The organism is Streptomyces sp. NPDC090445, from assembly GCF_044769385.1.
Lineage (GTDB): Bacteria > Actinomycetota > Actinomycetes > Streptomycetales > Streptomycetaceae > Streptomyces.
Genome location: NZ_JBIVXV010000024.1, coordinates 56,097 through 112,981, shown reverse-complemented (window position 1 = coordinate 112,981; position 56,885 = coordinate 56,097). Strand labels below are relative to the sequence as shown.

The 56,885-nt window shown below is 71.4% G+C and carries 53 protein-coding genes (1 of these 53 only partly in view); 16 read left to right on the top strand and 37 right to left on the bottom strand.

What is annotated here, in order from left to right:
• Positions 1–275: 275 nt before the first annotated feature.
• Entirely contained in the window at positions 276–1,592 is a 1,317-nt protein-coding gene (locus ACIQUT_RS31690) for a M28 family metallopeptidase (protein WP_403567956.1), read from the top strand.
• Positions 1,593–1,610: 18 nt separating this feature from the next.
• Here ACIQUT_RS31690 and ACIQUT_RS31685 read toward each other — a convergent pair whose 3' ends face one another.
• The 4 genes from ACIQUT_RS31685 to ACIQUT_RS31670 all read right to left on the bottom strand — a co-directional run bounded on the left by ACIQUT_RS31685 (position 1,611) and on the right by ACIQUT_RS31670 (position 4,837).
• Positions 1,611–2,027, bottom strand: a complete 417-nt coding sequence (locus tag ACIQUT_RS31685; RefSeq protein WP_403567954.1) for a hypothetical protein — start codon at positions 2,025–2,027, stop codon at positions 1,611–1,613.
• On the bottom strand, positions 2,024–2,227 hold the full coding sequence (locus tag ACIQUT_RS31680) for a plasmid partition protein ParG (protein ID WP_256987143.1): 204 nt from the start codon (positions 2,225–2,227) through the stop codon (positions 2,024–2,026). Before ACIQUT_RS31680 ends, ACIQUT_RS31685 begins: the two co-directional genes overlap by 4 nt.
• A gap of 96 nt (positions 2,228–2,323) precedes the next feature.
• Positions 2,324–3,565: an outer membrane lipoprotein carrier protein LolA gene (locus ACIQUT_RS31675; protein WP_403567953.1), complete on the bottom strand. Its 1,242-nt coding sequence runs from the start codon at positions 3,563–3,565 to the stop codon at positions 2,324–2,326.
• 261 nt (positions 3,566–3,826) lie between these two features.
• Positions 3,827–4,837 carry a polyprenyl synthetase family protein gene (locus ACIQUT_RS31670; protein WP_403567952.1) on the bottom strand — a complete coding sequence of 337 codons (1,011 nt, stop codon included), beginning with the start codon at positions 4,835–4,837 and terminating at the stop codon, positions 3,827–3,829.
• 345 nt (positions 4,838–5,182) lie between these two features.
• Between ACIQUT_RS31670 and ACIQUT_RS31665 the strand changes: the two genes are divergently transcribed.
• Positions 5,183–7,189, top strand: a complete 2,007-nt coding sequence (locus tag ACIQUT_RS31665) for a CocE/NonD family hydrolase (protein ID WP_403567971.1) — start codon at positions 5,183–5,185, stop codon at positions 7,187–7,189.
• A 115-nt stretch (positions 7,190–7,304) separates the two neighbouring features.
• Here ACIQUT_RS31665 and ACIQUT_RS31660 read toward each other — a convergent pair whose 3' ends face one another.
• On the bottom strand, positions 7,305–8,123 hold the full coding sequence (locus tag ACIQUT_RS31660) for a Cof-type HAD-IIB family hydrolase (RefSeq protein ID WP_403567950.1): 819 nt from the start codon (positions 8,121–8,123) through the stop codon (positions 7,305–7,307).
• 141 nt (positions 8,124–8,264) lie between these two features.
• Between ACIQUT_RS31660 and fahA the strand changes: the two genes are divergently transcribed.
• Positions 8,265–9,488, top strand: coding sequence for a fumarylacetoacetase (gene fahA / locus ACIQUT_RS31655; RefSeq protein ID WP_403567948.1), 1,224 nt, complete (start codon positions 8,265–8,267; stop codon positions 9,486–9,488).
• A 236-nt stretch (positions 9,489–9,724) separates the two neighbouring features.
• The gene (locus tag ACIQUT_RS31650; RefSeq protein WP_403567969.1) at positions 9,725–10,333 is read left to right on the top strand and encodes a Uma2 family endonuclease; all 609 of its coding nucleotides are present in this window, start codon (positions 9,725–9,727) and stop codon (positions 10,331–10,333) included.
• A gap of 70 nt (positions 10,334–10,403) precedes the next feature.
• On the opposite strand, the gene nuoN is transcribed toward ACIQUT_RS31650, so the two are convergent.
• From nuoN to ACIQUT_RS31580, 14 genes are read right to left on the bottom strand one after another with little or no spacing between them, the layout of a single operon-like run.
• On the bottom strand, positions 10,404–12,050 hold the full coding sequence (gene nuoN, locus ACIQUT_RS31645; protein ID WP_403567967.1) for an NADH-quinone oxidoreductase subunit NuoN: 1,647 nt from the start codon (positions 12,048–12,050) through the stop codon (positions 10,404–10,406).
• 5 nt (positions 12,051–12,055) lie between these two features.
• Positions 12,056–13,669, bottom strand: a complete 1,614-nt coding sequence (locus ACIQUT_RS31640) for an NADH-quinone oxidoreductase subunit M (RefSeq protein WP_403567946.1) — start codon at positions 13,667–13,669, stop codon at positions 12,056–12,058.
• A gap of 12 nt (positions 13,670–13,681) precedes the next feature.
• Entirely contained in the window at positions 13,682–15,622 is a 1,941-nt protein-coding gene (nuoL, locus tag ACIQUT_RS31635) for an NADH-quinone oxidoreductase subunit L (protein ID WP_403567944.1), read from the bottom strand.
• Between the two features lie 12 nt (positions 15,623–15,634).
• Positions 15,635–15,934, bottom strand: a complete 300-nt coding sequence (gene nuoK / locus ACIQUT_RS31630; protein WP_179174150.1) for an NADH-quinone oxidoreductase subunit NuoK — start codon at positions 15,932–15,934, stop codon at positions 15,635–15,637.
• Complete coding sequence (locus ACIQUT_RS31625; RefSeq protein ID WP_403567943.1) at positions 15,931–16,746, bottom strand: NADH-quinone oxidoreductase subunit J; 816 nt, start codon at positions 16,744–16,746, stop codon at positions 15,931–15,933. The genes nuoK and ACIQUT_RS31625 overlap by 4 nt, the downstream gene beginning before the upstream one ends.
• Complete coding sequence (gene nuoI, locus ACIQUT_RS31620) at positions 16,743–17,357, bottom strand: NADH-quinone oxidoreductase subunit NuoI (protein WP_403567941.1); 615 nt, start codon at positions 17,355–17,357, stop codon at positions 16,743–16,745. The genes ACIQUT_RS31625 and nuoI overlap by 4 nt, the downstream gene beginning before the upstream one ends.
• The gene (nuoH, locus tag ACIQUT_RS31615; protein WP_403567939.1) at positions 17,350–18,720 is read right to left on the bottom strand and encodes an NADH-quinone oxidoreductase subunit NuoH; all 1,371 of its coding nucleotides are present in this window, start codon (positions 18,718–18,720) and stop codon (positions 17,350–17,352) included. The genes nuoI and nuoH overlap by 8 nt, the downstream gene beginning before the upstream one ends.
• On the bottom strand, positions 18,717–21,224 hold the full coding sequence (locus tag ACIQUT_RS31610; protein ID WP_403567937.1) for an NADH-quinone oxidoreductase subunit G: 2,508 nt from the start codon (positions 21,222–21,224) through the stop codon (positions 18,717–18,719). The genes nuoH and ACIQUT_RS31610 overlap by 4 nt, the downstream gene beginning before the upstream one ends.
• Positions 21,221–22,570 (bottom strand): NADH-quinone oxidoreductase subunit NuoF, encoded by a 1,350-nt coding sequence (gene nuoF, locus ACIQUT_RS31605; RefSeq protein ID WP_403567935.1) that lies wholly within the window; start codon positions 22,568–22,570, stop codon positions 21,221–21,223. The genes ACIQUT_RS31610 and nuoF overlap by 4 nt, the downstream gene beginning before the upstream one ends.
• Positions 22,570–23,328 carry an NADH-quinone oxidoreductase subunit NuoE gene (gene nuoE / locus ACIQUT_RS31600; protein WP_403567933.1) on the bottom strand — a complete coding sequence of 253 codons (759 nt, stop codon included), beginning with the start codon at positions 23,326–23,328 and terminating at the stop codon, positions 22,570–22,572. Before nuoE ends, nuoF begins: the two co-directional genes overlap by 1 nt.
• A complete protein-coding gene (locus ACIQUT_RS31595) occupies positions 23,325–24,707 on the bottom strand; it encodes an NADH-quinone oxidoreductase subunit D (RefSeq protein WP_403567931.1) in 1,383 nt (460 codons plus the stop codon). Before ACIQUT_RS31595 ends, nuoE begins: the two co-directional genes overlap by 4 nt.
• The gene (locus ACIQUT_RS31590; protein WP_403567929.1) at positions 24,707–25,471 is read right to left on the bottom strand and encodes an NADH-quinone oxidoreductase subunit C; all 765 of its coding nucleotides are present in this window, start codon (positions 25,469–25,471) and stop codon (positions 24,707–24,709) included. Before ACIQUT_RS31590 ends, ACIQUT_RS31595 begins: the two co-directional genes overlap by 1 nt.
• Complete coding sequence (locus ACIQUT_RS31585; RefSeq protein ID WP_360624040.1) at positions 25,468–26,022, bottom strand: NADH-quinone oxidoreductase subunit B family protein; 555 nt, start codon at positions 26,020–26,022, stop codon at positions 25,468–25,470. Before ACIQUT_RS31585 ends, ACIQUT_RS31590 begins: the two co-directional genes overlap by 4 nt.
• A gap of 14 nt (positions 26,023–26,036) precedes the next feature.
• Positions 26,037–26,396, bottom strand: coding sequence for an NADH-quinone oxidoreductase subunit A (locus ACIQUT_RS31580; protein ID WP_114053663.1), 360 nt, complete (start codon positions 26,394–26,396; stop codon positions 26,037–26,039).
• 910 nt (positions 26,397–27,306) lie between these two features.
• Between ACIQUT_RS31580 and ACIQUT_RS31575 the strand changes: the two genes are divergently transcribed.
• Positions 27,307–28,125 carry a C40 family peptidase gene (locus ACIQUT_RS31575; RefSeq protein ID WP_403567926.1) on the top strand — a complete coding sequence of 273 codons (819 nt, stop codon included), beginning with the start codon at positions 27,307–27,309 and terminating at the stop codon, positions 28,123–28,125.
• Positions 28,126–28,570: 445 nt separating this feature from the next.
• Here the strand turns inward: ACIQUT_RS31575 and ACIQUT_RS31570 are convergent, their stop codons facing one another.
• Positions 28,571–29,854: a geranylgeranyl reductase family protein gene (locus tag ACIQUT_RS31570; protein ID WP_403567924.1), complete on the bottom strand. Its 1,284-nt coding sequence runs from the start codon at positions 29,852–29,854 to the stop codon at positions 28,571–28,573.
• Positions 29,855–29,951: 97 nt separating this feature from the next.
• Here ACIQUT_RS31570 and ACIQUT_RS31565 point away from each other — a divergent pair, with 97 nt between their 5' ends.
• Positions 29,952–30,491, top strand: coding sequence for a GNAT family N-acetyltransferase (locus ACIQUT_RS31565; protein WP_403567922.1), 540 nt, complete (start codon positions 29,952–29,954; stop codon positions 30,489–30,491).
• A gap of 100 nt (positions 30,492–30,591) precedes the next feature.
• On the opposite strand, the gene ACIQUT_RS31560 is transcribed toward ACIQUT_RS31565, so the two are convergent.
• Both ACIQUT_RS31560 and ACIQUT_RS31555 read right to left on the bottom strand, forming a co-directional pair.
• Positions 30,592–31,503 (bottom strand): glutaminase, encoded by a 912-nt coding sequence (locus ACIQUT_RS31560; protein ID WP_403567965.1) that lies wholly within the window; start codon positions 31,501–31,503, stop codon positions 30,592–30,594.
• Between the two features lie 33 nt (positions 31,504–31,536).
• Positions 31,537–32,229 (bottom strand): demethylmenaquinone methyltransferase, encoded by a 693-nt coding sequence (locus ACIQUT_RS31555; RefSeq protein WP_403567920.1) that lies wholly within the window; start codon positions 32,227–32,229, stop codon positions 31,537–31,539.
• A 329-nt stretch (positions 32,230–32,558) separates the two neighbouring features.
• Here ACIQUT_RS31555 and ACIQUT_RS31550 point away from each other — a divergent pair, with 329 nt between their 5' ends.
• Together ACIQUT_RS31550 and ACIQUT_RS31545 are read left to right on the top strand one after the other, a co-directional pair.
• Positions 32,559–33,500, top strand: coding sequence for a DUF3152 domain-containing protein (locus tag ACIQUT_RS31550; RefSeq protein WP_403567918.1), 942 nt, complete (start codon positions 32,559–32,561; stop codon positions 33,498–33,500).
• 62 nt (positions 33,501–33,562) lie between these two features.
• Positions 33,563–33,934 (top strand): response regulator transcription factor, encoded by a 372-nt coding sequence (locus ACIQUT_RS31545; RefSeq protein ID WP_403567916.1) that lies wholly within the window; start codon positions 33,563–33,565, stop codon positions 33,932–33,934.
• Here the strand turns inward: ACIQUT_RS31545 and ACIQUT_RS31540 are convergent.
• The 4 genes from ACIQUT_RS31540 to ACIQUT_RS31525 all read right to left on the bottom strand — a co-directional run bounded on the left by ACIQUT_RS31540 (position 33,900) and on the right by ACIQUT_RS31525 (position 38,903).
• Positions 33,900–34,547 (bottom strand): imidazolonepropionase-like domain-containing protein, encoded by a 648-nt coding sequence (locus ACIQUT_RS31540; protein WP_403567914.1) that lies wholly within the window; start codon positions 34,545–34,547, stop codon positions 33,900–33,902. The genes ACIQUT_RS31545 and ACIQUT_RS31540 overlap by 35 nt on opposite strands.
• A gap of 7 nt (positions 34,548–34,554) precedes the next feature.
• Entirely contained in the window at positions 34,555–35,754 is a 1,200-nt protein-coding gene (mqnC, locus tag ACIQUT_RS31535; protein WP_403567912.1) for a cyclic dehypoxanthinyl futalosine synthase, read from the bottom strand.
• Between the two features lie 74 nt (positions 35,755–35,828).
• Positions 35,829–37,679: a serine/threonine-protein kinase gene (locus ACIQUT_RS31530; RefSeq protein ID WP_403567910.1), complete on the bottom strand. Its 1,851-nt coding sequence runs from the start codon at positions 37,677–37,679 to the stop codon at positions 35,829–35,831.
• Positions 37,680–38,051: 372 nt separating this feature from the next.
• Positions 38,052–38,903 (bottom strand): menaquinone biosynthetic enzyme MqnA/MqnD family protein, encoded by an 852-nt coding sequence (locus ACIQUT_RS31525; RefSeq protein WP_403567908.1) that lies wholly within the window; start codon positions 38,901–38,903, stop codon positions 38,052–38,054.
• Positions 38,904–39,140: 237 nt separating this feature from the next.
• On the opposite strand from ACIQUT_RS31525, the gene ACIQUT_RS31520 reads away from it, so the two are divergent.
• The gene (locus ACIQUT_RS31520) at positions 39,141–39,344 is read left to right on the top strand and encodes a cold-shock protein (protein ID WP_179177618.1); all 204 of its coding nucleotides are present in this window, start codon (positions 39,141–39,143) and stop codon (positions 39,342–39,344) included.
• A gap of 270 nt (positions 39,345–39,614) precedes the next feature.
• Here ACIQUT_RS31520 and ACIQUT_RS31515 read toward each other — a convergent pair whose 3' ends face one another.
• Positions 39,615–41,414 (bottom strand): lytic transglycosylase domain-containing protein, encoded by a 1,800-nt coding sequence (locus ACIQUT_RS31515; protein WP_403567906.1) that lies wholly within the window; start codon positions 41,412–41,414, stop codon positions 39,615–39,617.
• A 287-nt stretch (positions 41,415–41,701) separates the two neighbouring features.
• On the opposite strand from ACIQUT_RS31515, the gene ACIQUT_RS31510 reads away from it, so the two are divergent.
• Entirely contained in the window at positions 41,702–42,097 is a 396-nt protein-coding gene (locus tag ACIQUT_RS31510) for a hypothetical protein (RefSeq protein WP_403567904.1), read from the top strand.
• Positions 42,098–42,157: 60 nt separating this feature from the next.
• On the opposite strand, the gene ACIQUT_RS31505 is transcribed toward ACIQUT_RS31510, so the two are convergent.
• Together ACIQUT_RS31505 and ACIQUT_RS31500 are read right to left on the bottom strand one after the other, a co-directional pair.
• Complete coding sequence (locus ACIQUT_RS31505; protein WP_403567902.1) at positions 42,158–42,880, bottom strand: alpha/beta fold hydrolase; 723 nt, start codon at positions 42,878–42,880, stop codon at positions 42,158–42,160.
• Between the two features lie 62 nt (positions 42,881–42,942).
• Complete coding sequence (locus tag ACIQUT_RS31500; protein ID WP_403567900.1) at positions 42,943–44,550, bottom strand: alpha/beta hydrolase; 1,608 nt, start codon at positions 44,548–44,550, stop codon at positions 42,943–42,945.
• Between the two features lie 274 nt (positions 44,551–44,824).
• On the opposite strand from ACIQUT_RS31500, the gene ACIQUT_RS31495 reads away from it, so the two are divergent.
• The 4 genes from ACIQUT_RS31495 (at position 44,825) to ACIQUT_RS31480 (ending at position 48,542) form a co-directional block, all read left to right on the top strand.
• Positions 44,825–45,259, top strand: coding sequence for a hypothetical protein (locus ACIQUT_RS31495; protein WP_403567898.1), 435 nt, complete (start codon positions 44,825–44,827; stop codon positions 45,257–45,259).
• An 18-nt stretch (positions 45,260–45,277) separates the two neighbouring features.
• Positions 45,278–47,368, top strand: a complete 2,091-nt coding sequence (locus tag ACIQUT_RS31490) for a hypothetical protein (RefSeq protein WP_403567896.1) — start codon at positions 45,278–45,280, stop codon at positions 47,366–47,368.
• Positions 47,369–47,418: 50 nt separating this feature from the next.
• Entirely contained in the window at positions 47,419–47,895 is a 477-nt protein-coding gene (locus ACIQUT_RS31485) for a hypothetical protein (protein ID WP_403567894.1), read from the top strand.
• A gap of 89 nt (positions 47,896–47,984) precedes the next feature.
• A complete protein-coding gene (locus tag ACIQUT_RS31480; protein ID WP_403567892.1) occupies positions 47,985–48,542 on the top strand; it encodes a hypothetical protein in 558 nt (185 codons plus the stop codon).
• A gap of 40 nt (positions 48,543–48,582) precedes the next feature.
• On the opposite strand, the gene ACIQUT_RS31475 is transcribed toward ACIQUT_RS31480, so the two are convergent.
• The 3 genes from ACIQUT_RS31475 to ACIQUT_RS31465 form a co-directional block, all read right to left on the bottom strand.
• A complete protein-coding gene (locus ACIQUT_RS31475) occupies positions 48,583–50,454 on the bottom strand; it encodes an AMP-dependent synthetase/ligase (RefSeq protein WP_403567890.1) in 1,872 nt (623 codons plus the stop codon).
• A gap of 153 nt (positions 50,455–50,607) precedes the next feature.
• Positions 50,608–51,558, bottom strand: coding sequence for a helix-turn-helix domain-containing protein (locus ACIQUT_RS31470; RefSeq protein ID WP_403567888.1), 951 nt, complete (start codon positions 51,556–51,558; stop codon positions 50,608–50,610).
• A 321-nt stretch (positions 51,559–51,879) separates the two neighbouring features.
• Positions 51,880–52,236: a hypothetical protein gene (locus ACIQUT_RS31465; RefSeq protein ID WP_403567886.1), complete on the bottom strand. Its 357-nt coding sequence runs from the start codon at positions 52,234–52,236 to the stop codon at positions 51,880–51,882.
• 81 nt (positions 52,237–52,317) lie between these two features.
• Between ACIQUT_RS31465 and ACIQUT_RS31460 the strand changes: the two genes are divergently transcribed.
• Positions 52,318–52,641 (top strand): hypothetical protein, encoded by a 324-nt coding sequence (locus tag ACIQUT_RS31460; RefSeq protein ID WP_403567884.1) that lies wholly within the window; start codon positions 52,318–52,320, stop codon positions 52,639–52,641.
• A gap of 117 nt (positions 52,642–52,758) precedes the next feature.
• Positions 52,759–53,409 (top strand): zinc ribbon domain-containing protein, encoded by a 651-nt coding sequence (locus tag ACIQUT_RS31455; protein ID WP_403567882.1) that lies wholly within the window; start codon positions 52,759–52,761, stop codon positions 53,407–53,409.
• Positions 53,410–53,549: 140 nt separating this feature from the next.
• Here the strand turns inward: ACIQUT_RS31455 and ACIQUT_RS31450 are convergent, their stop codons facing one another.
• From ACIQUT_RS31450 to mqnE, 5 genes are all read right to left on the bottom strand, one after another.
• On the bottom strand, positions 53,550–54,881 hold the full coding sequence (locus ACIQUT_RS31450) for a dicarboxylate/amino acid:cation symporter (RefSeq protein ID WP_403567880.1): 1,332 nt from the start codon (positions 54,879–54,881) through the stop codon (positions 53,550–53,552).
• A 56-nt stretch (positions 54,882–54,937) separates the two neighbouring features.
• Complete coding sequence (locus ACIQUT_RS31445; protein WP_360624002.1) at positions 54,938–55,045, bottom strand: putative leader peptide; 108 nt, start codon at positions 55,043–55,045, stop codon at positions 54,938–54,940.
• A 249-nt stretch (positions 55,046–55,294) separates the two neighbouring features.
• On the bottom strand, positions 55,295–55,606 hold the full coding sequence (locus ACIQUT_RS31440) for a DUF4229 domain-containing protein (protein WP_403567878.1): 312 nt from the start codon (positions 55,604–55,606) through the stop codon (positions 55,295–55,297).
• A gap of 156 nt (positions 55,607–55,762) precedes the next feature.
• Complete coding sequence (locus ACIQUT_RS31435; RefSeq protein ID WP_403567876.1) at positions 55,763–56,287, bottom strand: GNAT family N-acetyltransferase; 525 nt, start codon at positions 56,285–56,287, stop codon at positions 55,763–55,765.
• A 135-nt stretch (positions 56,288–56,422) separates the two neighbouring features.
• On the bottom strand, positions 56,423–56,885 hold the 3' portion of the coding sequence (gene mqnE / locus ACIQUT_RS31430) for an aminofutalosine synthase MqnE (protein WP_403567874.1). 701 nt of this gene lie beyond the right edge of the window; only the last 463 of its 1,164 coding nucleotides appear in the window; its start codon lies beyond the right edge, outside the window; it ends in the stop codon at positions 56,423–56,425.

The window sequence follows — 56,885 nt, the reverse complement described above, 5'->3', positions numbered from 1 at the left end:
CCCGGCACGCGCACGTAAGTCCCGCCCGGCACGCGCGCGCAGGCCGCCCGGCACACCCCGTACGGCGCCCCCGCGAGGCCCCAATACCCCCACGATCCCCGGCACGGAACCACCGTGCCGGGGATCGTCCGTTTTCCGAACGACCCTGACCGAAACACGGTCTTGACTGACAGTCATATTCTCGCTGAACATCAGGCGCACTGACGCACGACCGCTCACCTGCTCTATCCCCGCACGTTCCGTTCAATCCCCAACGGAATCCCCGGAGCCCCCACATGAGCCTGTTCGTCCCTCGGCGCCTTGCTGCCGTGACCGCGCTCGCGGTCGCCGGCCTCCTCGCCTCCACCGCCCCCGCCGCACTGGCCTCGCCCACGGCGGCGACCGCGGCCCCCACCCCGCCCGACATCCCGCTGGCCAACGTCAAGGCGCACCTGACGCAGTTCCAGTCCATCGCCGCCGCCAACGGCGGCAACCGCGCCCACGGCAGGGCCGGCTACAAGGCCTCGATCGACTACGTGAAGGGCAAGCTGGACGCGGCCGGGTTCACCACCACCCTCCAGACGTTCACCTCCGGCGGCGCCACCGGCTACAACCTGATCGCCGACTGGCCGGGCGGCGACCCGAACTCGGTGCTGATGGCCGGCTCGCACCTCGACTCGGTGACCTCCGGCCCCGGCATCAACGACAACGGGTCGGGCTCGGCCGCCGTCCTGGAGACCGCGCTGGCCGTCTCGCGCGCGCAGCTCCAGCCCACCAAGCACCTGCGGTTCGGCTGGTGGGGCGCGGAGGAGCTCGGCCTGATCGGGTCGCGGTACTACGTGAACAGCCTGCCGAGCGCGGAGAAGGCGAAGATCTCCGGCTACCTGAACTTCGACATGATCGGCTCGCCGAACCCGGGCTACTTCGTCTACGACGACGACCCGGCCATCGAGCAGACCTTCAAGACCTACTTCTCGGGCATCGGCGTTCCGACCGAGATAGAGACCGAGGGCGACGGGCGCTCCGACCACGCCTCCTTCAAGAACGCGGGCATCGCGGTCGGCGGCCTGTTCACCGGCGCCAGCAACACCAAGACCTCGGCCCAGGCGCAGAAGTGGGGCGGCACGGCCGGCCAGTCCTTCGACCGCTGCTACCACTCCTCCTGCGACACCACGTCGAACATCAGCGACACCGCACTGGACCGCAACGCGGACGCCGTCGCCTACGCCGTCTGGAACCTGGGGGCGGGCACCCCGGTCCCGCCCGGCCCGTCCTTCGAGAACACGGCCGACGTGAACATCCCGGACTCCCCCGGCGCCGCGGTGAACTCGCCGATCACGGTCTCCGGAGTGGCGGGCAACGCCCCGGCCACCACCAAGGTCGACGTGAACATCGTCCACACCTACCGCGGTGACCTGGTGGTCGACCTGGTCGCCCCGGACGGCACCGTCTACAACCTGCACAACCGCAGCGGCGGCAGCGCCGACAACCTCGTCCAGACATACACGGTCAACGCGTCGAGCGAGGCGGCCAACGGCGTCTGGAAGCTCCAGGTCAAGGACATCGCCGCGCAGGACGTCGGCTACGTCAACAGCTGGCGGATCACCTTCTGACCCGACCGCCGCCCGGCGCTACGCGCCCTCGGAAGGACCCTGGAGCGAAGCGTCCAGCGGCTCCCTGATGAGGGCGCGCAGCTCCTCGGCCACGGCGCCGATGTCGGCCCGGCCCAGCTTCGCGGCCTCCACCAGGTCGCCGAGCTGCTCGGGCGAGGGAAGCTGTTCGGCCCCCGCCACCCGCAGGTAGGAGCGGGTGGCGGCGGCCGCGTAGAACTCGTTCATCGGCGATTCCAGCGCCGGGCACACGGCGAGGGTGTGCAGGAACGCGGCGGCCCGCCACGCGGTGTCCGGGGCGGGCTGTTCGGGCACCATGACGAGGTCGTTCTGGTGCCGGGCGACCGCGGCGGCCACCCCGGAGGGATCCCACACGGCGGGATCGGACGGGAGATGGTGGGCCAGGGCGGTCCAGGCCCACTCCATGGTGATCTTCAATTGCCGAACCGTTCCTGGAAGTAGCCCCAGTGAACGGCGAACTCCTCTATCCCGGAGAGGAAGTTCTTCCGGTCCTCGTCGAGCTCGCGCTCCGTCACCTCGGTGATCAGCGCGGTGACCGTCGTCCCCTGTGCCGCCGCACGCGCCTTGAGACGCTCGTGGAACTCCTCGTCCAGGCGGATGGTGACGTGTCTCGACATGCTCCCCACGGTACAGCGGGGCTGCTGTACACACGGCCGGAACGGCCGAAGGGTGGGCAGGGACACAGTCCCCGCCCACCCCTGGCTGTGCGGCGGCTACTTGTTGGCGGTGGCGGCCTGCACCAGCGCGTCCTTGGTGACCGCGCCGACGTACACCTTGCCGTCGTCCGTGATCAGCGCGTTGACCAGGCGGGTCTTGAAGATCCGGCCCTCGCCGAACCCTCCGGAGACCTTGTCCCCGAGGGAGTTGAGGAACTGCTTGGCCTCCTTCGGGGTGTTCTTGTCGTTCTCCAGCTCCTTCAGGCTGCGGCCCGCGCCCGTGTCGATCCGGGCGATGGTCCCCCAGCCCTCGCCGAGGACCTTCATGTCCCCGTTGCCGTCCTTGCCGCCCTTGCCGTCCATGCCGCCGGTGATGGCGCCCAGGCCGGGGAAGGCCTCCAGGCCCTTGAAGTCCTTGCCGTGGCCCGGGCCGCCCTCGGGGCCGCCCGCCTTGCCCTCGGTCACCTTGGCGCCCTTGGGCGGGGTGAAGGCGAAGGTGTCGGCGGCGGGCCGGGCGAAGTCCACCTTCGTGAAGCCGGCGTCGACGATCGGCTTGCCGCCCTCGGCCGCGAGCAGCTGCACGCGCAGCGGCACGCCGTTCTTCGCGTCCACGGCGATCTTGACGGAGCCGACCGTGGAACCGCTCTGCTTGGGCTTGAGCACCAGCTGGTACGCGTCCCGGCCGGCCACCTGGGCGTTGTCGCCGACGCTGATGTCCGTGGTCGGGCCGGCGGCCTTGAGGACCTCCTGGGCCAGCTCCTGCGGGGAGGCCCCGAGCCGGTCGGCGGTCTTCTTGTGGTCCTTGCCGGCGGCCTTGCCCGCCTCGGCGTCCTTCTCGTGCCAGACCTCGTTGGCCTTGCTGTCGTAGCCCCAGACGTCCGCGCCGTTGTGGATCAGGCTGTACTCGTCCTTGCCGTCCACGAACGTGACCTTCTGGCGGTCCGGCCCGTCGGCCGCGACCCGCAGCGTGTGGCTGCCGCTCGCCAGCCGGGCGAGCTTCTCCTGCGGGTCGGCCGACCCTCCGGCGACACCACCACCGCCGCCGCCCGCCGCGCCCAGGAGGCCGCCCGCGAAGGACGGCAGCCCCAGGTCGGTGCTGATCTTGGCGCTGCCGGAGAACTGCTCCACGTCCGAGGCGGCGACCTTCTCGATCAGCTGCTGGGCCGTCACCTTCGGCAGGTCCGGGCTGCCCGCGTTGGCGAAGGCCGGGACCATCGCCACCGTCGCCGCGGCCACACCCGCCACGGCGACCGGTACGGCGTACCGGGCGGCCTTGCGGGACTTTGCGTTCGTTGCCATGTCTGCCCTACCTCTTTGTGTACGGCGGCGGCCTTCTTCCATGCCTGTACGTGTCCACCCCGCGCCGCCACTCTCACCCGATCTGGTGGGGATGTATCTCCATCTGACCAAAGAGGAGGGGGTCGGGGCGTCACTCCGCGGACTCAACTCCGTGTACGCCCAGGGGATGACATGACCGGGGCCCCGCATCCTCTGCCCGTAGGGGATGCGGGGCCCTGCATGTGACCTCGGTCGTACCCGGTGCCATCCGGGCGGCGGCGGCTAGCCGGCGCGGTGCACCACCGCGTCGCACAGCTCCTCCAGCGCGGCCTTGGCGGCGCAGTCCGGCAGCGGCGCGAGCATGGCGCGGGCGTCCTGCGCGTAGCGGACGGTGTCCCGGCGGGCCTGCTCCAGCGCGGGGTGCACCCGCAGCCGGGCGAGGACCTCGGCGTGCCGGGCGTCGTCGCTCAGGTCGCCGTCCAGGAGGCGTACGAGCTCCAGGTCGGCGGGGTCGCCGCCGGCCGCCGCCATCTCGCGCAGCCGCAGCACGGGCAGCGTCGGGATGCCCTCGCGCAGGTCGGTCCCCGGGGTCTTGCCGGACTCGTGCGAGTCGGAGGCGATGTCGAGGACGTCGTCGGCGAGCTGGAAGGCGGTGCCGAGGCGTTCGCCGTACTGGGTGAGGATGTCGACGACGGACTCGTCGGCGCCGGACATCAGGGCGCCGAACCGGCCGGAGACCGCGATCAGCGAGCCGGTCTTGCCGGCGATGACGTCGAGGTAGTGGGCGACCGGGTCGCGGCCGTCGCGCGGGCCGGCGGTCTCCAGGATCTGACCCGTCACCAGCCGCTCGAAGGCCTCGGCCTGGATGCGCACGGCCTCGGGGCCGAGGTCCGCCAGGATGTGCGAGGCGCGGGCGAACAGGAAGTCACCCGTCAGGACGGCCACCGAGTTGCCCCAGCGGGCGTTGGCGCTGGCCACGCCGCGGCGCACGTCCGCCTCGTCCATGACGTCGTCGTGGTAGAGCGTCGCCAGATGGGTGAGCTCCACGACCACCGCGGAGGGCACGATGCCGGGCGCGTAGGGGTCGCCGAAGCGGGAGGCGAGCATGACCAGCAGCGGACGGAACCGCTTGCCGCCGGCTTTGACCAGGTGCTGCGCGGCATCGGTGATGAAGGGGACCTCGCTCTTGGTGGCCTCCAGCAGACCCGCCTCGACGGCGGCCAGTCCGGCCTGGACATCGGTCTCAAGAGCCTGGTCCCGCACGCTCAGTCCGAACGGCCCGACGACGGTCACGAGGGGTACTCCTGTCTGCTGACGATCACGCTGACGATCACCTGGATTGTCGATGTGTCGCTGCCTTCTCTCAAGCCAGCCTATCCGGTCCGATTTCGATCACCGCGAGCACCCGTCATGCCGCCGCCGACGCGCTGCCCCGAATACCCCGGTATGTTCGTGATGAGTCGAGACAACCGGAGAGCACGTCTTGTCCAGAACTGTGACCGAGAGGGAGGACCCGGCGGAGCCGGTCGCCGCGGACGGCGCCGCGGCCACCCGTATGGCGGCCGTCGGACGGCTGACGCCCGCGCGGCCCGCCCCGGCCGCCGCCGGTCCACCGAGGAGGCGGGCGGCCCCATGGACGTGAACATCCGCACCGCCTTCCCCCACGAGACGGCGCACGAGGACGTCCGCATCCCGATGCCCGACGGCGTGGAGCTGTACGCGCGGATCTGGCGCCCGCTCACCGCCGGGCCCGTCCCGGCCCTGCTGGAGTACCTGCCGTACCGGCTGACGGACTGGACGGCCCCGCGGGACGGGCAGCGCCACCCCTGGTACGCGGGCCACGGCTACGCCTCGGTGCGGGTGGACGTACGCGGCCACGGCTGCAGCGGCGGCAGCCCGGGCGAGGCCTACGCCGACCGGGAACTGGCCGACGGGGTCGCGGTGGTGGAGTGGCTGGCGGCGCAGCCGTGGTGCACGGGGTCGGTGGGGATGTTCGGGATCGGGTGGGGCGGCACCAACTCCCTCCAGGTCGCGGCGCTCGCCCCGGAGGCCCTCAAGGCCGTCGTCACCGTCTGCTCGACGGACGACCGCTTCGACAACGACGCGCACTACGCGGGCGGCTCGGTCCTCGCCGCGGACCTGCACGCGGCGTCCGCGACCCTGCTGGCCTTCGCCGCCCGCCCGCCGGACCCGCAGTACGCCGGCGACGGCTGGCGCGAGCAGTGGCTGGCCCGGCTGGAGTCGGTCGAACCGCCCGTCCACGGCTGGCTGGCGCACCAGACGCGCGACGCCCACTGGATGCACGGCAGCGTCTGCGAGGACTACGGGGCCGTGCGCGCGGCCGTCCTCGCGGTGGGCGGCTGGCACGACCCGTACCGGGACACCGTGCTGCGGCTGGTCTCCCACCTGCCGGCCGACCGGGTGCGCGGCCTGATCGGCCCCTGGTCGCACCAGTACCCCGACCGCGGGCTGCCGCCGGGCCCGGCCATCGGCTTCCTCCAGGAGACCCTGCGCTGGTGGGACCACTGGCTGAGGGGCTCCGCCAACGGGGTGATGGACGAGCCCCTGCTGCGGTCCTGGATCTCCGCCTCCCACCCGCCGGCGACCACGTACGAGGTGCTGCCCGGCCGCTGGGCCGGCGACCCGGCCTGGCCCTCCCCCGCCGTCACCCCCGTCACGTACGGGCTGCAGGGCGCGCCGGTGGCCGTGGCCTCGCCGCAGCACACGGGCCTGGACGCGGGGCGGTTCCGCCCGTACGGCAACGACGCCGACCTCCCGCCGGACCAGCGGGAGGAAGACGCGAAATCCGCCTGCTTCGAGTTCCCGGTGGCGGGCGGGACGCCCCTGGAGATCCTGGGCCGCCCCCGGGCCACCCTGCGGCTGCGGATGGACGTCCCGTACGGGCAGGTCGCCGCCCGCCTCTGCGACGTCGCGCCGGACGGCTCCTCCACGCTGGTCACCCGGGGCGCGCTGAACCTGTCGGCGCGGCTGGGCCGGGACCGGGCGGTGCCGTGGCCGGTGGGCGCGTACGAGGACGTGGTGGTCGAGCTGAACGGCATCGGGCACGCCTTCGCGCCGGGCCACCGCATCCGCCTCGCCCTGTCCTCGGCGTACTGGCCGTGGATCTGGCCGCGGGCCGGCTCGGAGGCCGGCTGGACGCTGGACCCGGCCGGCAGCGCCCTCGTCCTCCCGGTGCGCTTCCCCTCCCCCGCCACGGACGGCGCCGTCGCCTTCGGGCCGCCCGAACAGGCGCCGCCGCTCGGGGTGGCCGTCCCGGCCACGCTGGACGAGCCGCGGCCGGAGCGGATGGTCGTACGGGACGTCGCGCGCGGGACGTGGCGGCTGGAGGTGGACCCGCGGTACGGCGGGACCCGGGTGTACCCGGACGGGCTGGAGTCCACCGAGGAGGCGGGCGAGGTGTACGAGATCCGGGACGGGGACACCCTGTCGGCCCGGACCCGCTCCGCCTGGCGGATCCGGCTGCACCGGCCCGAGCCGCTCTGGGACGTGCGGATCGAGACCCGCTCGGAGATCGGCTGCGACGGCGCCGCGTTCCTCACCTCCGACGAGCTGGTGTGCCGGGAGGGGGAGGAGGTCGTCTTCCACCGCACGTGGGAGCGCCGCCTGCCGCGCACCGCGGGCTGACCGTGCCGCCCCCGCACCCGCACCCGCACCCGCACCCGCCCGTGCCGACGCACCGGACCCGCGCCGGAGCGCGCCGGATCCGCACCGCGTCAGCACCGCGTCAGCGCCGGCCGGGTCAGCCGAAGAGCCGCTCCAGGACCACCGCGATGCCGTCGTCCTCGTTCGACAGCGTCACCTCGTCCGCGACGGCGACCAGTTCGCGGTGGGAGTCCGCCATGGCGACCCCGTGCGCCGCCCAGGCGAACATCGGGATGTCGTTCGGCATGTCCCCGAAGGCGATGGTGCGCGAACCCCCGACCCCCAGCACCTCGGCCGCCAGTGCCAGCCCGCTCGCCTTGTCCACCCCGAGCGGCTGGAGTTCCACCGTGTGCTCCCCCGCCATGGTCACGTTGACCATGTGGCCGACGACCCCCCGCGCCACCTCCGTGAGCTCGTCGTCGTCGAGCTCCGGGTGCTGGAGCAGCACCTTGTTGATGGGTGCGGCCCACAGGTCGGCGCGCTGCCGCACCCGCACCGTCGGCAGGTGGGGGTGCGGCATCCGGTAGCCGGGCCCTATCAGCATCGCGGCGTCCACCCCCTCCTGGTCGACCGCCGCCCAGACCTCCCCGATCTCGGCCTCGATCTTGCCGAGCGCCTCCTCCGCCAGCTCCCGTTCCATTTCGACGGCGTGCAGCAGATACCCGCGCGCCGCGTCGTACACCTGCGCGCCCTGTCCGCACACCGCGAGCCCCGTATACCCAAGGCTTTCGAGGACATGGCGCACCTGCGGAACGGGGCGCCCGGTGACGATGATGTGCTGGGCGCCCGCGGCGCGCGCCGTCGCGAGCGCGGCGTACGAGCGGCCGGAGACGGTGTCTCCGGCGCGCAGCAGGGTCCCGTCCAGGTCAGTGGCGATCAGAGAGAAAGGGGGGGCCGAAGGCGGGGCGGAAGTCACTGCGCAAGGATACGGACCCCAGTGGACAAGTCCTACAAATAGCGCCCGAATCCCGCCTCCCGCAGGCCCCGGCAGCCACGTAACGTGTCAACCAGCCCCCGGGACACCCCCCGGACCGCATCGAAAGCGAGGCAGTACCCCATGCCCCAGCAGAGCCCCCTCGATGTCCCCGAGGGCGACCCGTTCGGGCCGCACAACCTCCCGTACGGCGTCTTCTCCACCGCCGGCGACTCCCGCCGCCGGATCGGCGTGCGCATCGGCGGGCACGTGCTCGACGCGGGGGCGGCCGCGGACGCGCTCGGCTCCCCGTACGCCGGCCTGCTCGGGCAGCCCTCGCTGAACCCCCTGCTGGCCGCGGGCCGCACCGCCTGGCGCGACGTGCGCCGCGCGCTGACCGCCTGGGTCACCGACCCCGGCCACCGCGAGACGGTCGAGGCCCACCTGCTGCCCCTCGACGCGGTCACCATGCACCTGCCGTACGAGGTCGCCGACTACGTCGACTTCTACGCCAGCGAGCACCACGCCACCAACGTGGGCCGGATGTTCCGCCCCGACGGCGAACCGCTCACCCCCAACTGGAAGCACCTGCCGATCGGTTACCACGGCCGCTCGGGCACCCTCGTCGTCTCCGGCACCGACGTCGTCCGCCCCTCCGGCCAGCGCAAGACCCCCGCCGACGCGGCCCCGGTCTTCGGCCCGTCGGTCAAGCTCGACATCGAGGCCGAGGTCGGCTTCGTCGTCGGCACCCCCTCCGAGCTGGGCACCCCCGTCGCACTCGGCGACTTCGAGGACCACGTCTTCGGCCTGTTCCTCCTCAACGACTGGTCCGCGCGCGACATCCAGGCCTGGGAGTACGTGCCGCTGGGCCCCTTCCTCGGCAAGTCCTTCGCCACCTCCGTCTCCGCCTGGGTGACCCCGCTGGAGGCCCTCGACGCGGCCCGCGTCGCCCCGCCGGCCCGCGACTTCCCGCTGCTGCCCTACCTGGACGACGCCGACGCCGACCGGCCCGGCGGCTTCGACCTGCACATCACCGTCTCCATCAACGGGCAGGAGGTCGCGCAGCCGCCGTTCGCGACCATGTACTGGACCGCGGCCCAGCAGCTCGCCCACATGACGGTCAACGGCGCCTCCCTGCGCACCGGCGACGTGTACGGCTCGGGCACGGTCAGCGGCCCCGAGGTCGCCCAGCGCGGCTCCCTGCTGGAGCTGACGTGGAACGGCCGCGACGCCATCGAGCTGGCCGAAGGCAAGCGCACCTTCCTGGAGGACGGGGACACCGTCACCCTCACCGCCTGGGCCCCGGGCCCCGAGGGCACCCGCGTGGGCCTCGGCGAGGTCACGGGCCGCGTGGTGGCCTCCCGCTAGCCCGTCTCCACGGCCCCGCACGGCTGCGGCGGGGCGGCGGCTCACCCCGCCGCCCCGCCGAGCCCGCAGGGGACGGATCCCGCCGGACGGCGACGTCCGCGCATATGCCGCCCACCCATGACAGCGGCACATGGTCAACACGCGGCCGCCCGCTCACACGTGCGGGCGGTCCCACGCCGTTCCCCGGCGATACGCTGGACGGACTGGCGAGACTCCGTCGCATGGGAGCACTACCTATGAGCGTCGACCCCGAGGACTTCGAGCCGACGTACCGCTGGCCCGTCCCGCCCGAGGGCGGCTGGACGGCCGACGACCTCGACCGGCTTCCCAACCTGCCTCGGCACACGGAGCTGATCGACGGGAGCCTCGTCTTCGTGAGTCCGCAGACTCGATTCCACATGCGCGCGGTCAGCTTCTTCACCTGGCAGTTGCAGGATCAGCAGCCACCGGGCCTGGAAGTCTTCCGCGAGTTCACGATCGACATCGACCGTCACAACCGTCCCGAACCCGACGTCATCGTCGTGGACGAGAGCGCGATCGGCGATCTGAACCAGACTCGGCTCCCTGCGGAGTCCGTCTGCCTGGCCATCGAGGTCGTCTCCCCCGAGTCCTCCGGCCGAGACCGTGGCGTCAAGCCGGTCAAGTACGCAGGCGCCGGCATCACCCACTTCTGGCGGGTGGAGAACAAGGACGGTCGCGCCGTGGTCTACGTCTACGAACTGGACCCGTCGACGGGAAGTTACGGAACTGCGGGCATCTTCCACGACCGACTGAAGGTGGCCGTCCCGTTCCCCATCGACCTTGACCTCAGCGAGATCACCTCGAAGCGTCGCGGCGCTGAATAGCACCTGACACGCACCGGGGCCCGGCTCCCCCCAGGGGAGCCGGGCCCCGGCACATCCACCCGACAATCGGTCAGCGCACGAAGGTGCTCGCCTGCCCCGCCAGGTCCAGGAAGTACTGCGGCGCCACGCCCAGGACCAGGGTGACGGCGACGCCGACCGCGATGGTCGTCATCGTCAGCGGCGACGGCACGGCCACCGTCGGCCCGTCCGCCTTCGGCTCGCTGAAGAACATCAGCACGATCACCCGGATGTAGAAGAACGCGGCGATCGCGGACGAGATGACACCGACCACGACCAGCGCGCCGGCCCCGCCCTCCGCCGCCGCCGTGAACACGGCGAACTTCCCGGAGAAGCCGGAGGTGAGCGGGATGCCCGCGAAGGCCAGCAGGAACACCGCGAACACGGCCGCGGTCAGCGGCGAACGGCGTCCGAGACCCGCCCACTTGGACAGGTGCGTCGCCTCACCGCCCGCGTCCCGGACGAGGGTGATCACCGCGAACGCGCCGATCGTCACGAAGGAGTACGCCAGGAGGTAGAACAGCACCGACTGGACGCCCTGCGCCGACGTGGCGATCACACCGGCGAGGATGAAGCCCGCGTGCGCGATCGAGGAGTAGGCCAGCAGGCGCTTGACGTCGGTCTGGGTCACCGCGATCACCGCGCCGGCCAGCATCGTCACGATCGCCACGCCCCACATCACCGGCCGCCAGTCCCACCGCAGGCCCGGCAGGACCACGTACAGCAGGCGCAGCAGCGCGCCGAACGCAGCCACCTTCGTCGCCGCCGCCATGAAGCCGGTCACCGGCGTCGGGGCGCCCTGGTAGACGTCCGGGGTCCACATGTGGAAGGGGACAGCGCCGACCTTGAACAGCAGGCCCATCAGCACGAGCGCCCCGCCGATCAGCAGCAGCACGTCGTTGCCCATGGTGTCGGCGAGCGCCGGGTCGATCTTCGTGACGGTGCCGTCCACGACGTCCGCGATGACCGCGTACGAGACGGAGCCCGCGTAGCCGTAGAGCAGTGCGATGCCGAAGAGGAGGAACGCCGACGAGAAGGCGCCGAGCAGGAAGTACTTGACCGCGGCCTCCTGCGACACCAGCCGGTGGCGGCGGGCGACGGCGCACAGCAGGTACAGCGGGAGGGAGAAGACCTCCAGGGCGACGAACAGTGTCAGCAGGTCGTTCGCCGCCGGGAAGATCAGCATTCCGGCGATCGCAAACAGGGCCAGCGGGAAGACCTCGGTGGTGGTGAAGCCGGCCTTGACGGCGGCCTTCTCGCTGTCGCTGCCGGGTACGGACGCCGCCTGGGCGGCGAAGGAGTCCACCCGCTTGCCGTGCGCCGCCGGGTCCAGGTGCCGTTCGGCGAAGGTGAACAGGGCGACGATCGAGGCCAGCAGGATGGTGCCCTGCAGGAACAGGGCGGGCCCGTCCACGGCGATGGCGCCCATGGCCGCGACGTGCGCCTTGTCGCCCGCGTACCCGGTGGCCGCGAGGCCGACGACCGCCGCGAACGCGGAGGCCAGGGCGGCGACGGCGAGGAACACCTGGACGTGGTAGCGGGCGGTGCGCGGTACGAAGGCCTCGACGAGGACGCCGACGACGGCCACGCCCACCACGATCAGCGTGGGCGCGAGCTGGGCGTACTCGATGTGCGGGGCCGGGATCCTGTCGATCGGGGCCTGCGCGGCGACCGCCCACAGGCCGTGGGCCGAAGTCACGGTGCTCACTTCGCCGCCTCCCCGTTCTTGGCCTCGACAGCCGCGCTCTGCAGGGGAACAGTGGGCTTCGGGTCGGTCTGCTGGACGTCTGCCATGGTGTGCTCCACCGCCGGGTTGACGATCTCGGTGAGCGGCTTCGGGTAGACGCCCAGCCCGATCAGCAGCGCGATCAGCGGGGCGACGACGAGGAGTTCGCGGGCGCGCAGGTCCGGCATGGAGCGGACCTCGTCCCGGACCGGGCCGGTCATGGTGCGCTGGTAGAGGACCAGCGTGTACAGGGCGGCCAGCACGATGCCGAGGGTGGCGATGATGCCGACGGCCGGGTACCGGGCGTACGTGCCGACCAAGACCAGGAATTCGCTGACGAACGGGGCGAGCCCGGGCAGCGACAGGGTGGCGAGGCCGCCGATGAGGAAGGTGCCGGCCAGGACCGGGGCGACCTTCTGCACACCGCCGTAGTCGGCGATGAGCCGCGAGCCGCGCCGGGAGATCAGGAACCCGGCGACGAGCATCAGGGCGGCGGTGGAGAGGCCGTGGTTGACCATGTACAGCGTCGCGCCCGACTGCCCCTGGGAGGTCATCGCGAAGATGCCCAGGATGATGAAGCCGAAGTGCGAGATCGACGCGTACGCCACCAGCCGCTTGATGTCGCGCTGCCCGACGGCGAGCAGCGCGCCGTAGACGATGCTGATCAGGGCGAGGACGAGGATCACCGGGGTGGCCCACTTGCTGGCCTCGGGGAACAGGCCGAGGCAGAAGCGGAGCATCGCGAAGGTGCCGACCTTGTCGACGACCGCGGTGATCAGCACGGCGACCGGGGCGGTGGACTCGCCCATCGCGTTCGGCAGCCAGGTGTGCAGCGGCCACAGCGGGGCCTTGACGGCGAAGGCGAAGAAGAAGCCGAGGAAGAGGAGCCGCTCGGTGTTGGCGGACATGTCCAGGGTGCCGGCGGCGCGGGCGGCGGTGATCTCCTGGAGGGAGAAGTTCCCGGCGACCACGTACAGCCCGATGACCGCGGCCAGCATGATCAGGCCGCCGGCCAGGTTGTAGAGGAGGAACTTGACCGCCGCGTACGACCGCTGCGCGGCCGCGTTCTCGTCCGAGCCCGCATGGGCCCGGTCCCCGAAGCCGCCGATGAGGAAGTACATCGGGATGAGCATGGCCTCGAAGAAGAGGTAGAAGAGGAAGACGTCGGTGGCCGCGAAGGAGATGATCACCATCGCCTCGACCATCAGGATCAGGGCGAAGAAGCCCTGCGTCGGCCGCCAGCGCGAGGAGCTCGTCTCCAGCGGGTCGGCGTCGTGCCAGCCGGCCGCGATGACGAACGGCACCAGCAGGGCGGTCAGCCCGATCAGCGCCACCCCGATGCCGTCGACGCCGAGCTGGTAGCGGACGCCGAAGTCGGCGATCCAGGCGTGGGACTCGGTGAGCTGGTAGCGGTCGCCGTGCGGGTCGAAGCGGACGGCGACGACCACGGCCAGCGCCAGGGTGGCCAGGGAGAAGAGCAGGGCGAGCCATTTGGCGGCGGTCCGGCGGGCGGCCGGGACGGCCGCCGTGAGGACCGCTCCGACCGCGGGCACCGCGGCCGTCACCGTCAACAGGGGTACGACTGTGCTCACTTCAGACATGGCTCACACCGCCCTCATCAGCAGGGTCGCGGCGATGAGGATCGCCGTGCCCCCGAACATCGAGACCGCGTAGCTGCGGGCGTAGCCGTTCTGCAGCTTGCGCAGGCGGCCCGACAGGCCGCCGACCGAGGCGGCCGTCCCGTTGACCACGCCGTCCACCAGGCTGTGGTCGACGTAGACGAGCGAGCGGGTCAGGTGCTCGCCGCCGCGCACCAGCACGACGTGGTTGAAGTCGTCCTGGAGCAGGTCCCGGCGGGCGGCCCGGGTGAGCAGGCTGCCGCGCGGGGCGGTCACGGGCACCGGTCGGCGCCCGTACATCGCCCAGGCGATCGCAACGCCGATGACGAGGCAGGCCATCGTCGCGAGGGTCACCGTGAGGGCGCTGACCGGCGGGTGCCCGTGCTCGTACCCGGTGACGGGCTCCAGCCAGTTCAGGAACCGGTCGCCGATGACGAAGAACGCGCCGGCGAAGACGGATCCGAAGGCCAGCAGGATCATCGGGACGGTCATGGACTTCGGGGACTCGTGCGGGTGCGGGAGCTCCCCGGCGTGGTGCTCGGCGCCGGGCTCGACGCCCGGCACGGCGTCGGCGTCGGGCGCCGGCTGCCAGCGCTTCTCCCCGAAGAAGGTCATCAGCATGACGCGGGTCATGTAGAACGCGGTGATGGCCGCGCCGAGCAGGGCCACCGAGCCGAGGATCCAGCCCTCGGTGCCGCCCTTCGCGAAGGCCGCCTCGATGATCTTGTCCTTGGAGAAGAAGCCGGACAGGCCGGGGAAGCCGATGATGGCGAGGTAGCCGAGCCCGAAGGTCACGTACGTGATCGGCATGTACTTGCGCAGGCCGCCGTACTTGCGCATGTCGACCTCGTCGTTCATGCCGTGCATCACGGAGCCGGCGCCGAGGAAGAGGCCCGCCTTGAAGAAGCCGTGCGTGACCAGGTGCATGATCGCGAACACGTAGCCGACCGGACCGAGGCCGGCGGCGAGGATCATGTATCCGATCTGCGACATCGTCGATCCGGCGAGGGCCTTCTTGATGTCGTCCTTCGCGCAACCGACGATCGCACCGAAGAGCAGCGTGACCGCGCCGACGATGGTGACGACGAGCTGTGCGTCCGGCGCCCCGTTGAAGACCGCCGCGGAGCGGACGATCAGGTAGACGCCGGCGGTGACCATCGTCGCCGCGTGGATGAGCGCCGAGACCGGGGTCGGGCCCTCCATCGCGTCGCCGAGCCAGGACTGCAGCGGCACCTGGGCCGACTTGCCGCAGGCGGCGAGCAGCAGCATCAGGCCGATCGCCGTCAGCATGCCCTCGGAGGCCTTGTCCGCGGACGCGAACACCGGCCCGAACGCGAACGTGCCGAACGTGGTGAACATCAGCATGATCGCGATCGACAGGCCCATGTCGCCGACCCGGTTGACCAGGAAGGCCTTCTTCGCGGCGGTCGCCGCGCTGGGCTTGTGCTGCCAGAAGCCGATGAGCAGGTACGAGGCGAGGCCCACGCCCTCCCAGCCGACGTACAGCAGCAGGTAGTTGTCGGCGAGGACCAGCAGCAGCATCGCCGCGAGGAACAGGTTGAGGTAGCCGAAGAAGCGGCGGCGGCGCTCGTCGTGCTCCATGTACCCGATCGAGTACACGTGGATGAGCGTGCCCACACCGGTGATGAGCAGGACGAACGTCATCGACAGCTGGTCCAGCCGGAACGCGACGTCGGCCTGGAAGCCCTCCACCGGGATCCAGCTGTACAGGAACTGCCGCATGGTCCGCTCGTCGGCCGGGCGGCCCAGCATGTCGGCGAACAGGGCCGCGCCGATGCCGAAGGAGACCGCCGCGAGCAGGGTGCCGAGCCAGTGCCCGGTCTTGTCGAGGCGCCGCCCGCCGCACAACAGCACCGCCGCTCCGAGCAGGGGTGCCGCCACGAGCAGCGCGATCAGATTGTCCACTGTGTACGCCCCTTACAGCTTCATCAGGCTGGCGTCGTCGACCGAGGCCGAGTGGCGGGTGCGGAAGAGCGACACGATGATCGCGAGGCCCACCACGACCTCCGCGGCGGCGACGACCATCGTGAAGAACGCGATGATCTGGCCGTCGAGGTTGCCGTGCATCCGCGAGAAGGCGACGAAGGCGAGGTTGCAGGCGTTGAGCATCAGCTCGACGCACATGAACAGCACGACCGCGTTCTTGCGGATCAGCACTCCCGCGGCGCCGATGGTGAACAGCAGGGCCGCGAGGTAGAGGTAGTTGACCGGGTTCACTTCGAGGCCTCCTCACGGCCGAGGCGCTCCGCCGCGCGCTGCTCCAGCTCCTTGAGGTCCGACAGGGCCTCGCCGGAGACGTCCCGGACCTGGCCGCGGGCCCGCAGCGTCTTGCTGACCGTCAGCTCGGACGGGGTGCCGTCCGGCAGCAGGCCCGCGACGTCCACCGCGTTGTGCCGGGCGTAGACGCCGGGCGCGGGCAGCGGCGGGAGCTGGACGCCCTCGCGGACGCGCCGCTCGGACAGCTCGCGCTGGGTGGCGGCCCGCTCGGTGCGCTCGCGGTGGGTGAGCACCATCGCGCCGACGGCGGCGGTGATCAGCAGCGCGCCGGTGACCTCGAAGGCGAACACGTACCGGGTGAAGATCAGCGTGGCCAGGCCCTCGACGTGCCCGGCGGAGTTGATCCGGCCGAGCCCGTTCCAGTGGTTCAGGGAGGCGTTGGCGATGCCGGCGATCAGCAGGATGCCGAAGCCGAGCCCGCACAGCACGGCCAGCCAGCGCTGCCCCTTGATGGTCTCCTTCAGCGAGTCGGCGGCGGTGACGCCGACCAGCATGACCACGAACAGGAACAGCATCATGATCGCGCCGGTGTAGACGATGACCTGGACCACGCCCAGGAAGTACGCCCCGTTGGCGAGGTAGAACACCGCCAGGACGATCATCGTCCCGGCGAGGCTCAGGGCACTGTGCACGGCCTTCTTCATCAGGATCGTCGCCAGCGCGCCGATCACGGCGACCGTGCCGAGGATCCAGAACTGCACGGCCTCGCCGGTGGAGGTGACCGAGGCCGCGCCCGCGGCGAGCGCGCTCACTCCCCCACCCCCTCGGCCGGCCCGCCGCCGGCGTGCGCGGACTGCTCCTTCGGGGCCTCGCCCTCGGACACGGCCGCCTGCCGCTCCGTACCGGGCGCCGCCCCCGTCACCAGGCCGCGGTAGTAGTCCTGCTCGTCCGTCCCCGGGTACATCGCGTGCGGCGCCTCGACCATGCCCTCGGTCAGCCCCGCCAGCAGCTGCTCCTTGGTGTAGATGAGCGACTCGCGGCTGGCGTCGGCCAGTTCGAACTCGTTCGTCATCGTCAGCGCCCGCGTCGGGCAGGCCTCGATGCACAGGCCGCACAGGATGCAGCGGGCGTAGTTGATCTGGTAGACGCGGCCGTACCGCTCGCCCGGGGAGTAGCGCTCCTCCTCGGTGTTGTCCGCGCCCTCCACGTAGATGGCGTCCGCGGGGCAGGCCCAGGCGCACAGCTCGCACCCGATGCACTTCTCCAGACCGTCCGGGTGCCGGTTCAGCTGGTGCCGTCCGTGGAAGCGCGGGGCGGTGGTCTTCTGCTGCTCCGGGTACTGCTCGGTGAGGCGCTTCTTGAACATGGCCTTGAAGGTCACGCCGAAGCCGGCCACCGGGTTCTGCCACTTCTCGTCAGACATTCTCAGCACCCTCCTCTCGGTCACTGTCGGTATTCGCCCCGCCACTGACCATCAGCTCCCGCTCCCCGCGGGGCCGCCTGCGCGGTACGGGTGCCAGGTGCTGGCCGGGCTTGGGGGGTACGGGGAAGCCGCCCGCGAGCGGGTCGAAGGGCGTCGCCGCGGCGGCCGCGCCGGCCCGCCGGTCCTCGGCCTTCTCCTTGCGGTCGCGCAGCACGTCGGCGACGAAGGACAGCAGCAGGATCGCGACGACCGCGCCGCCGACGTACAGGACGATCTGCGCGAAGTCGTAGGCCTCGTTGCGCAGCGCCCGGACGGTGGCCACCAGCATCAGCCACAGGACGGAGACCGGGATCAGGACCTTCCAGCCGAGCTTCATCAGCTGGTCGTAGCGGACGCGGGGCAGGGTGCCGCGCAGCCAGATGAAGAAGAACAGCAGCAGCTGCACCTTGATGACGAACCAGAGCAGCGGCCACCAGCCGTGGTTGGCGCCCTCCCAGAAGCTGCTGATCGGGTACGGGGCCCGCCAGCCGCCGAGGAACAGGGTGACCGAGACCGCCGAGACGGTGACCATGTTGACGTACTCGGCCAGCATGAACATCGCGAACTTGATCGACGAGTACTCGGTGTTGAAGCCGCCGACGAGGTCGCCCTCGGACTCCGGCATGTCGAACGGGGCGCGGTTCGTCTCGCCGACCATCGTGACGACGTAGATGATGAACGACACCGGCAGCAGCACGATGAACCAGCGGTCCGCCTGCGCCTCCACGATCGCCGACGTCGACATCGACCCGGAGTAGAGGAAGACGGAGGCGAAGGCCGCACCCATCGCGATCTCGTAGCTGATCATCTGGGCGCAGGAGCGCAAGCCCCCGAGCAGCGGGTACGTGGAGCCCGAGGACCAGCCGGCGAGCACGATGCCGTAGATGCCGACCGAGGCCACCGCGAGGACGTACAGCATGGCGATGGGCAGGTCGGTGAGCTGCATCGTGGTGCGCACGCCGAAGATCGAGACCTCGTCGCCGGGGGGCCCGAAGGGGATCACCGCGATCGCCATGAACGCCGGGACGGCCGCGACGATCGGCGCCAGGACGTAGACGACCTTGTCGGCGCGCTTGACGATGATGTCTTCCTTGAGCATCAGCTTCACGCCGTCGGCGAGCGACTGGAGCATGCCCCAGGGGCCGTGCCGGTTGGGGCCGATGCGCAGCTGCATCCAGGCGACGACCTTGCGCTCCCACACGATGGAGAAGAGCACGGTCACCATCAGGAAGGCGAAGCAGAACACCGCCTTGACGACGACGAGCCACCAGGGGTCCCGGCCGAACAGGGACAGGTCCTCGGCAGCGAGCTGTACCGCGTTCACGCGTCCACCTCCGCAGTGGTGCCGCCTGCTCCGGCCGGGGTCGCCGGGCCGATCCGTACGAGGGTGCCCGGCAGGGCGCCGGTGTCGGCGCGCACGCCGGAGCCGGTGGAGTTCAGCGGGAGCCAGACCACCCGGTCGGGCATCTCGGTGATCCGCAGCGGGAGTTCGACGGTGCCGGAGGGGCCGGTCACCGCGAGGGCGTCGCCGTCCTTGACGCCGGTCTCGGCGGCCGTGGCGGCCGACAGCCGGGCCGCGGCCTCGTGCCGGGTGCCGGCCAGGGCCTCGTCGCCCTCCTGGAGCAGGCCCCGGTCGAGGAGCAGCCGGTGCCCGGCGAGGACGGCCTCGCCGGCGCCGGGGCGGGGCAGCGGCTCGGTGCCGGCGGAGACGTCGGCGGCGAGCGCGCCCTCCCACGGGCCGAGCCGGTCCAGTTCGCGGCGTACGGCGTGCACGTCGGGCAGGGCGAGCGGCCGGTCGGCGGCGTCGGCCAGCATGTGCAGCACGCGGGCGTCGGCGGGGGCGAGCGGGCGGGTCATCTGGTCGGGCTTGAGCGCGGCCTCGAACGGCCGGACCCGGCCCTCCCAGTTGATGAACGCACCGGCCTTCTCGGCGACGGCCGCCACCGGGAACACCACGTCGGCGAGGTCGGTGACCTCGCCGGGCCGCAGCTCCAGCGAGACCGTGAAGGCCTCCTTCAGGGCGGTCCGGGCCCGCTGCGGGTCCGGCAGGTCGGTGACCTCGACGCCCGCCACCAGCAGGGCGGACAGTTCACCGGTGGCGGCGGCCTCGACGATCTGCCCGGTGTCGCGGCCGTACCGGTGCGGGATCTCGTCCAGCCCCCAGGCGGCGGCGACCTCGTCGCGGGCCCGCGGGTCGGTGGCCGGGCGGCCGCCGGGCAGCAGCGACGGCAGCGCGCCGGCCTCGATGGCGGCCCGCTCGCCGGCCCGGCGCGGGATCCACACCAGGGTGGCCCCGGTCGCGGCCGCCGCCCGTACGGCCGCGGTCAGCGCGCCCGGCACCGCGGCGAGCCGCTCGCCGACGACGATGACGGCGCCAGGGCGGCGCAGCGCCTCGGCGGCCTCGGCGCCGCCCGTCTCCAGGCCGGTGCGGGAGGCCAGCGCGTCGAGCCATTCGGGCTCGGTCCCGGGGGCCGCGGCCAGCAGCGTGCCGCCCGCCTTGACCAGGCCGCGGGTGGCGAACGGGGCCAGGGCGAAGGTCCGCTGCTTGCGCTTGCGGAACGCCTTGCGCAGCCGCAGGAAGACGCCCGGGGCCTCCTCCTCGGCCTCGATGCCGGCGAGGAGCACGGCCGGCGCGGCCTCCAGCTCCTGGTACGACAGCCACGGCCCGCGCAGGTCGACCCCGTACCCGGCGACCTCGGAGGCCAGGAACTCGGCCTCCTCCGCGCTGTGCACGCGGGCCCGGAAGTCGATGTCGTTGGTGTCCAGGACCACCCGCGCGAACTTGGCGTACGCGTAGGCGTCCTCGACGGTGAGCCGCCCGCCGGTCAGCACGCCGGCCCGGCCGCGCGCGGCGGCGAGCCCTGCGGCCGCGGCTTCGAGCGCCTCGGGCCAGCTCGCCGGCTCCAGGACGCCCGCGGCGTTGCGGACCAGCGGGGTGGTCAGCCGGTCCGGGCGCTGCGCGTACCGGAACGCGAACCGGCCCTTGTCGCAGATCCACTCCTCGTTGACCTCGGGGTCCTCGGCGGCCATCCGGCGCAGTACCTTGCCGCGCCGGTGGTCGGTCCGGGTCGCGCAGCCGCCCGCGCAGTGCTCGCACACGCCCGGGGAGGAGACGAGGTCGAAGGGGCGGGAGCGGAACCGGTACGCGGCCGAGGTGAGGGCGCCGACCGGGCAGATCTGGATGGTGTTGCCGGAGAAGTACGACTCGAAGGGGTCGCCCTCGCCGGTGCCGACCTGCTGCAGCGCGCCGCGTTCCAGCAGTTCGATCATCGGGTCGCCGGCGACCTGCTGGGAGAAGCGGGTGCAGCGGGCGCACAGCACGCACCGCTCGCGGTCCAGCAGCACCTGCGTGGAGATCGGCACCGGCTTCTCGTAGGTGCGCTTCTTCCCCTCGAACCGGGAGTCGGCGTTGCCGTGCGACATCGCCTGGTTCTGCAGCGGGCACTCGCCGCCCTTGTCGCAGACCGGGCAGTCCAGCGGGTGGTTGATGAGCAGCAGCTCCATCACCCCGTGCTGGGCCTTCTCGGCGACCGGCGAGGTCAGCTGCGTCCGGACGACCATGCCGTCGGTGCAGGTGATGGTGCAGGAGGCCATCGGCTTGCGCTGGCCCTCGACCTCGACGATGCACTGCCGGCAGGCGCCGACCGGGTCGAGGAGGGGGTGGTCGCAGAACCGGGGGATCTCGATGCCGATCTGCTCGGCGGCCCGGATGACCAGGGTTCCCTTGGGCACCGACAGTTCGATGCCGTCGATGGTGAGGGAGACCGTGTCCTCCGGCGGCACCGCGGCCGCCCCGCCACCGGCGGGGGCGTTCGTGGCGACGGTCATGCGTTCACCTCCCTGTCGGCCCAGAGGGTCGACTTCCTGGGGTCGAAGGGGCAGCCCTTGCCCGTGATGTGCTGCTCGTACTCCTCGCGGAAGTACTTCAGCGAGGAGAAGATCGGGCTGGCGGCGCCGTCACCGAGCGCGCAGAACGACTTGCCGTTGATGTTGTCGGCGATGTCGTTCAGCTTGTCGAGGTCGGACAGGACGCCCTTCCCCGCCTCGATGTCGCGCAGCAGCTGGACCAGCCAGTACGTGCCCTCGCGGCAGGGGGTGCACTTGCCGCAGGACTCGTGTGCGTAGAACTCGGTCCACCGGGTCACGGCGCGCACGACGCAGGTCGTCTCGTCGAAGCACTGCAGCGCCTTGGTGCCGAGCATCGACCCGGCCGCGCCGACGCCCTCGTAGTCGAGCGGCACGTCCAGGTGCTCGGCGGTGAACATGGGGGTGGAGGAGCCGCCGGGGGTCCAGAACTTCAGCCGGTGGCCGGGGCGCATCCCGCCGCTCATGTCGAGGAGCTGGCGCAGGGTGATGCCGAGCGGGGCCTCGTACTGGCCGGGGGCGGCGACGTGCCCGGAGAGCGAGTACAGGGTGAAGCCGGGGGACTTCTCGGTCCCCATCGCCTTGAACCAGTCCTTGCCCTTGTTCAGGATCGCGGGAACCGACGCGATGGACTCGACGTTGTTGACGACAGTGGGGCACGCGTAGAGCCCCTCGACGGCAGGGAAGGGGGGACGCAGCCGGGGCTGACCGCGCCGGCCTTCGAGGGAGTCGAGGAGGGCCGTTTCCTCACCGCAGATGTACGCGCCCGCTCCCGCGTGCACGGTGATGTCCAGCTTCATCCCGCTCCCGAGGATGTCTTCCCCGAGGTAGCCGGCCTCGTACGCCTCGCGCACCGCCTCGTGCAGGCGCCGCAGGACCGGCACGACCTCGCCGCGCAGGTAGATGAAGGCGTGCTCCGACCGGATCGCGTAGCAGGCAATGACCATTCCCTCGATGAGGGAGTGCGGGTTGGCGAAGAGAAGGGGGATGTCCTTGCAGGTTCCCGGCTCCGACTCGTCCGCGTTCACGACGAGGTAGTGCGGCTTCCCGTCGCCCTGCGGGATGAACTGCCACTTCATCCCGGTGGGGAAGCCCGCGCCGCCGCGTCCGCGCAGACCGGAGTCCTTCACGTACGCGATGACCTCGTCCGGGGTCATGGCGAGGGCCTTGCGCAGGCCTTCGTAGCCCTCGTGGCGCCGGTAGGTCTCCAGCGTCCACGACCGGGGTTCGTCCCAGAACGCCGACAGCACGGGGGCCAGCAGCTTCTCCGGGCTGGTGCCGTTCTCGTGCATGGCAGTGGTCACCGTCATCACTCCCCCTCCTCGCCGGTCGCCTCGCCGCGCGGGTGCACGACCTTGCCGTGGTGCGGGGTCTCGCCGCGGGCGATGCGCAGCCCGGTCAGGGAGGCGGGTCCGGCGCCGCCGCTCGCCTCGACGGCGCCGGGCCGCTCGTCGGGGAAGCCGGCCAGGATCCGGGCGGTCTCCTTGTACGTGCACAGGGGCGCGCCCCGGGTCGGCTCGACGGGGCGGCCGGCGCGCAGGTCGTCGACGAGGGCCTTGGCGGACTCGGGGGTCTGGTTGTCGAAGAACTCCCAGTTGACCATCACGACGGGGGCGTAGTCGCAGGCCGCGTTGCACTCGATGTGTTCGAGGGTGACCTTGCCGTCGTCGGTCGTCTCGTTGTTGCCGACCTCGAGGTGCTCCTTGAGCTCCTCGAAGATGGCGTCGCCGCCCATGACGGCGCACAGCGTGTTGGTGCAGACGCCGACCTGGTAGTCGCCGGAGGGCCGGCGCCGGTACATCGTGTAGAAGGTGGCGACGGCGGTGACCTCGGCCGTGGTCAGGCCCAGCGTCTCGGCGCAGAACCGGATGCCGGTGGGCGAGACGTGGCCCTCCTCGGACTGGGTGAGGTGCAGCAGCGGCAGGAGGGCGGAGCGGCTGTCGGGGTAGCGGGCGATGACGTCCGCGGCGTCCGCCGCCAGCCGCGCGCGGACCTCCGCCGGGTAGTCGGGGGCGGGCAGCCCGGGCATGCCCAGGCTCACCTCTCGACGGGCGGGGTTGGCTGTCATCGGTCGACGCCTCCCATCACGGGGTCGATGGAGGCGACGGCGACGATGACGTCGGCGACCTGGCCGCCCTCGCACATCGCGGCCATGGCCTGCAGGTTGGTGAAGGACGGGTCGCGGAAGTGGACCCGGTAGGGGCGGGTGCCGCCGTCGGAGACGACGTGGACGCCGAGTTCGCCCTTGGGGGATTCGACGGCCGCGTAGGCCTGCCCGGCCGGCACCCGGAAGCCTTCGGTCACCAGCTTGAAGTGGTGGATGAGGGCCTCCATGGAGGTGCCCATGATGTTCTTGATGTGGTCGAGCGAGTTGCCGAGCCCGTCGGGGCCCATGGCGAGCTGCGCCGGCCAGGCGATCTTCTTGTCGGCGACCATGACGGGGCCGGGCTCCAGCCGGTCCAGGCACTGCTCGACGATCCGCAGGGACTGGCGCATCTCCTCCAGGCGGATCAGGAACCGCCCGTAGGAGTCGCAGGTCTCGGTGGTCGGCACGTCGAACTCGTAGGTCTCGTAGCCGCAGTACGGGTCCGCCTTGCGCAGGTCGTGCGGCAGGCCGGCGGAGCGCAGGATCGGGCCGGTGGCGCCGAGGGCCATGCAGCCGGCGAGGTCGAGGTAGCCGACGTCCTGCATGCGGGCCTTGAAGATGGGGTTGCCGGTGGCGAGCTTGTCGTACTCCGGCAGGTTCCTCTTCATCGTCTTGAGGAAGTCGCGCAGCTGGTCCACGGCGCCCGGGGGCAGGTCCTGGGCGAGGCCGCCGGGGCGGATGAACGCGTGGTTCATGCGCAGGCCGGTGATCAGCTCGAAGATGTCGAGGATCAGCTCGCGGTCCCGGAAGCCGTAGATCATGATCGTGGTGGCGCCGAGCTCCATGCCGCCGGTGGCGATGCACACCAGGTGGGAGGAGAGCCGGTTGAGCTCCATCAGCAGCACGCGGATGACGGTGGCGCGGTCGGGGACCTGGTCGGTGATGCCGAGGAGCTTCTCGACGCCGAGGCAGTACGCCGTCTCGTTGAAGAACGGCGTGAGGTAGTCCATGCGCGTGACGAAGGTGGTGCCCTGCGTCCAGTTCCGGAATTCGAGGTTCTTCTCGATGCCGGTGTGGAGGTAGCCGATGCCGCAGCGGGCCTCGGTGACCGTCTCGCCGTCGATCTCCAGGATGAGGCGGAGCACTCCGTGGGTCGACGGGTGCTGGGGGCCCATGTTGACGACGATGCGCTCGTCGTCCGCCTTGGCCGCCGACTGGACGATCTCGTCCCAGTCGCCGCCGGTGACCGTGTAGACGGTGCCCTCGGTGGTTTCGCGAGCGATGGAAAGGGGCGTCCCGGAGGGACTCGTTGAGGGGCGGTGGCCGGGCGACGGGTGGGCAGGGTTCGAGGTGTTGGACATCAGCTGTACGACCTCCGCTGGTCGGGAGCCGGGATCTGGGCGCCCTTGTACTCGACGGCGATGCCGCCGAGCGGGTAGTCCTTGCGCTGCGGGAAGCCCTGCCAGTCGTCCGGCATCATGATCCGCGTGAGGGCCGGGTGCCCGTCGAAGACCAGGCCGAAGAAGTCGTACGTCTCGCGCTCGTGCCAGTCGTTGGTCGGGTAGACGGGGACGAGCGAGGGGACGTGCGGGTCGCCGTCCGGGGCGGACACCTCAAGGCGCACCGTCCGGCCGTGGGTGATCGAGCGCAGGTGGTAGACGGCGTGCAGCTCGCGGCCCCGGTCCTCGGGGTAGTGGACGCCGCTGACGCCGGTGCACAGTTCGAAGCGCAGGGCGGGGTCGTCGCGGAGGGTGGAGGCCACCCGGACGAGGTGCTCGCGGGCGATGTGGAAGGTGAGCTCGCCGCGGTCGACGACCGTCTTCTCGATGGCGTTGGCGGGGAGCAGGTCCTGCTCCTCCAGAGCGCCTTCGAGCTCGTCGGCGACCTCGTCGAACCAGGAGCCGTACGGGCGGTGGCTCGGGCCGGGCAGGGCGACGGTGCGGACGAGGCCGCCGTAGCCGCTGGTGTCGCCGCCGTTCCGGGCGCCGAACATGCCCTTGCGGACGCCGATCACCTCGGGGCCGCCGGCGGACTCCCGGGGAGCGGGAACGTTGTTGCCGTTCCCGTTCCCGCTGCCGTTGCCTTCGCCGTTCCCGTTCCCGTGGTCTGGGGTGGTCTCGCTCACCGGAGCAGCCCCTTCATCTCGATGGTGGGGAGCGCCTTGAGGGCCGCGGCCTCGGCCTCGCGGGCCGCCTCTTCCCGGTTCACCCCGAGCTTGGAGGTCTGGATCTTCTGGTGGAGCTTGAGGATCGCGTCCATCAGCATCTCGGGGCGGGGCGGGCAGCCGGGCAGGTAGATGTCCACCGGGACGATGTGGTCGACGCCCTGGACGATCGCGTAGTTGTTGAACATTCCGCCCGAAGATGCACAAACCCCCATGGAGATGACCCATTTGGGAGCGGGCATCTGGTCGTAGACCTGCCGCAGCACCGGCGCCATCTTCTGGCTGACCCGGCCGGCCACGATCATGAGGTCGGCCTGGCGCGGGGAGCCGCGGAAGACCTCCATCCCGAAGCGGGCCAGGTCGTACCGGCCCGCACCGGTGGTCATCATCTCGATGGCGCAGCAGGCCAGGCCGAAGGTGGCGGGGAAGACGGAGGCTTTGCGCACCCAGCCCGCGGCCTGTTCGACGGTGGTCAGCAGGAAGCCGCTCGGCAGCTTTTCTTCCAGTCCCATGGGAATTCAGTCCCTCAGTCCCATTCCAGGCCGCCGCGGCGCCAGACGTAGGCGTAGGCGACGAAGACGGTGAGCACGAAGAGCAGCATCTCGACGAGCCCGAAGATCCCCAGGGCGTCGAAGGTGACGGCCCAGGGGTAGAGGAAGACAACCTCGATGTCGAAGACGATGAAGAGCATCGCCGTCAGGTAGTACTTGATGGGGAAGCGGCCGCCGCCGGCCGGCGTGGGGGTCGGCTCGATGCCGCACTCGTACGCTTCGAGCTTCGCCCGGTTGTACCGCTTCGGGCCGATCAGCGTGGCCATGACCACGGAGAAGATCGCAAACCCTGCGCCTAGGGCGCCGAGCACGAGGATGGGCGCGTAGGCATTCACGCTCCTCGCTCCTTCCAGTCGTCCTTGACCGTTGGACCGCTGCGCCGGCGCCACTGCCCTGCCCCGCGAAGATCGCGCTTTTGATCGAGCGCTTGCATGTGAGGCAGTTCACAAGCCGGGCTGCTGCGCATCCTATGCCCGCTGATCTGTGATCTGCGACACGGGTGACAACACCGAGTTTGTGATCTCCACCACCCGACGAACGATCATGAAGTCCGATGAGTGGTGATCTTCATACGCAAGGCATCCACTTGATCACCAAACGTGACATCCACGCCCGTTATCGCAGGTAGAAGGGGTTTCGCCTTATCAAACGATCAGGAGCGCAAGCAAATTTGGCTTAATCCAGATATCCATGGTAAGGGGATCGGTGTCGCCCGGTCGGGGGAGCCTGCGGGGACGGAAGTGGACACGTGCATCCGTTCACGATCTCCACCGGCCCCGGAAGGGAACTCCGGGCGGCCCGCCGCCGATCTTCCGGCCGCCCCGCTGCCGATCTTCCGGCCGCCCCCGCCGACGATCTTCCGGCCACCCCCCGACGGCTTTCCGGCCACCCGCCCGACCGCCGCCGCGGCCGCCCAGCGGGTCGCTTCGGACGCAACTCGCTCACAGCGGGATCACGGACCGGCCACGAGGGCCTCACGGCGAGACTTCTCTGTGACCTGCGCCACTCCGAACCAACCCCTCCGAAGCGGGGCTTGGCCAACTGTCCGCGGGAGTGGTAGGCGCAGGACCAAATAGGACTTATTGCGGAAACCCCATGATCACAGCCTTGTGAAGGGGTGTCCGATTAGTCCGTTACGGCGTCAATAAGATTCGCGCCACGCCCGGTTGCCTCACTTCCCGCGCAACTGTGGCGCAGACCACGTTTCTTGAAGCGAGCCGCAACCCCCTGATAGCGGTTGTCCTCATGTCCCACACCGCTCACATACCCAGCCACCGGAAGCCCCGTCGCAGCGCCTCGAAGCTCGCGGTTCGCGCCGGAGTTGCCGGTGGCGTTCTCGGCACCCTGGCGATGGCAGGCACGGCGAGCGCGTCCCCCGCCGCCGAACCTGTGACCGAGACCCTCGAAATGCCGGTCCTCAACCTGGACCTGGCCTCCGAGGTCTCCTCCGCCGTCACCACCGCCGCGGAGAACAGCCGCGCGGCTGCCGTCGACGGCGAACTGCAGGCCGAGGAGGAGAGCGCCCGCAGCGGCGCCGCCGCCGAGGCGAAGCAGGCCAGGGAAGCCGCGGAGAAGAAGGCGAAGCAGGAGGCGGACCGCAAGGCCGAGGCCGAGCGCGCCACCCGCAACGCCGAGCGCTCCGCTCTGAAGACGGCCTCCGCCGCCGCCACTTCCGAGGAGCAGGGGGCCGGGACGGTCACCGCTCCGAAGGGCTCCGCCGCCTCCATCGTCAACTTCGCCCGTGCGCAGGTCGGCAAGGCCTACATCCTGGGCTCGACCGGCCCCTCCGCGTACGACTGCTCCGGCCTGGTCCAGGCCGCGTACCGCCAGGCCGGCATCACCCTGCCGCGCACCTCGCAGCCGCAGTCCTCGTTCGGCACCTCGGTCTCCCTGAGCGCCCTGCAGGCGGGCGACATCCTGTACTGGGGCCCCAAGGGCAGCGCCTACCACGTCGCGATCTACGTCGGCGGCGGCAAGTTCGTCGGCGCGCAGAACCCCAGCACGGGCATCGTCGAGCGCAACCTGAGCTACGACCGGCCGACGGGCGCCGTCCGCGTCCTCTGAGCCCCTCAGGGCCCCTTGCACGGCCGAAGGGCCGGTACTCCCCCGCACGGGCGGGCGGAGTGCCGGCCCTTCGCCGTTCGCCCGCACGGCAGCGGCGGCCCGGGCCGAAGTACCGCCCGCCCCTGGGACAAACCCGGACACCCTGCCCTGCTCGCCCTCGTGTGGGCCGCGGCCCTGGCGATCCCGGCATGGGGAGGCGTGCTGACGGCCCGCTGCGTGCGCGCCGTGCACGGGGCCGGCGCAGCGCACCCGGAGCCCCCGATTCCCCCTCAGACGCCCTCCGCAGCCCCGTACGACGGCGAAACGGGCCGCGCCGGGGGAATCCCGCCACGGCCCGCCCGGCCCGCGTCACACGGCCCGCACGGCCGCGCCGTCGCACGACCGTGTCCGTGCCCGTGTCCGCGTTCGTGTTTGTGTCCGTCTTTGTGTCCGTCCGTCCGCCGTGTCAGGCCCGGGGGGCCACCTTCGACAGGCCGTTGATGATGCGGTCCATCGCGTCGCCGCCCGCCGGGTCCGTGAGGTTGGCCAGCATCTTCAGCGTGAACCGCATGAGCACCGGGTGGGTCAGGCCGCGCTGCGTGGCGACCTTCATGACCTTCGGGTTGCCGATCAGCTTCACGAAGGCGCGGCCGAGCGAGTAGTAGCCGCCGTAGGTCTCCTTGAGCACCTTCGGGTAGTTGTGCAGCGCCAGCTCGCGCTGCGCCCGCGTGGCCCGCGCGTTCGCCTGCACGATGACGTCGGCCGCGATCCGGCCCGACTCCATGGCGTACGCGATGCCCTCGCCGTTGAACGGGTTGACGAGCCCGCCCGCGTCGCCGACCAGCAGCAGGCCCTTGGTGTAGTGCGGCTGCCGGTTGAACGCCATCGGCAGGGCCGCGCCGCGGATCGGCTGCGTCATGTTCTCGGGGGTGTAGCCCCAGTCCTCCGGCATGGACGCGCACCACGCCTTGAGGACCTCGCGCCAGTCCAGCTCCCGGAAGGCGGAGGAGGAGTTGAGGATGCCGAGGCCGACGTTGGACGTGCCGTCGCCCATGCCGAAGATCCAGCCGTAGCCGGGCAGCAGCCGGTCCTGCGCGCCGCGCCGGTCCCACAGCTCCAGCCAGGACTCCAGGTAGTCGTCGTCGTGCCGGGGCGAGGTGAAGTACGTGCGGACGGCGACGCCCATCGGGCGGTCCTCGCGCCGGTGCAGGCCCATCGCCAGGGACAGCCGGGAGGAGTTGCCGTCGGCGGCGACCACGAGCGGCGCGTGGAAGGTGACCGGGGTCTTCTCCTCGCCCAGCTTGGCGTGCACGCCCGTGATGTACCCGGTGCGCGGGTCGCGGATCGGCTCGCCGACGTTGCAGCGCTCGTGGAGGCGGGCGCCGGCCTTCTGGGCCTGCCGGGCCAGGGTCTCGTCGAAGTCGTCGCGCTTGCGGACGAGTCCGTAGTCCGGGAAGGAGGCGAGTTCCGGCCAGTCCAGCTGGAGCCGCTGGCCGCCGCCGATGATCCGCAGGCCCTTGTTGCGCAGCCAGCCGGCCTCTTCGGAGATGTCGATGCCCATCGCGACCAGCTGCTTCGTGGCGCGCGGGGTCAGGCCGTCGCCGCAGACCTTCTCGCGCGGGAACCCGGTCTTCTCCAGCAGCAGGACATCCAGTCCGGCCTTGGCGAGGTAGTAGGCGGTGGTCGAGCCGGCGGGCCCGGCCCCGACGACGATCACATCCGCGGAGTGTTCGGAGAGGGGCTCGGTCACTGCGGGGTCTCCCGAAGGCTCGATAGGGGGTGCCCATGGGCACGGGACGTGTGCAGTCTATGCAGCGAGAGAGATCGCGAATCCGAAGGGTTACCTGATGACAAGCTCGCCGACCCCGCCGACCTCGCCTTCCCGGCCGCTCCCGGCCGTCCGGCTGCGCGTGCCCACCGACGAGGACGCGCACGCCTGGCACGGTGTCTTCGCCGACCCGGACGTGATGGAGTTCCTCGGCGGCCCGGCCGAGCTGTCCGCGTACGAGGAGTTCACCGCGCGGCAGCGGATGCACGACGCACAGCTCGGCTACTGCCTGTGGACGCTCCTCGGCGAGGACGGCCGGGTCCTGGGCTTCACGGGCGCGCAGCCCTGGCCGGCGGAGAAGGCCTGGGGGCCGGTCGGGGAGATAGAGATCGGCTGGCGCCTGGCCCGGTCCGCCTGGGGCAAGGGGTACGCGTACGCGGCCGCGCTCACCACGCTGGAGCGGGTCCGCGCCGCCGGGGTGCCCCGCGTCGTGGCGATGATCGACGACGCGAACGGGCGCTCGGTGGCGGTCGCCGAGCGCCTCGGCATGACCCTGGAGGAGGTCTTCGCCCTGCCCGGCGGCACCCGCACCGGCCGCCGGTACGCCCTCGCCCTCTGACCGGGGCCCCTGGCCGGGGCCCTCCGGCCGGGGTCCTCTGGCCGGGGTCCTCTGGCCGGGGTCCTCTGGCCGGGGCCGCGACCGGGGCCCCTGGCCGGGGTCAGAAGACGGACAGTCCGGTCAGCGTCGTGAAGCGGTCGAGTGCGGCCACGCCCGCCACCGAGTTGCCCCGGCTGTCCAGGCCGGGGCTCCACACGGCGAGCGTGCAGCGGCCGGGGACGACGGCGACGATGCCGCCGCCCACCCCGCTCTTGCCGGGCAGCCCGACGCGGTAGGCGAAGTCGCCCGCCGCGTCGTACGTCCCGCAGGTCATCATCACCGCGTTGATCTGCTTGGCCTCACTGCGGGTCAGCAGCCGGGAGCCGTCGGCCCGCAGCCCGTGCCGCGCCAGGAAGCGCGCGGCGCGGGCCAGGTCGGCGCAGCTCATCTCGATGGAGCACTGCCAGAAGTAGTGGTCGAGCAGGGCGGGCACCGGGTTGGCGATGTTCCCGTACGAGGCCATGAAGTGGGCGAGGGCGGCGTTGCGGTCGCCGTGTTCGTGCTCGGAGGCGGCGACCTCGGCGTCGAAGCCGATGTCCGGGTTGCCGCTCTCCCGGCGCAGGAACTCCAGCAGCTCGCTGCTCGCGTCGCCGGTCAGGGTCTGCAGCCGGTCGGTGACGACGAGGGCGCCCGCGTTGATGAACGGGTTGCGCGGGATGCCGTTCTCGTACTCCAGCTGCACCAGGGAGTTGAACGGGTTGCCGGAGGGCTCCCGGCCCACCCGCTCCCACAGGCTGTCGCCGCCCTCGGCCAGCGCCAGGGCGAGTGCGAAGACCTTGGTGATGGACTGGGCGGAGAAGGGGGTCCGCCAGTCCCCGATCCCGACGACGTTCCCGTCGAGGTCCGCCACGGCCATGCCGAACTGCGCCGGGTCCACCTCCGCCAGGGCGGGGATGTACTCGGCCGGGGTGCCGCTGCCGACCAGGTGTTCCACGTCGGCCGCGATCCGCTCCAGCAGCTCCGCGTAGTCCAGGGCTCCGGTGTCCACCGCCGCCGCCACTTCCGGCTAGCCCTTGAAGCCGCGGTGCAGTGCGACGATGCCGCCGCTCAGGTTGCGCCAGGCGACCTTGGACCAGCCGGCCTTCTGCAGCAGCGCGGCCAGCTCCGGCTGCTCCGGCCACTCGCGGATCGACTCGGCGAGGTACACGTAGGCGTCGGGGTTGGAGGACACGGCGCGGGCCACCGGGGGCAGGGCGCGCATCAGGTACTCCATGTAGACCGTGCGGAACGGCCCCCAGACGGGCTGGGAGAACTCGCAGATGACGACCTGGCCGCCGGGCTTGGTCACCCGGTACAGCTCGCGCAGCGCGGCGTCGGTGTCGTGGACGTTGCGCAGCCCGAAGGAGATCGTGACGGTGTCGAAGACGTCGTCCTTGAACGGCAGCTTCGTCGCGTCGCCGGCGGTCAGCGGCAGCCAGGAGTGGCGCTTCTTGCCCTCGCGGAGCATGCCGAGGGAGAAGTCGCAGGGCACCACGTACGCGCCGGTCGCGGCGAACGGCAGCGAGGAGGTCGCGGTCCCGGCGGCCAGGTCGAGCACCCTCTGCCCGGGGCGGGCGGCGACGGCCTTGGCGACCTCTTTGCGCCACAGGCGGGCCTGGCCGAGGGAGATCACGTCGTTGGTGAGGTCGTAGTTCGCCGCCACACCGTCGAACATGGAGGCGACTTCGTGCGGCTGCTTGTCCAGGGAAGCGCGGGTCACTGGCGTGGGCCCCTCAGGTGCGTCGTTGGTTCCGGTCTGTCTGCGTACGGGGTCATCCTCTCAGGCCCGGGACGGCGGCCGGGCGGCGGCTCTGCCCGGCCGGGCCGGGGGTCCGGCCCCTCCGCTCCGGGGCCCCACCGGGCGGAATGATCCATTCCGATTCGCCGGCGCGGGCGACCCCAACCGGACTGGCCCCGAGGACAGTTATGCCTTGAGCGACAGAAGGGGTTAACTGGGCGGGCGCGGCCCGGTCACGGTCACCACCCGCCGGTTCCGGCCAGCCCGGTGGCCGGATCCCGAGGAGGCCGCCCCGAGCAAAGGGCTTCACCATGCCGGCAGGCCGTTCCACCGGTCGCTCCACGAGCCAGTCCGCGAGCCGCACCACCGCGGACGGTACGGGCGCGCCCCTCGGGCCGCGCGCCCGCCGCCGGGCCGAACGGCGCCGCCGGCTGCGCCGCACCCTCCTCGTCTCGGCCACCGCCGTCGCCGCCGTCGCCGCCCTGTGGACGGCCTGGCCCGAACAGAAGACGGCCGCCGTCGCGGACCGGCTGACCGCCGACCCCCGCCCCTCCGCCGACTCCGGACGGGCCTCCCGCTCCGCCGGCGGCGCCCACGGCGGCCCCGTCCCCGGCACGCCCGCCACCCCGCCCGCACCCTCCGCCCCCGCCTCCCCGAAGCCGTCCGCGAGCCCCAAGTCCCCGGTCCCGGCCGCCGGAACGGGCGTGTTCGCCGCCTCCACCCGCTCCGGGCAGCCGCAGGGCAAGGGCACCGCCCGCCGCTGGCGCGTCGAGGTGGAGGAGGGCAGCGGCATCGACCCGAACACCGCCGCCCAGGCCGTCGAGACGATCCTCGGCGACCCGCGCGGCTGGATAGCCGACCCGGCGTACGGCTTCCGGCTCGTCGGCGCCGACAGCCCCGTGGACTTCACCGTGAAGATCGCCACCCCCACCACCACCGACAAGCTGTGCGAGGTGGTGACCCCCGAGCTCGTCGGCGAGACCAACTGCCGCGCCGGGCACGACGTCGTCGTCAACCTCAAGCGCTGGCAGGAGGGGTCCCCGCAGTTCAAGGGCCCCGTGGAGGAGTACCGGGCGCTGATCGTCAACCACGAGGTCGGCCACGAGATAGGCCGCGGCCACGAGACCTGCCCCGGCCCCGGCAAGCCCGCCCCCGCGATGATGCAGCAGATCAAGGGGCTGCTCGGCTGCGTGGCCAACGCCTGGCCGTACGACGGAAAGGGAACCTACCTGTCCGGTCCGTCCGTCCCTTAGAGCGGGGAGAGCCGGTGAGTCGACCGTCCGGGCCGTGAGGGCCGGGGGCGAGGAGTGGAAACGTGCGCGTCGTCAGCTTCAGCGTCCCTGCCTGGTTCCCGGCCTACCAGCCGGCGCAGCGGAAGGAGGGGCTGCGGCGCGCGGCGCAGCTCACCGAGCAGGAATCCGCCGTGTTCCTGTGCCTGGCCACCGGGGCCTCCAACGCGGAACTCGCCGACGAGCTCCAACTGTCGGTCAGCACGGTCAAGTTCCACGTCCACAACATACGGACCAAGCTGGGCGGCATCAGCCGCCTCCAGGCCTGCCTGCTGGCCGCCCTGGCCCGCGAGGACGGCCGCCTCGGCACCGCCGGCCGCAGCGCGGGCGGCCGCAGGACCGGTGGCCTCGGCGCCGGCGGGCTCAGCGCCGGCGGTGCAGCAGCCGCCCGCCGATGACGGTGGCCACGCAGCTCGTCGCGCCCACCGCAGCCAGCTCCGGCAGGTCCGCCGCCGCGAACACCGCGAACCGGGCCGGGGCACCCGCCTGGAGCACCCCGTGGAATGCCTCCTCGACGCGCTCCCGCCCCGCGAGCGGGTCCAGCGAGCCCGCGCAAACCCCGGAGACCGCCGGCGGCAGCAGCTCCAGCCCCGACCGGGCCACGGCCGTGCGCACCGCCGGGACCGTCAGCCGTCCCGCCACCGCCACCACACCGCGGGCCAGCAGCCGCTGCGTCGCCCGCCGGGCGCTGTTGCCGCGGCGGGCATCGGTCAGCTCCAGCGCGGCGAGCGCCTCCGCCCCGGTCACCGGCTCGGTGCCGAGCTCGGCGGTCTCGTACGGGTCGTCCGGGTAGTACGTACCCTCCAGCAGCTCCTGCGCCCCGTGCACCAGCAGCCCCGGGGTGAGCACGCCGGGCCAGCGGCGGACCCGCGCGTGCGGCCGGGCCGCGGCGAGCTCCTCGTACGGGCCGGTGGCCGCGATCCGGTCGCCCTCGACGAGGACGGCCCCGCCGCGCAGCGGCTCGGTCCCCCGCCCGGCGACGAGGAGCCCGGCGGTGTGCAGCGTCAGCAAGGCCGGATCACTCGGCCGGGATGAGCTTCAGCTCGGGGTGTGCCGTGCCGCCGTCGAGGGCGGTGGAGGAGATGTGCGAGACCACGCGGTCGTCGACCGGGTCGTTCGCCGGGTCGTCGTGCACGACGAGGTGCTCGTACGTCGTCGCGCGCTGCGCCGGGGTGCGGCCCGCCTTGCGGATGAGGTCGATGATCTCCTGGCGGTTGGAGCGGTGCCTGGCACCGGCCGAGGAGACGACGTTCTCCTCCAGCATGACCGAGCCGAGGTCGTCCGCGCCGTAGTGCAGGGAGAGCTGGCCCGCCTCCTTGCCCACGGTCAGCCAGGAGCCCTGGATGTGGGCGACGTTGTCGAGGAAGAGGCGCGCGATCGCGATCATCCGCAGGTACTCGAACACCGTCGCCTGGGTGCGGCCCTTGAGGCGGTTGTTCTCGGGCTGGTACGTGTACGGGATGAACGCGCGGAAGCCGCCCGTGCGGTCCTGCGTGTCGCGGATCATCGCGAGGTGCTCGATGCGCTCGGCGTTGGTCTCGCCCGTGCCCATGAGCATGGTGGAGGTGGACTCCACGCCCAGCCCGTGGGCGATCTCCATGATCTCCAGCCAGCGCTCGCCGGACTCCTTCAGCGGGGCGATCGCCTTGCGCGGCCGCTCCGGGAGCAGTTCGGCGCCGGCGCCCGCGAAGGAGTCCAGGCCGGCGGCGTGGATCCGCTTGATCGCCTCCTCGGCGGAGACCCCGGAGATCCGCGCCATGTGCTCGACCTCGGACGCGCCGAGGGAGTGGATGACCAGCTGCGGGAACGCCTTCTTGATGGCGGAGAAGTGCTCCTCGTAGTACTCCACGCCGTAGTCCGGGTGGTGGCCGCCCTGGAACATGATCTGGGTGCCGCCCAGCTCGACGGTCTCCGCGCAGCGGCGCAGGATGTCGTCGAGGTCGCGGGACCAGCCCTTCTTCGTGTCCTTCGGCGCCGCGTAGAACGCACAGAACTTGCAGGCCGTGACGCACACGTTGGTGTAGTTGATGTTGCGCTCGATGATGTACGTCGCGATGTGCTCGGTGCCGGCGTAGCGGCGGCGGCGCACCGCGTCGGCAGCCTGGCCGAGGGCGTGCAGCGGGGCGTGCCGGTAGAGGTCGAGCGCCTCCTCCTTGGTGATCCGGCCCCCCGCGGCGGCACGGTCGAGGACAGACTGGAAAGCGGCCTGGTCGGTCACCGGTGCGTCACCCTTCGGCGGTGTGTCAAGAGATCCGGACCGATCCAGCCTACGCCAGGGCCCCGTGCCGGAATTCACCGGCTGCGCGTCAGGTCTCCCTCGGGGTTTCCGGCCGCGGAGTCCCCCGACCGGTAGTGGAGCGTGCCGTTCGCGTTGAGGGTGAAGCGCTCGTCGGAGGAGCCGTTGGAGCAGACTCCGGGGGCCGGGTTGGGGCCGCCGGCGGTGTCCAGGACCAGGGACCGGTCGGTGGCCGAGGCGAGCTTCCAGTCACCGGAGCAGTCGGTGCCGAGGAGGGGCAGGATCGACTTGTCGCGGCCGACGACCTCGCCGACCCTGCCGGCCTTGATCGTGATCTCGAACTCGCTCGGAACCCCCAGCCGGGCCGTGGTCACGGTCCCCTTCCAGGTGCCGACCAGCTCCGGGGGGACGTCTTTCCGGGTGCCCTTGGGCGGGGCGGTGCCGTCCGCGGGCGTCGGGGCCGGGCTCGCGTCGGCCTGGCCGGAGGGCTTGGACGCGGCGGACGGCGGTTCGGCGGCGTGGTCCCGCCCGCCCCCCGTCCCCGGCAGCAAGCCCAGCTGGAACAGCCCGCCGGACAGCGCGGCCGCCACCGCGGCGGCCGCGACCACCACCGTGCAGCTGAACCGGCGCCCGGCCGCGGTGACGGTGAGCTTGCGGCCGGGGGCGGTGGCCTCGCCGGGCGCGGCGGACTCGCCGCCCCTGGCGGCGCGCGGCTGCGGAACGCCGCCGGGGCCGCCAGGGCTGCCGGTGCCGCTGCCGGTGCCGCTGCCGCCACTGCTGCCGGCGGTCTCCGTCGGGGCGCCGTACGGTCCCGCCGGGGCGGCGGCCCCGGGCCCGGCCGGACCCCCGTAGGAGCCGCCGTAGGAGCCGCCGTACGAGCCGCCGTAGGAGGGGTCCGGCGCACCGAAGACACCGGCGACGCCGACGCCGGCGCCCGCGCCGCCGCCGGCCGCCACCTGGCCCCCGTACGAGGGGGTGGCAAACGGGACGGGCCCGGAGGCGTCCTCCGGCTCCGCCTCCCCGGCCTCCAGGTCGAGCAGCGCCACCGCGGCGCGGCTGGCCTCCTCCATCAGCGGCGCGGGGAGCCGGCCGGGGTCGCGCAGGGCTCCGTCGAAGGCGTCGGCGACGGCCTGGGGGGCCGGCCGGGCCTCGGGCGCCTTGGCGAGGCAGGCCGCGACCACGTCGCGCAGCTCGCCGGGCGGGAGGGCGTCCAGGTCCGGCGGCTCGTGGACCACCTTGTAGAGGAGGGTCGCCGAGTTGTCGCCGCTGAACGGGGGCCGCCCGGTCGCGGCGAAGGCCAGCACCGCGCCGAGGGAGAACACGTCGGCGGCGCCGGTGACGCCCTTGCCGAGGATCTGCTCGGGCGACATGTAGCCGGGCGAGCCGACGGAGACGCCGGTGGAGGTGAGGGAGGCGGTGCCGTCCGTGGCGCGGGCGATCCCGAAGTCGATCAGGCGGGGCCCGTCGAGGGTCAGCATCACGTTCGACGGCTTCACGTCGCGGTGGACGAGGCCCAGGCCGTGCACCGCCGCCAGGGCGCGGGCCAGCCCCTCCCCGACCGCCCGCACGGCGGCCGGCGGCAGCGGCCCGTGCGCGGCCACGGCGCCGCCCAGCGAGGGGCCCGCCACGTACCCGGTGGCCACCCACGGCACCGGCGCCTCGGGGTCGGCGTCCAAGACGGGCGCGGTCCACTCGCCGCCGACCCGCCGGGCGGCCTCCACCTCGCGGCGGAACCGGGCGCGGAACTCGGCGTCGGCGGCGAAATGCGGGTGCACGATCTTGACGGCGACCGTCCGGCCGCCCGCGCTGCGGCCCAGGTAGACCCGGCCCATGCCACCCGCACCGAGCCGGCCCAGCAGCCGGTACGCACCGATGCTGCGCGGCTCACCGGCCTCCAGCGGCTGCATCCCGTCCCCTCCCCCGTGGTCTCGGCGGCGTGATCCACCTCGTGATCCTGATCCACCTTAGGGCTGCCGGGGGGAAGCCGGAGCCGATCCGCGCGCTCGAACCTCGCGGGCACCTGTTCCGGGGCCTGCCGGCCCGGGCCGGTGAAGGGAGCGGCGCCCGGAGCCGGGGCGACGGGAAATTCGGGGCACCACCCGAGCCAATTCACGGCAACGACGCGGCAACGACGGGACGGCGCCGCGACGACAATCGGAAAAGATCAGGAATTCCCCGGGGGATGCCGACCGGAACCCGGACCGCCGCCCGGTAATCCGATCACGGAACCGATCCGGAAACGGAACGCGAGCACGCACCCGAACCCGCCGGGGGAACCTTCAGGACACCTTCAGCAGCTCCACCGCGACATCAGCCGGATAGCCGGTCGAGTGACCCGTCCGACGGGCGAATTCCCTTACGCCGGCGAGCTGTTCCGGCCCGAAGCGGAAGTCGAGGGTGGTGAAGTACCGCTGCAGCAGTTCGGCGTCGAAGGCCTCCCAGCGGGCCGCCTGCTCGGCGACCTTGGCGACCTCCTCCAGGGAGATGTCCCGGGATTCGAGGAAGGCCTCGTGCACCTGCCGGACGACGGCCGGCTCACGGTCCAGGTAGTCCTTCCGCGCCGCCCACACGGCGAACACGAACGGCAGCCCGGTCCATTCCTTCCACATCAGCCCCAGGTCGTGGACGTCCAGGCCGAGCCGGGGCGCGTCGTGCAGCGAGGCGCGCAGCGCGGCGTCGCCGATCAGCACGGCCGCGTCGGCCTCCTGCATCATCAGCCCCAGGTCAGGCGGGCAGGTGAAGTAGTCGGGGCGGACCCCGTACTGCTCGGCGAGCAGCAGCTGGGCCAGGCGTACGGAGGTGCGGGACGTCGAGCCGAGGGCGACGCGGGCGCCGTCCAGCCGGTCCAGCGGCACCTGGGAGACGATCACGCAGGACATCACCGGGCCGTCGCAGCCGACCGCGAGATCGGGGAAGGCGACGAGCCGATCGGCATTGCGGAGGAACTCGACAAGGGTGATCGGGGCGATGTCGAGACGGCCCTGCACGAGGTGCTCACTGAGCTTCTCGGGGGTGTCCTTGGTCAGCTCCAGGTCCAGCAGGGTGCCGGTCCTGGCCAGCCCCCAGTAGAGGGGAAGGCAGTTCAGGAACTGAATGTGGCCGACCCGGGGCCGGCTGCGATAGACGTCCACATCGCGAGACTAGCTGGCGGCCCCGCGTCAGCCTTCGAGCGGGTCTCAAACGTCCGGGTGACGTGATCTTTCCCTCTGGTCTCGGCCGCGGGGTGCGTGCTAGGCTCGAAGCAAGTTGCAGTTTGGTTTCCCTTGCAGTACGAAGCCTGCGGAGAATGTGACCCGCGGGCTTTAGTAGTTTTCAGACTTCTTAGCAGGTTCTGGAGCAGGGCGACCCTTTGGCCCATAGGAGGGCTCATGGCTACCGGAACCGTCAAGTGGTTCAACGCTGAAAAGGGCTTCGGCTTCATCGCCCAGGACGGCGGCGGCCCGGATGTCTTCGTCCACTACTCCGCGATCAACGCCTCTGGCTTCCGCTCCCTCGAGGAGAACCAGACCGTGAACTTCGACGTCACGCAGGGCCCGAAGGGCCCGCAGGCGGAGAACGTCACCGTAGGCTAATCGCCACGGCCAACCACACTCGGTTGGATCGCAGTACCTGAGAGCAGCACCCAAGGAGCCCTGCCTCCCCGTTCGCCTCGCGAACGGAGGACGGCGGGGCTCCTGCCTTTTGCCCGGGGGCGGGGAAGGGCGGAGGGGATGCCCAGGGGATGCCCAGGGGATGGGATGCGCAGGGGGCGTATGCGAGCGGACGCGCGAAACGGCCGGCCGCCACCGGATCACGGTGGCGGCCGGCCGTCGTCTCGGGGCAGACCGGGCCGGGCCGGGCCGTTACGGCTTGACGGCGGCGGACTGCGTCGGCGACGGGGAGGTCGACGGGGTCTGCGGGGCCGGGGTCTGCGGGGCCGGGGCCTCCGCCTTGGCGGTGACCTTCACCTCCAGGATCAGGACGACCTTCTCCTTGGTGATCAGCCGCAGGTGGTACGTGCCCGGGGCGACGTCCGCGGTCAGCAGCTCCGGCAGGGCGATCAGGCCGTCGGTGCCGGACGGGGCCAGCTCCAGGCCGAACAGCTTCTCGCCGTCCTTGGCCCCCTTGAAGTACGGGCCCTTCGCCTTCGCCGGGTCCACCGGAACCCACGCGTCGGTCGCCTTGTCCTTCTCCACCAGCCCGGCGGTCGCCTGCGTACCGGCCACCGCCTTGCCCTCGGCGGTCGCCTTCACCTTGACGCCCTTGACGGCGGTCCCGGTGACGACCTCCAGCGGCTTGCCCGCACCCGCGTCGGCGCGGGTCAGCAGGTCGGCGACGGCCGGGGCGGGCTTCGCCGCGACGACACCGCCGAAGTTCACCGTGAACTGGGTGGCGGTGCCGTAGCCGGAGGCCCGCAGCGTGAAGGTGCCCGGCTTCTCGCCGGCCACGAGGCCCGGCGCGGCGGCGATGCCCTCGGCGTCGGTCTGCACCACCCGGTGGGACCGGCCCTGGACACCGAAGTAGGTGCCCGTCGTGTCGTCCTCGACCGCGAACAGGATGGACTGCCCCTTGGCCGGCTTGCCGTCGCTGAGCACGGCCTTGACCCGCGGCACCGCCGTGAACGCGGCCCCTGCCTCCGCCTTGAGTTCGGTACTGCCGACCGCCTCCACCTTGGCCAGGTGCGGCGCGGGCTTCTCCGGCTCGGCCGGCTTGGAGGGGTTGGTGGGGGTGGTGGGGTTCGTCGGCTTGCCGGGGTTCGTCGACGGCTTCGAGGGCGAGCCCGTGGACGTCCCCCCGCCGGTCGACGGCTGCGTCTGCGTGGGCGTGGTGGGGGTGGTGGGGCGCGGCGTCGGCAGCACCGGGTTGGTGGGCGTCGGGTACGTCCCGGACGGCGGGTTGGGCACCTCGCTCGTACCGCTCTGGTACTGCTTCATGTACCCGAGCACGGTGTTCACGTACTCGCGGGAGTTGTTGTAGCTGAGGATCGCCTTGTCCAGCTGCGCCTGGTCCGAGAGGTTGCGGTCGCCCGCGCACAGGTACAGGCCGGCGCCGAGGGCGGCGTCGTAGATGTTGTTCGGGTCGCGCTTGGAGTCGCCGCTGCCGTCGGCACCCCAGGTGGCCCAGGTGGAGGGGATGAACTGCATCGGGCCGACGGCCCGGTCGTAGGCCGCGTCCCCGTCGAACTCGCCCTTGTCGGTGTCCTTGATCTCCGCGAAGCCCTGGCCGTTCAGCTGCGGGCCGCGGATCGGCTTCTCGGTGTACCCGTCGGCCTTGAGGCCGTAGCCGGAAGCGTGGACGGACTCGACCCGGCCGATGCCCGCGAGGAGCTGCCAGGGCAGCTTGCACTTCGGGAGCGCGGCGGCGACCGCGGTCTCCGCGCGCTTGTAGGCGTCGAGGGCGGTCGCGGGGATACCGCTGGCGCTCTCGCCCGCGCCGGCGCCGGCGGTCGGCGGCACCGCCGGGTCGGCGAGGTCGCCGGGCAGATCCAGGCGGGCGTCGCCGCGGTCGGTGGCCTGGGGGCTGTCCGGGGTGGGCTCGGACTCGCCCGCGTCGGCGGTGGGCGGGTTGGTCACCACGGCGGCGGTCGTCAGGCTGGCCGCGAGCGCGGCCGTACACAGGACCTTTCGCGAGGTGTTGACGAGGTGGCGGTGAAGCGGCTTCACAGTGCGGCGATCCCCCCAAGGCGGCCGGCAAGAAGTACGGCGGGTCGAGCCGTGAATATTCACTGTCTATCAGGTATTCGAAGGCGACTCACCGGCGCCCCGAGAGATGTGACACACCATTCGTCTCGACTTCAACCGGCACAGCGACAGAACACCCAGACTACGGCCGCCCGTTTCGACTTACACACCAATAGATGCATATTTGACCGATCTTGGCGCTTCCATGGCGAATTAAGGAGCAGAAACGAGCCGCAGCCGCCCCGGCCGTTCGACTAGATTCGGCGCACATGACAGCAGAGGCGCACGAGACGACCTTCCGCGAACGCGCGGACCGCAAGCGCACCCTGGGGGTGTTCCTGCTCATCGCCGCAGGCGCCGTCTGGCTCTGGCTCGGCTACCAGCTGCTCGCCCCCTTCACCGTCAACTACGGCTCCAGGAGCAGCATCGACTGCGCCTCCCCCGTCTTCTACGACGAGGGCGACGGCAAGCGGCGCTCGTACGCGGCCACCGAGGGCGAACGCTGCGCCACCGAACGGGACCCGGCCGACCTGCTCGCCCTCCTCACCCTCTCCATCCCGCTGGCCGCAGCCGGCACCTTCCAGTACACGACGGGCACGGTGGCCTTGACCCTGCGCCGACACGAGGACGAACTGGAACACCTCCGAGCGGAGCGAACCCCCTGACGGCGGACGCTCCTCCGACCCCGGGTACGGGGATCCCCCTCACCGCACCCCCGCCCCGCCTTACCCCTCCCCGCTCCCCTGCTCCCCCATCCCCACCCCCGCCAGCAACCCCGCCAGTTCCACCGGTCGGGAGAACATCGGCCAGTGGCCCGTGTTCAGGGTCAGCAGGGTCCAGCTGTCGTTCTTGAGGAGCTCGGCCGCCGCCGGCGGGGGTTCCGGTCCGTCCAGCAGGCATTTCACGTACACCGCCGGGAGCTCGCCCAGCGAGCGGGCGAGTGCCGCCGGTTCCGTCAGGGTGGCGCCCGGGTGCGGGGTGGCACCTGCCACGATGCGGGCGATCTGCTCCTCGTCCAGGCCTTGGCCCGCGTATTCGGCCGCCATCAGCGGCGGCCAGAAGCCGTCGTTCGCCTCGATGGCCGCCGCCACTTCGACCCCGCCCGGCCAGCCGGAGACGAACGGCTCCCCGTCCACCGGGACGTTCGCGTCGACGAAGACGACCCGGGCGAGCCGGTCGCCGATCAGCTCGGCCGCCTGGCCCACCGGGATGCCGGAGTAGCTGTGGCCGACCAGGACGACGTCGTGCAGGTCCAGGCGCTCGACCGCGTCGACGATGTCGTGCACGTGCGTCTGCTGACCGGCCCATGACCCGGAACCGCGCCGTTCGGCGAGCCCGGACAGCGTGAGCGGGTGGACGTCGTGGCCCGCCGCGCGCAGCTCCGCCGCCACCGCGTCCCAGGCCCATGCCCCGAGCCACGCGCCGGGTACGAGTACGAAGTTCCCCATGAGTGGCACCGTATACGAATAAATGTTCGATTGCATGGTCGAACAGTCGGCCCCACCTGCGGTCATTCGTCGGCGGGGCAGGACCGTGTCCCGGACGGCAGGCGGCCGTCGACGAGGAAGTCGCCGACGTAGCCGCGCACGCAGCGCGAGGAGGTGTAGCCGGTGTGTCCGTCGCCCTTGTAGTCGAGGACGACGGCGGAGCCGAGGCGTTCGGCGGTCTCCTCGGTCCACCGGTACGGGGTGGCCGGGTCGCCGCGGGTGCCGACGAGGAGCATGCGCGGGGCACCGGGCGGCCGGTCGATCCTGCGGATGAAGTCGGTGCCGGCGGGGCGTCCGTAGCAGGCCAGGACGGTGAGCAGCTGCCGCGGCCCGAAGATCTCCGAGGCCTGGCGGAACTCCTCCCGCAGGCCTTCGATCCGCTTCAGCACGGCAGCCGGGCTCGCCTTGTCGGCGCTGCGGTCGGGGTCGTCGGCGCAGTTCACGGCGGTCATCGCGGCGGCGGCGTTGTCGGAGGGGACGAGGCCGGGCGACTGTGCGGAACCGCTCGGGGGCGGGTCGGCGGGGGCGCCGAGGCGGAGCAGCCCGCGCGGGTCGCGGCCCCGTTCGGCCAGGGCGAGCGCTTGGGCGAGGGTCGGCCACAGTTCGCGGGAGTAGAGGGCGATGGAGATGGCGGTGGCGGCGTCCTGTCCGGTGAAGAAGGCGCCGTCCTCGTCGACGAGGGGGGCTGTGTCGAGCCGGGCGACGAGGGCCGCCACGTCTTCCTTGGCGGTGCGGGTGTTCGTCCCGTACACGCAGCCGGGCTGGCGGGCGCACCAGGACAGGAAGTTGTCCAGGGCCTGCTGCTGGCCCTGCGCGGAGGCGAGGGCCTGCTCGACGAGGGGTTCGGTGAGGTTGTCGACACCGTCGAGGGCCATCCGGCCGACGCGGCGGGGGAATTGGGCGGCGTACACGGCGCCGAGGCGGGTCCCGTAGGAGAAGCCGAGGTAGTTGAGCTCGTCCTCGCCGAGGGCCTGCCGGATGAGGTCCATGTCGCGGGCGACGTGCACGGTGCCGATGTACGGCAGCACCGGCCCGGAGGCGCGTGCGCAGCGGGCGGCGACGGCCCGGAGGGCGGCGAGCGCCGCCGCGGGGTCGGCGGAGTCGACGGGGTCGGGTTCGAGGGAGCCGCCGCAGCTGACGGGTTCGCTGTGGCCGACTCCGCGGGGGTCGAAGGTGACGAGGTCGTAGCGCTCGCCGAGCTCGGCGAGGGCCTTGGCGTGGGTGGCGAGGGCGTCGATGCCGGCCCCGCCGGGACCGCCGAAGTTCAGCAGCAGCGAGCCGCGGCGCCCGGCGCGGGGGCCGTTGGCCGGCATCTCGGCGAGGGCGATGCGGACGGTGCCCTTGGCGGGGGCGGAGTGGTCGAGCGGCACGGTGAGGGTGCCGCACCGCATGCCGGCGGGCACGGGCCGCTCGGGACAGGCACCCCACCGTATGCGGGGCCGGGCGGGAGACGGGGAATCGGAAGGGACGACGGACGGAACGGCGGACGCGCGGACGCGCACAGCAGCCGATCCGGGTGTCGCCGCAGGGCCGGCGCCCGGGACTGCGGCGACGGCGGTGGTCACCAGCAGGCAGCCGACGCCGACCGCGGCCCCGGTACGGGAACGCGAGCGGGAGCGGGAACGGTGCACTGCACCCTCCTCCGGGCGGCCCCCCGATCCGTCAGCCCACGATAAGCGCCCGGGCCCGCCCCCGCCGCCCGAGAACCCGGCAGCCTCCCGCAGCCCACCCCCGACCTGCACGAACCGGCCAAACGGGCGACCCCGGCGTCAGCTTCCGGACACACGGGCGGCCGCAGGCCAAGGAAGACGGGCAGCGGCTCCGGCCCTGCTAGCGTCGAAGAATCGTTTCAAACAACCACGAACAAACGACAAGCGACGAAACAAGCACCGCGGGGGAGCCACCATGGGGTTCGAGCAGGACGGGGGTCAGGCGCGGTTCGCCGCCGCAGACCAGGCGGCAATGCGGCTGAACTCGGGGCAGCCACCCGGCCCGCTGTTCCCCGGCACCGGAGACTTCGCGTCGACGCCGGCGGAGAAGAAGGCCGCGGCGAACACCATCGAGACCGACCTGGAGCCGAACACCAAGAAGGCCGGGGACCACGCTGACGAGGCTTCGAACAACACGGTCAAGGCCTTCGACGGCTGGAGCACGGCAGCCGGCCTGAAGAAGGCGCTGGAAACCTGGGACCGGCAGGTGATCGGGTTGATGGGCCGGCTGGCCTCGGAGAAGACCGCGCTGCGCGGGGCGTCGAACATGTTCCTGCGCAGGGACATCTCGACCGGTGAGGGCTTCAACCTCGTGAAGCCGTCATCGGACTCGAAACTGAACGGGCTCTAGGCGGCGGGGGCAGGAACCATGTTGACGTACCACGAGGTCATGACGACCGACTTCGGACAGCTGGCCACGGCCGCAGCCAAATGGGATGCGATGGCAGGCGAGTTCAAGAAGGTCGAGGAACGCTACGGGGACAGCGTCCAGAAGATCACCATGGGGGGTCAGGCCTGGAACGGTGTGAGCGCCGGCGCTGCCCACACCAACTTCGCGGGCACCCGCTACGAGTACTCGGCCGCGCAGACACAGGCGAAGGCGATCGCCAGCCTGCTGCGTGACGCACACGAGCAGTTCACCGACCTGAAGAAGAAGGTCGAGTCCGCCCGCGACGACGCGGTGAAGGCGGGCATGAAGGTGTCCGAAGAGGGCCGGTGCAGCTTCGACTACTCCAAGGTGGACGCGGCCACTGCGAACGCCGCCCGGCACGACCCGGACCTGAAGAACGCCGAGAACTCCTGGACGCAGCACATAGCCGGCGCCGTCAAGGCCCTCGACGACGCGGACCAGGGTGTGAAGATCGCGCTGGAGGCGGCCTGCGCGGACGGCTACGGCGACAAGAACGACACCACCTTCGGCACCGGCTTCAACGGCAAGGCGCAGGGCGACGTCGAGGTGTACGAGGCGCGGAACGCCGAGAGCATCGCCACCCGCCTGGCGGGGGGCGAGAAGATCCCGCCGGCCGAGATGGCGGAGCTCCAGCGGTCCTTCCGCGACAACTCGGGCAAGCCCGAGTTCAGCCAGGTGTTCATCAACGGGCTGGGTGCGAAGGGCACGATCGAGCTGACGAACCGGCTCAGCGACGAGATCCACGTCAAGAACCCCGCGAACAAGGGGGACTACACGGATCTGCAGAAGGGCCTGGGGGCCACACTCGCCTCGGCGACGAAGGACCCGAACTCGGAGACGTACAAGAAGTTCCGGGCCGACATGCAGAAGGAGGGCCTGGAACGCCGGAACACCTCCTTCACGGATCTGCGACTGGAGAAGGCGTACGGCTACCAGTCGCTGGTCACGCTGATGAGCCAGGGCGGCGGGGACTACTCGAAGCAGTTCCTGCACGACATGGGCGACGACATCATGAAGGCCGAGAAGGACCGCAAGGACATCTGGGTCATGAAGGGCGGCGAGTACGACGGGGAGCGGACCGGCTGGTTCGCCAACGACCCGATGGACGGGCTGCTCGGCGTGATGAGCCACAACCCGGAGGCGTCGGCGTCCTACCTCAAGGACGAGGACCGGATGAAGCACCTCATGGGCCGCAACTGGGAGGTGGTGCTGGAGGCCAACGAGCACGGCAACTCCGTGCACTACTCCGCCGCACTCGACAAGGACGACCGGGCGGGCTTCGGCGCCGCGCTGCTGGCCGGTGCCACCGGCATCGACCCGTCCTCGGACAACCCGAAGTTCGTCGAGCACTCCGCCGACAACAAGGCCGTCTTCAAGAACGCGATCAGCGAGTTCGCGGAGGCCGGCGACGACCTTCCCGAGTCGCTGCGCGAGCCGATGTCGAACATCCTGGTGAACCACGCCGACACCGTGCACGAGGTCACCAGCAGCGTCGACATGCGCTCCCTGCCGGTGGAGCAGAACGACATGTACGAGGTCATCAAGCAGGTCTCCAAGGACCAGGAGGCCTACGGCACACTGAACTACGGCATCAACCAGGCCATGGTCCACGAGATCCACGAGCCGAACCAGAAGCACCCGGAGGAGTCCCTGGTACGGGCCGGCCGCACCGTCGGCTTCCTGGAGGAGGCCCGCACCGCGGCCGTCGGACCGGCCGAGAAGGCCGCCTGGGACGACAAGTGGATGTTCGACACGGCGATCGGCTACCTGCCCGCCTATGACGCGGAAGTCCAGGCCGGCTTCGACTACGTGGTCGACAAGTGGCTGGCCGACGAGCAGAAGCACATCGACAAGGAGTTCGAGGACAAGACCTACGGCGCGTTTGAGAAGCGCAACGGTCAGCTGATGGGGCTGACCGACGAGTGGCTGAAGCAGCACGACACCGGTGCCAGCCGCCTCAAATACCAGGAGACAATGGAAGAGGCCGCCGGGTCCGGCGCGGCCCGCGCCAAGGCCGTCGCCCCTCCGGAGAGCGGGGCTGCCGAATGAGGCGGGCCCTGACTGGAGCCACCGCGGGTGCCGTCCTCCTCCTGTCCGTGGTGGCCTGCGACACCGCCGACGAGGCCATCCCGGAGACGATCTGCGGCACACCCATCTCCCCGGACCTGTCCGGTCCCCTGCTGCACCCGCACGGAAAAATCGTCGAGGGCAACCGGGTGGACCCGTCGAAAGCCTGGTTGATGCCCTGTGTGGTACTTGTGGACGGTAAACGTGCACTCACCTTCCGGTTCGGCTTTCACGACGGCGCGCCGGAGGACCTGCTGGCCCGCTCCCGCGAGAGCACGGTCCTCGGGCTGACGGAACCGGCCCGGGTGAACCTCGGCTTCGAAGATTCCGTGCTCGGCAACGAAGGCGCCGCAGCCACGGCTCCGTGCAAAACGGCGGGCGGTGACCATTTCACCCTCAAGATGAAGGTGGACCGAGCCAAGGCACTGAAGCCGGACCTGCGGCCCGCCATCGAGGCGTTCATGCGCGCCTACATGGCGGAGACCCTGAAGACGTTGAACTGCGGCTGAGGCATGCAGGCCCCGGGAGCGCCGAAGAGACGCTCTGAACGACCATGAACGATGACAAACGACGACAAGCATCGGCGGGGGGAACCACCATGGCGTTCGCCAAGGCCGTGACCGCACCGAGGCGGGCCCTGACTGCGGCCACTGCGGGTGTCGCCCTCGGGCTGTCCCTGGTGGCCTGCGACACCGCCGACGAGGCCATCCCGGGGACGATCTGCGGCACACCCGTCTCCCCGGACCTGTCCGGTCCCCTGCTGCGCCCGCGTGGGAAGATCACCGAGGGCAGCAGGGTGGACCGGCAGGTGGCACAGACGGCACCCTGTGTGCTGGCCGTGAACGATGAACGCGCGCTCAATTTCCGGTTCGCGTTTCACGACGGCCCACCGGGGGACCTGATGGCTTACTCCCGCGAGAGCACGGTCATCGGACTGACGGAACCCGCCCGAGTGAACCTCGGCTTCGAGGACTCCGTGCTCGGCAACGAAGGCGCCACAGCCACCGCCCCCTGCAAGACAGCAGGCGGCGACCACTTCACCCTCACGGTGCAGGTGGAGCGTGCCAACAAACTGAAGCAGGACCTGCGGCCCGCCGTCGAGGCGTTCATGCGCACCTACATGGCGGAGACCCTGAAGACCTTGAATTGCGGCTGACGTATACGGGGGGCCTCACGCCTCCCCCCTCGCCCCCCCGTCAATCCTCGCGGTACAGCACCTCGATCTCCGCTTCGTGGTCCCGGACGATGGCTGCCCGTTTCAGCTTCAGCGACGGGGTCAGGTGGCCGCGGGCTTCGGTGAACTGGCCCGGCAGGATCGTGAAGCTGCGGATCGACTCGGATCGGGACACCAGCCGGTTCGCCTCGTCCACCGCCCGCTGGATTTCGGCCCGCAGTTCCTCGTCGCGGACCAGCTCGCGCATCGGCACGCCCTCCTTCCTCCGCATCGCCCGCCAGTGCGCGAGCCCCTCCGGCTCCAGGGTGATCAGCGCGGTGACGTACGGCCGGTTGTCGCCGACGACCATGCACTGGCCGACGAGTGGGTGGGCCCGCAGCCAGTCCTCCAGTGGGGCGGGGGCCACGTTCTTGCCGGCGGAGGTGATGATCAGGTCTTTCTTGCGGCCGGTGATCGTGAGGTACCCCTCGGCGTCGAGTTCGCCGATGTCCCCGGTGGCGAGCCAGCCGCCGGCGGCGAAGGGTGCGTATCCCGCGGCGGTGTTCCAGTAGCCGGCGAAGACGTGTCGGCCCCGGAGCAGTACCTCGCCGTCTTCCGCGATGCGTACGGCCGTGCCGGGCAGGGGCCAGCCGACTGTCCCGAGCCGTGGTTTCTGCGGCGGGGTCACGGTGCTGGCTCCGGTCGTCTCGGTGAGCCCGTAGCCCTCGAAGACCTCGATGCCGGCCCCGGTGTAGAAGGCGGCGAGCCGCCGCCCGAGGGGTGATCCGCCGCTGAGGATGTAGCGCACGCTCCCGCCGAGCGCCGCGCGGATGCGCCGGTAGACGAGGGGGTCGTACAGGGCCCGGGCGGCGCGCAGGCCGAGCCCCGGGGTGCGGCCTTCGACGGTTTCGCCGTAGCGCTGCGCGATGCGTGCGGCCCGGTCGAAGGAGGAGGCGCGGCCCATGCGTTCGGCGGTGGCCCGGGCGGTGTTGTAGACCTTCTCCAGGACGTACGGGATGGCGAGCAGGAACGTGGGCCGGAAGCCGGCCAGGTCGGCGAGGAGTTCCTCGGTGTGCAGGCTCGGCGCGTGCCCGAGTCTGACCCGGGCGCGCAGGCATCCGACGGCGACCATGCGGCCGAAGACGTGGCTGAGCGGCAGGAACAGCAGGGTGGACGCGGGTTCCTTGCTGACGGACTTGAAGACGGGGTGCAGCAGTTCCACCGCGTTGTCGGCTTCGGCGAAGAAGTTGGCGTGGGTGATGACGCAGCCCTTGGGCTGGCCGGTGGTGCCGGAGGTGTAGATGAGGGTGGCGACGGAGTCGGGTGTACGGGCGGCCCGGCGGGCGTGCACGACGGCGTCGGGCAGCTGTTCGCCGGCCTTGACCAGCCGGGCCACGGCGCCGGTGTCGATTTCCCACAGGTGTGCCAGCCAGGGCAGGTGGGGCCGTTCGGCGCTGATGAGGCGGGCTTGGGCGGTGTCCTCGACGGCGCAGGCCACGGCGCCGGAGTCCTGGATGATCCAGCGGGCCTGGAGGGCGGAGGAGGTGGGGTAGACGGGTACGGTGACCAGCCCGGCGGCCCAGGCGGCGAAGTCCAGCAGGGTCCACTCGTAGGTCGTGCGGGCCATGATGGCGAGCCGGTCGCCTTCGCGGAGCCCCTCCGCGATGAGCCCCTTGGCGACGGCGAGCACCTCGGCGGCGAATTGGGCGGCGGTGACGTCGTGCCAGGTCCCGTCCTGTGCCTTGCGGGAGAGGACGGTGGCGCCGGGGGCCTCGCGGGCGTTGCGGAACGGGATGTCGCCGAGCGAGCCGCTGTCCGGGACCCCGGCCAGCGCGGGCACCTCGGCCTGCCGCACCACCCCGTCGACGACGGTCCTGACGGGCTCGACCAGCTTCGGCGCGGTCTGCAGTTCCACGGTGCTCTCTCCTCGGCTCACCACGGGGACGTGCTGTTACCGCCGGTAATGTACGCACGGGCAACCGCCCTGAACACCCCCCGCGCGAACCCGCACGGAACCGCCACCGAACCCGCACCCGGGCCGCCTCGGCCCGGGCAGGGCCTGATCGCCTTACCCGCCGACGCCCGGTGGCGGGCAGTCGCGGCAGCGACCCGGTGCGGGCGCGCGGAAGGCGCGCTCGCAGCCGTCGCACGTCTGGAACGGGTCCGGCCGCAGGACCGGTCGCGGCCCCGGGGCTGCGGGCAGGTGCGGCGGCACGAGCGCGGCCAGCCGGTAGGCCAGCACGCCCGCGGGATTGCGGAGGCCGTCGGGGAGGTCCCTGGACAGCATCAGCGCGACGGCTTCGGGCGCAGCCCCCCGCTCCAGCCAGACCGAGACGCCGGCCGCGAGCCGGTGCACGTCCCGTTCGGAGAGCAGCAGCCGGGGATCGTGCCGGCACAGACCGGCAAGCAGCTCGAACGCGGCGGGATCGACCGGGGCACGAACCGGCGAGGGGCGGCGCCCGCACTCCCCTTCACGCCCGGGCTCCGGCCCGGGCTCCGGCTGCCGCCCGGACTCGGGTCCGGGCCCCGGCTCCCACTCCGGCTCGGGCTCCGGCTCGGGAACCCGTACGGCTTCACGGACCGGCGAGGGCAGCGGCGGCGCAGCCGGGGGCAGGGGTGGCGGCGGGGACTGCGGCTGCTGCCGGTACGCGGCGGCCTCCGGCGTGTTGTACGAGTAGGTGTGGGTGACGAGTTGCCCGCCCGGCAGCCGCTCGACCTGCCGCTCCAGGTACCCGTGCTGCTCCAGCTCCCGCAGGGCCGTGGCGATCCTGGCCTCGCCCTCCGGCGACCGCTTGGCGAGCTCCTTGACGCCGACCGGGGAGCCGGGCGGCAGCGACTGGATGTACAAGGCGATACCGCGTGCGGTGTACGAGAGTTCGTGGTGCTGGGCGAGGCGGTTGCCGACCACCGTGAAGTGCGCCGTGTGCCGGATGTTGACGTGGATGACACCGGATCGGGGGGTCCCGGCGTGATTGCGGGACGAGGCGCGCGAGGCAGCGCTAAGCTTCGAAAGAGCCATGGGAAGTGGGATGACTTCCTACTTGGTCAGGCCCTCGACCGGGATTGCCGTCCCGCCGGGGGCCGTCTCATGTCTGCTGTTGTCGGCCCGAGCATATGCCCCGCAACTGGCGGCGAATCCAGCCCAGTTGCCACAGTTCACCCATCCGGGCGACGCGCCTCGCGCGCGCCGCGCGCCCCCCGCGCAGGGTCGGGTGAGGTGGGTCGGGTTGGTTGGTTCTTCTCCCAGATCCTTGGCTTTATGCGTCCCGGATCGCCGGATCCCGGGGGCCCGCGATCCGGTCCGGGCGACCCGGCGCGGAAGGGAGTACGCCAGGCGGTGTCAGATGCCGGCCTTGGCCATGGCCGTACGGAGCTCCGCTTCGCGGTCGCCGTCGGAGCACTCCAGGCCGAACTGGATGACCTGCGCGACCATCTCGGTGGTCCCCGTGAGGAAGATCGAACCGCTGTCCGCCCGGTAGAACCACGCCTCGTACACGGATGCCCCGTCGACTGCCACGTCCCAGAGCTCGCAACCGTGCAGTACCGATTCTTCGTCGGACGTCTCAGAGGGGAGACGCTGCCCGGGTGGCAGGTCCTCGCCGTCGTACGCCTCACCGCACCGCCGGAGCTGTTCGATCTGGACGGGGGTGAGCCGGGCGAGGGACGTGATCTCCCGCCGGTTGGTGAAATCTGCCATGCGCGGAAGCTAGCAGGGGCCACCGACAGGGCATCAGCGGGCTGCGGCGCGCACGGTCACGACGAAGAAGGACACACTGCGATGACGTACGGGCGCGAGAACATCGACCTGCCCGAGGACCGGGGGTGCCTGCGCTGGGTGCTGGGGGTTCCGCTCGGGATCGTGCACCTGCTGAACGCCTTCTGCGTGTTCTCGGCCGTGGCGTTCGGCCCGCAGGGCGAGTGGGACGACCGGGGCTACACCCGGATCGCCGCGGCCTGCTTCCTCGCCCTCTGCCTGAGCGTGCTCGGGCTGCTGATCACCGCCGTGCCGTCGGTGCGGCGGGCCATGGGGCCGTGGTGGTTCGCCCCGCCGCTGCTGCTCGGGGTGGTCGCGTACGCCCGCATGGCGACCCTGGAGCCGTGAGGCCGCAAGGCCGCAGCCCCCTCCCGGACCGGGACCAGCACTTGGTCGGCGAAGTTCGTAACCCCGCACTTGATATGTACGTTAACAGCGCGGTGCAGGCCGACGGAGGGGACCATCATGGCCGAGCCGAAGCGCGTGGCCAAAGGCTCAGGCAAGCGGAAGCACCTCTACTCAGGGTTCCTCAAGTGCGGCAACTGCGGCTCAACTATGAGCGTGCAGTGGGCGACCATTCAAGGGCGCACGTTCCGCCGGACTTTCTGCAACTCCAGTTCCGTGGGGCAGAACGGTCAGCTCGGCTGCGGCAAGGTCAGCCGCTCGTACGCATGGATCGAGGAGCGTCTGAACGAGGTCGTGGAGGCCGCACTCGGTAATCGGCAGCCCCAGCCGCAAGCAGCCCCGACGGAATATCCGACCGACGCGATCTCTGTCCTGGAGGAACGAATCCAGGGTCTCCGGAGCCGTTGGAAGGGTGGGGAGATGGAAGACGAGGACTACTTTGACTCCCTGAAGCACCTGCGCGACGAACTGCACGCGCTGCGCGCACGTGAAGCGGCGGCCGTCGTCCGGCGATCCCTCACCGGGACCGATGTCCTGGCAGCCTGGCGCGACGACTCTGTGGAGAACCTCGAACGGCGCCGGACCATCGTGGCCGGCGTGATCAAGGAGGTGGCTGTCTTCAGCATCGGCAAGGGACGGCGGAAGCCCCCGGAGATCACCTCCATCGAGGTCACACCAGTCGGCCCGGATCCGACCGGGTCCGAGGACTGACCGCCCTCGCCGGGTCGGCGGCACAGACATCGAGGACAGGCGTTGACGACTCGGTTGACGCCAACCTTTCAAGGCCGTACGGCGAAGCACCCCGGACCGTCGCGGATCCGGGGTGCTTCTGTCGATGCAGGGTGCAGGTCTTACACGGCGGCGGGCACTGCGACCTTCCGCTCGTCATCGGCCGGCTCCGCACTGTCGATCGGCGAGCCCGACGCGGAGTTGTACTTGTCCCGGTCGAGGATGCCCTCCCGCGCCGACACAATCACAGGGGTTACAACTTGGCCGGCGACGTTGGTGGCGGTGCGCATCATGTCCAGGATCGGGTCGATGGCCATGAGCAGGCCGACACCCTCCAGGGGCAGGCCCAGGGTGGACAGGGTGAGGGTCAGCATGACGGTGGCGCCGGTGAGGCCGGCCGTGGCGGCCGAGCCGACGACCGAGACGAAGGCGATGAGCAGGTAGTCGGTGATCGTCAGCTGCACGTCGAAGATCTGCGCGATGAAGATCGCGGCGAGCGCCGGGTAGATGGCGGCGCAGCCGTCCATCTTGGTGGTGGCGCCGAACGGGACGGCGAAGGAGGCGTACTCGCGGGGGACGCCGAGGCGCTCGGTGACCTTCTGGGTGACGGGCATGGTGCCGACGGAGGAGCGGGAGACGAAGGCGAGCTGGATCGCGGGCCAGGCGCCCTTGAAGAACTGGATCGGGTTGACCTTGGCGACCGTGGCGAGAAGCAGCGGGTAGACGCCGAACATCACGAGGGCGGAGCCGATGTAGACGTCGGCGGTGAAGGTCGCGTACTTGCCGATGAGCTCCCAGCCGTACGAGGCGATGGCGGTGCCGATGAGGCCGACGGTGCCGATGGGGGCGAGGCGGATGACCCACCACAGGGCCTTCTGCAGCAGCTGCAGGATCGATTCGGCAACGTTCAGGACCGGCTGGGCCTTGTCGCCGAGCTGGAGGGCGGCGACACCGGCGACGGCGGCGAGGAAGACGATCTGAAGGACGTTCAGCTCGGTGAACGGGGTGACGATGTCCTTCGGCACGATGCCGGTCAGGAAGTCGATCCAGGAGCCGGTGCGCTTGGGCAGCTTGCCGTCCTGCGGGGTCAGGCCGGTGCCCGCGCCGGGGTTGGTGAGCAGGCCGATCGCGAGGCCGATGCCGACGGCGACCAGCGAGGTGATCATGAACCACAGCAGCGTGCGCGAGGCGAGGCGGGCGGCGTTGTTCACCTTCCGCAGGTTGGTGATGGACACCAGGATCGCGAAGAACACGAGCGGGGCGACGGCCAGCTTCAGCAGCTGGACGAAGAGGTCGCCGACCTTCTCCAGGGTGGTGGCGAGCCAGCTGACGTCCTGGGTGCGGGCGAGCCAGCCGAACAGGACGCCGAGCACGAGACCGGTGACGATCTGGGCCCAGAACGGGAACTTGAAGGAGGCCTTGGCGGGGGCCTGAGGGGTCGCGGACACGAACACTCTCCGGGTGGGGGTAACGCGCAAAGAAGGAGGAAGAAATGAGGGGGGTGCTGGACTCAGCGACAGCCGCAACAGGCCGCGGACGCGCGGCGGCAGAGGTCGACGTGCAGGCGCGCCACGAGCGGGATGCTCGCGGTGAGGTGGGGCGCAACCGTGGTCAACATGTTTAACACGCTAACACTTTCCCTTTGAGAACCTCAAAGATGCACTTTGAGACAGAGTGGCACCGAACCCCCTACCCCGCCTCCGGAAAACGCCAAACGCCCCTGCACCCGGGGGTGTTCCCGGTGCAGGGGCGCTTCGGTGCGCGATACGCGCGCACGACGTGTGAGGAAGGTAACCGGCGGGCGGACGGGCGGATCCGTCAGGTCGGCCGCCCGTCAGGTCGGCCGCCGCCGCCCGGCGGGCGGGCCCTACGAGCCGACGCGCGCGGCGTCGTCGGCCGCGTCCTCCTGCGAGCGGTTCGCGGCGAGCCGCTCCTTCGCGCCCGCGACGCGGCCGGCGATCTGCGTGGACATCTCGTCGCGCTGCTTGCGCAGCAGGACGAAGGACAGCGGCGCGGAGAGCACCAGGGCGAGCAGGACGACCCAGGCGGGGTTGGCCGCCCCGAGGCCCGCGGGCACCCAGCCCACGTTGACCAGGACGGCGACGAGGACGAGACATCCGACGAAGATGCCCAGGCGCATCGCGGTGTAGCGGATCGTGGCGCTCGGCTTGAAGGACACGGTGACCCCTTCTCTGTGTCGTCGGTCGTCGGTACGTCCGCACGCCCGTCCGTCGGTACGTCGGTACGTCGTCGGCGTGCCCGTCCAGTGAAGCACGACCCCGACGGGGGCCGTGCCGTCGGGGTCATCCACGGGCACGAGCCGCAGATCGGACACTCAGTGCAGCGGCAGCAGCATCGTGATGTCGTCGCGCTCGTCGCCGGGGGCCACCCGGATGGCGTCCGGGACCCGGCCGACCTCCTTGTAGCCGCAGGCGGCGTAGAAGTGCTCCAGCCCGAGGCCGCCCCGGCAGCTGAGCCGGACGGCCTCGATGCCGTCGAGGTCGCGCGCGGCGTCGGCGACGGCCTCCATCAGGGCGCGCCCGGCGCCCCGGCCCTGGAGGTCGGGGGCGACCATGACGGTGTAGGCCCAGACCCAGTGGGTCATCAGCCGGTGGGTGTTGAGCGCCAGGAAGGCGCAGGCGCGGACCCTTCCGTCCGGGTCGCGGCCGACGACCAGGCGGTGACGGCCCTCGGCCATCGCGACGAGGTGTTTGACCAGCTCGGGGCGGATGTCGTCCATCGTGACGGGGGGTACGAATCCGACGGCGCCGCCGGCATTGGACACGTCGGTCCAGAGCTCGGCGATGCCGTTGCGCAGGGCGGGGTCGACGACCGGATCGAAGGTGAAGGTAAGAGGCACAAGCCGAGAGTATCCATTACCGTCATCTCGGGCAACGACGAAACGGCGACACGGCGAAACGGCGAAAGGCCCCGGTCCCGCAGGGGAACCAGGGCCTTCACCGTCCCGCCGGCGTCCCGCCGGCGTCCCGCCGCCTCAGACGCGCATCGCCTGCGGCGTCTCGCGCAGGTTCGCGTCCGGGCCGGGGTACTCCCGGATGACCTCGTAGCGGGTGTTGCGCTCGACGGGCCGGAAGCCCGCCTCGCGGATCAGCTCCAGCAGGTCGTCGCGGCTCAGCTTGTTCGGGGTGCCGTAGTTGTCCGCGTCGTGCGTGATCTTGTACTCGACGACCGAGCCGTCCATGTCGTCCGCGCCGTGCTGGAGCGCCAGCTGGGCGGTCTGCACGCCGTGCATCACCCAGAAGACCTTCACGTGCGGCACGTTGTCGAAGAGCAGCCGCGAGACCGCGAAGGTCTTCAGCGCCTCGGCCCCGGTGGCCATCGTCGTCCGCGCCTGGAGGGTGTTGCGGACCTTGCCGTCCTTCATGTCCACGAAGTCGTGCTGGTACCGCAGCGGGATGAAGACCTGGAAGCCGCCGGTCTCGTCCTGGAGCTCGCGC

Coding starts and splice junctions, on each gene's coding strand:
- ACIQUT_RS31690 (WP_403567956.1), top strand. CDS start 276: ATGAGCCTGTTCGTCCCTCGGCGCCTTGCTGCCGTGACCGCGCTCGCG.
- ACIQUT_RS31680 (WP_256987143.1), bottom strand. CDS start 2,227: ATGTCGAGACACGTCACCATCCGCCTGGACGAGGAGTTCCACGAGCGT.
- ACIQUT_RS31675 (WP_403567953.1), bottom strand. CDS start 3,565: ATGGCAACGAACGCAAAGTCCCGCAAGGCCGCCCGGTACGCCGTACCG.
- fahA (WP_403567948.1), top strand. CDS start 8,265: ATGCCCCAGCAGAGCCCCCTCGATGTCCCCGAGGGCGACCCGTTCGGG.
- ACIQUT_RS31650 (WP_403567969.1), top strand. CDS start 9,725: ATGAGCGTCGACCCCGAGGACTTCGAGCCGACGTACCGCTGGCCCGTC.
- nuoI (WP_403567941.1), bottom strand. CDS start 17,357: ATGTCTGACGAGAAGTGGCAGAACCCGGTGGCCGGCTTCGGCGTGACC.
- ACIQUT_RS31610 (WP_403567937.1), bottom strand. CDS start 21,224: ATGACCGTCGCCACGAACGCCCCCGCCGGTGGCGGGGCGGCCGCGGTG.
- nuoF (WP_403567935.1), bottom strand. CDS start 22,570: ATGACGGTGACCACTGCCATGCACGAGAACGGCACCAGCCCGGAGAAG.
- nuoE (WP_403567933.1), bottom strand. CDS start 23,328: ATGACAGCCAACCCCGCCCGTCGAGAGGTGAGCCTGGGCATGCCCGGG.
- ACIQUT_RS31595 (WP_403567931.1), bottom strand. CDS start 24,707: ATGTCCAACACCTCGAACCCTGCCCACCCGTCGCCCGGCCACCGCCCC.
- ACIQUT_RS31585 (WP_360624040.1), bottom strand. CDS start 26,022: ATGGGACTGGAAGAAAAGCTGCCGAGCGGCTTCCTGCTGACCACCGTC.
- ACIQUT_RS31575 (WP_403567926.1), top strand. CDS start 27,307: ATGTCCCACACCGCTCACATACCCAGCCACCGGAAGCCCCGTCGCAGC.
- ACIQUT_RS31565 (WP_403567922.1), top strand. CDS start 29,952: ATGACAAGCTCGCCGACCCCGCCGACCTCGCCTTCCCGGCCGCTCCCG.
- ACIQUT_RS31550 (WP_403567918.1), top strand. CDS start 32,559: ATGCCGGCAGGCCGTTCCACCGGTCGCTCCACGAGCCAGTCCGCGAGC.
- ACIQUT_RS31530 (WP_403567910.1), bottom strand. CDS start 37,679: ATGCAGCCGCTGGAGGCCGGTGAGCCGCGCAGCATCGGTGCGTACCGG.
- ACIQUT_RS31520 (WP_179177618.1), top strand. CDS start 39,141: ATGGCTACCGGAACCGTCAAGTGGTTCAACGCTGAAAAGGGCTTCGGC.
- ACIQUT_RS31510 (WP_403567904.1), top strand. CDS start 41,702: ATGACAGCAGAGGCGCACGAGACGACCTTCCGCGAACGCGCGGACCGC.
- ACIQUT_RS31505 (WP_403567902.1), bottom strand. CDS start 42,880: ATGGGGAACTTCGTACTCGTACCCGGCGCGTGGCTCGGGGCATGGGCC.
- ACIQUT_RS31495 (WP_403567898.1), top strand. CDS start 44,825: ATGGGGTTCGAGCAGGACGGGGGTCAGGCGCGGTTCGCCGCCGCAGAC.
- ACIQUT_RS31490 (WP_403567896.1), top strand. CDS start 45,278: ATGTTGACGTACCACGAGGTCATGACGACCGACTTCGGACAGCTGGCC.
- ACIQUT_RS31480 (WP_403567892.1), top strand. CDS start 47,985: ATGGCGTTCGCCAAGGCCGTGACCGCACCGAGGCGGGCCCTGACTGCG.
- ACIQUT_RS31470 (WP_403567888.1), bottom strand. CDS start 51,558: ATGGCTCTTTCGAAGCTTAGCGCTGCCTCGCGCGCCTCGTCCCGCAAT.
- ACIQUT_RS31465 (WP_403567886.1), bottom strand. CDS start 52,236: ATGGCAGATTTCACCAACCGGCGGGAGATCACGTCCCTCGCCCGGCTC.
- ACIQUT_RS31460 (WP_403567884.1), top strand. CDS start 52,318: ATGACGTACGGGCGCGAGAACATCGACCTGCCCGAGGACCGGGGGTGC.
- ACIQUT_RS31455 (WP_403567882.1), top strand. CDS start 52,759: ATGGCCGAGCCGAAGCGCGTGGCCAAAGGCTCAGGCAAGCGGAAGCAC.
- ACIQUT_RS31445 (WP_360624002.1), bottom strand. CDS start 55,045: ATGTTGACCACGGTTGCGCCCCACCTCACCGCGAGCATCCCGCTCGTG.